The sequence below is a fragment of the Pseudoalteromonas sp. SWXJZ10B genome, from assembly GCF_015864475.1.
GTDB classification, from domain to species: Bacteria; Pseudomonadota; Gammaproteobacteria; order Enterobacterales; family Alteromonadaceae; genus Pseudoalteromonas; species Pseudoalteromonas arctica.
Map to the genome: position 1 here is coordinate 1 of NZ_JADYXD010000011.1, position 57,671 is coordinate 57,671.

Consider the following 57,671-nt stretch of genomic DNA (forward strand, 5'->3'; position numbering starts at 1 on the left):
TTAAATCCAGAGAAAAAAGAAGCAATGCGGGCGGCATAAAATTTAATTTGATGCGACAACTAACTTGAAAAACTCCGGTCTTGCTAATAAAGCATGGCTTGTGTTTTCTCACTTACTCTTCTTTCACTTCTATTTTTGCAATAGATATTTTAGTAGCTTTGTTCCGATGCAACAAATTTAGATACCGGTATAAAAAAGCGCGATATAAATATCGCGCTCTTAAATCAACTTTCAACTCGCTCAAATGAGTTTACTCTTTTTCATTTTCCATAAAACGTTGTAGCTGATCTTTTAAGTTTGGCGGAATGCCTTTAATCACTAGTGTATCGGTTGCTTCGTTGTACGTTACGCGCTCACCTAAGTGTTTACGTTCAAAGCTTACACTTACACCACCACCAAGGCCTGAAAACTTAACCATACTGGTTACTGTTTTTTTATCAACGGGGAACGTTTCTTCCAAGTCATAGCTTTGCTCTTTACAAAAACTATCAAACGGGCTGTCATCGCCTTTTGTAAGCGTTGCTGAAAGATCGCTCACACTTGCATCTTCGCCTGTAGTTACGCAGTCATTGCAGTAATCAAATACTTGTTTACGTAAGTCGTCTTTTTCTGATTTATCAAACTGTTGCTCTGATAAATAATCCTCTACGGCACTAAGCATTACTTGGCTTTGCTGTTTTGAATCAATACCTTCTTCGCAGCCTAAAAAGTCTAAGAAAAAGTCAGCTACTTTACGACCCGCACGTCCTTTAATAAATGAAATATAACGATTATCTTCTGCTTGCGTATCCCACGCTGTTAAATCGATACGAGCAGCAAGTTGCATGCGAGATATATCTAAATGGCGAGAAGCCGCTAAATCTAGCTCTGAAGTCATAGAGTAATGCTCTTTAATGTTAATCATCGCAATTAACATGTAATCGGTAGCAACATACTGATAATGACAAAATACTAAATAGCCTGTTTCACTAAATGCATACTTATCAAGCTCTTCTTTTAAAACCGTTGAGGCTTGCTCGGTCATACGCCAAAAGCCTAGCTCATCGTTACGGTAGCTTTGCATTGCAGATGCTACAATGCTGTTTTTATCACCACTGAAAGCACAGTAACCTTTACCTGGCTTACCATTGTATGCATGATGTAATTGTTCGATAAAAACGGCTACTTTATCGTTAATTACCATCTCATCATTTCGAAGGTGAATTTGCGTATCGTCGTCTTTTTTGTCTACATAATGAACGACTAATTTTTTAACGTCTGTTGTCATCTTTGTTTTTCACGCCTCTAGTGTTAAAATACGAGAATATAACTATTTTATTGAACCAACTGATGCCAATCTTATCAAAATACTCTAATGAAGAAGTAGAACAAATCGTCGATCAGCTTATTGATGTGCTAACTAAACACAATGCGCCGGTAGATTTAAGCCTTATGTGTTTAGGAAATTCTATCACGCATATCTTAAAAGAGCATGTACCAACAGGGAAAAGACAAGCCGTAACTGAGAACTTTGCAAAAGCTCTATCACAGTCGGTTAAATAAACTCTATGAATTTATCGCAGCACAATCAGTTTTCATCAAAAGCGAGTCAGCTATTAAGCTGGGGCCATTGGTTTACTTTTGCCAATATTGGCTTGGCGCTATTTATTAGCTTAAGCTACTTATTTGCCGACTCGCCACCAACAAGCTTTATGGGCATTACTTATATGCTAGTAACGTGGTTAAGCCACACTAGTTTTATCGCCTTTTTAGCGTTTGTGCTGACGGTATTTCCGCTTAGTTTAATATTCCCCTACCCACGACATATACGAGGCATGGCGGCTGTTATAGCCACACTAGGCGCTTCACTGCTTACCCTTGATGCTTATGTTTACGTTAATTTGGGTTATCATCTAAGTATATCTGCCTTGCCTGAAATCATTTCATTGTTGTGGCATCGTTTAACCAGTTCACCTGCTTTAACAACCATTTTAGCCAGTGGGATTGTATTACTTATTTTAGGCTTTCAGCTACTTGTGAGTAATTACACATGGCAACACCTTGAGCGCTTAAAACAATATAAATTTGCACGTTACGCAATTTCATTTTTAATAGTGTGTTTTTCACTTAGTCACAGTATTCATATTTGGGCTGACGCAAATTTAAACTTTGACGTAACGAAGCAAGATAATGTACTACCACTGTCATACCCTACTACCGCTAAAAGTTTATTAGCTAAAAATGACCTGCTTGATATAGAAAGCTATAAGCAAGCACATAACGTAAAAATTAATAACCAAAACATTAGTTATCAAATGCCAAGCCCGCTTGATAAGTGCGAGGACTACACACAAGCCAATGTAGATATTTTTGTATTTGAAACCCAGCAACAACTCGCTAAATTTGTTGCCGATAATAAAAACTTACACAAAACAGAGCAGTTTTTACAGCCAACTAATCACGACGATATGCTATTTAGCTTAGTGTATGGTTTGCCAGCTTTTTATAAAGCAGCAATTTTAAGAGATCAAACTCTTCCCGCATGGCAAAGTCAGCGCCGCAGCATTGAAGTAACCGGCGTGGAAGAACTTAGTTTTATAAATGATCAAGCACATAGTTCTAGCGCAATTAGAGTTATTAAAAGTAGCGATAACGCCGTTGTACGAGATGATAAAACACAGGTTTTTGCTTTTAGTCTTGCCAATAACAAGCAAGAAGTAGTAACAACATCAACTTTATATAGCTCCGACAAACGTATTTCTAAAGTAGATGGACTTATTCAACCTAGCGATTTAATTGCAACAAGTGTTGGCCAATATTTAAATTGTAAAGCCATTGCTAAGCAAACAATGCTGGGCGTTAATTTATACAAGAAAAAAGATGATATGGGCGTTAACTACTCTCAGGGTGTCGTTATAGCCTATAAAAAAGATAGGATTACCTTAATAGATTCAGATGGTAACTTTAAAAACATCTCTGCCGCTGAAGGTTTTTCTATTGAACAAGGTTTAGATATACCATTTTTAGTGCAGAGTATTAAAAAGCTTAAAACCTTTACCCAATAACCGTTATCCTAACCTAGCTTGCTATACCACCAAGCTAGGTTATAGTTTTATATTGTTTTGTTAGATATAAAAATCAAGGACGGCATACATGTTTAAAACTTTTCGTAATACCATCCTCCACTCTAGCTTTTTACTTGTCAGTTTTTTTAGCTTTAGCGATACCACTTACTACAAATGCGTAACAGAAAAAGGCACAATCTTTTCTCAACTTCCCTGTGACGACGAAGCAACGACTTATAAAGTTAACACAACGGGTAATCAGTATTCAGGCCCAAAAGTTGATTACACTAAACAACTGAACGAACTTGAACGTGAAAGGCTTCTATCTGGCTTACAGGCAGAGTTACGCAGCAATAACCACAAACTCACAATACTTGATCGTAATAAGCAGCGTGCTGAATATAAACAACAAGAACGGTTAAATCATATTCTAGCCATTGATGATAAAAAGCGTATTACTAAAGACATTACTAAAAAACTAAAAATAATTAATAAAGAGTACAAAAAAGACGTATTGGTTATTACTAAACAAATTAAAATTCTCGAAAAAAAGATAGCTCAATACCAATAAATCACTCTTAATTAGCAAGTAATATTTATCTTGGTTTTAAACTTAAAATAACATACCCTTAACACAATAGAGTATAAGCTCTAGGGACTATTAAGGAGTGCAAATGCAGCCTCGCCATATTGCTGAATTAATTTTAACGGGTTTTAAAAGGCACTATCAGCTATTTCAAAAAACAACGGCCAAAGCCCCTCTCGCCTTTGCAAAAAAAGATTGGCAAGCAATTAATGATATCAGCCGTTTGCGTATCAGCTATTATGATGATCGTGTTAACGAAACCACACAAGCGCTAAAAAAAGAAACCCCAACAGAGCAACTAGATGAAAGCCTATGGCTCAAAGTTAAAAAGATATATCAGCATTTTTTATGTTTCCACCCTCAAGCAGAACTCGCCGAAACCTTTTATAACTCTGTATTTTGCCGGCTGTACCATAGGCGCTATTTTCATAATGACTTTATATTTGTAGAAGCAACCTTAAAAGATGCTCCTTCAGTACCTGTAGAAGCAGAATATAGGACATATTTTCCAGTAGTTGATGGCCTAAAGCCAACAATAAAGCGCATTATTAATCATTTTGATTTTAAAGCCCCATTTGTAAATTTAGAGCGTGATATTCGCCTTCTTGTTAAAGCTTTTTATAAACAAGCCCCCGATACACATCATCAACCTTGGCAAATGCGCTTTGATATTTTGCACACACCTTTTTACCGTAATAAAGCAGCTTATATAGTAGGACGTGTTGTTTCAAAAAGTGGGGTTCAGCCTTTTATAATCGCCGTATTACACGATGAAGATAACGGATTATATTTAGATGCACTTTTAACTAAATCGTCTCAAATGCGTGTCATTTTTGGCTTTGCCCGCGCCTACTTTATGGTAGAGACTCATGCGCCTTCAGCACTTGTCCGGTTTTTGAATCAGCTTATGCCAAACAAAACACTTGCTGAGCTCTATAATGCAGTGGGTTTTCACAAGCAGGGTAAAACTGAGTTTTATCGAGAGTTTTTAAATCACTTATCTCACTCAAGTGATGAGTTTACAATTGCACCGGGGACTCCCGGTATGGTGATGATGGTATTTACCCTCCCCTCATTTGGTTATGTTTTTAAAGTAATAAAAGACAAATTTGGTGAAAGTAAGCCCTTCGGCCGTGATACCGTATTAAAACGCTATCAACTGGTAAAAAATCATGATCGCGTTGGCAGAATGGCCGATACCATAGAGTATTCTAACGTCGTATTTCCTTTAGCGCGTTTTGATAGTAATTTACTTGCGCAATTACATAAAACAATTGGCTCATCAATGGTAATTGAGGGCGATTGGTTGATCATCAAGCATTTGTATATTGAACGACGCATGACACCACTCAATTTATTTTTAGAAAATGCTGATGAAGAAAGTGCCGCAGACGCGATTGAAGAATATGGGCAAGCTCTAAAAGAAATGATTGCCGTTAATATATTTCCTGGCGATATGCTCTTAAAAAACTTTGGTGTAAGTAAGCACAAACGTATTATTTTTTACGATTACGATGAAGTTCAATACCTAACAGATATGAACTTTAGAGCATTACCGAAAGCAAAGAGCTACGACGATTATTTAATGGATGAACAAAGTTACTCTGTTGCACCACAAGATGTATTCCCAGAGCAGTTATGTACATTTGTAATGCCTAATCCTATGTATAAAAAGTTTTTCCTCAGCACTCATCCAGAGCTTATAGATGTTAGCTTTTGGAAGCAGGCGCAACAAAATATAAAAAATGGGCAGGTAAGTCATATTTACCCATACCCGACAGCACAGCGGTTTATCCATCACTGGTAGACGCAAAGGACACACAATGAATATAAGTAAAATAGATTTAAATTTACTCGTTTATCTCGATACATTGCTTCGAGAATGCAATGTAACACGCGCTGCTAATCAATTGAGTATTACGCAGCCCGCAATGAGTAATGGCCTTAAACGTCTTCGTAACTTATTTAACGACCCTATTTTAGTTCGTACCAGCGATGGTATGGTCCCGACAGAGCGCGCTTTAGAGTTACAACCCGTTATTCGTGGCATATTAATGACGCTTGAAGAAACCCTAGCACCCAATAGAGAATTTGAGGCAAGCCAGAGTAAACGTGTATTTAGAATAATGGCCAGTGATTACGCTGCAAGTACGTTAGCGCCAAAGCTCTTAAGTAAACTACACGAAGAAGCCCCCGATACTACTTTAGATATACTCACACCAAGTGATGTAACCTTTCATGACGTAGAAAACGGCAAAGTAGATATGGCAATCAACCGCTTTGAAAACTTACCTCAGTCTTTTCATCATAAACGTATTTGGAAAGACAGTTTTTGCTGCTTAGTTAAGGCCGACAACCCTATTATTGAAAACTTTAGCCTCGACAGCTACTTAAAAGCGCGCCATATATGGGTGAGTAAAACAGGTTTTGGTGTAGGCGTGGGCATGGACCCTAAAGATGTGCAAAAACTTGGTTGGGTTGACGAAGCACTTGCCCACTTTGGTAAACATCGCAACATTGCCACTTTTACGCGTAACTACCATGTAGCGATTCATTTAGCTAAAGAGAAAAATTTGATTGCGACCCTTCCTTCAAAAGCCGCAAATATATACTTAGATGATCCGGGGCTTAAAATTTTAGAGCCACCGTTTCCAATTCCTCCTTTTGAGCTTGATATGATTTGGAGCCCACTGTTACATCGCGATGCGAGCCACATCTGGTTACGCCAAAAAGTCGCTGAAGTAGCTGAAGAGCTAAAATAACTTTATTACACAATATAATGTAAAAATTGCTAGGTTAATACTTTCCTCATTAACTTAGCCCCTCTCTGAAATGAAATTAAGCCAATAAAATCAAATGACTACATAAAAATAAAAACGTGGAACATACATTGCTTTTATTAAATTGAACTATACATTCATTTAATAAAAGAGGTCATTATGAACACCCATCAAGGATCAGAAGTAAATCATATTACTGACATCATTCAAGTTATGAACAGCGGCATCGATTTTTATCAAAAAGCACAGGAAAAAGTTGAAGACCCTGCTATTGGCGCACTTTTTCAGCGTATGATAGATGCCCGAAAAGTGAGTGTTGAGCGCTTGCAGCCATATGCAATTAATGAAAAAGGCGAACGCGAAGATGGTTCATCTTTCGCAGTTGAAGCACGACGTGCATACACAGCCTTACTTACTACATTCACCTCACATAACGACAGCACGTATGTAAAAGAGCTTGAAGAAGTAGAAGATAAAACGCTTGTAGAAATTAAAGCCGCTATGGATAAACCACAACCGGCTGATTGCGAAGCTGCACTGGCTAAAACATTATTAACAATGCAAAGCTGCCATGCAGAAATGAGCCGTATGCAAAAGCAGTAAGCTTACATAACGCATAAATACAACCCAGCCTAGCGCTGGGTTTTTTATTGCCTCTAATACCAATCTGCATAAATCTTTAAGCAATTTAACGAATTAAATCACACTATAACGATGCCATATAGACCCCATATAAGCAGATTGCTATAAACACCACCTTATTTCGCCACATTTTAAATACATAATGAATACAAATATTTAATGTTATTAGAATGTTTATTTAACCACGCTTTATTTTTGCTGTGCTAATTTTGTTAATAGGTACCTAAAACCTTGCTGTGGCGCCGCAGCATTTAATTAAAAATAAGGTCCAATATGAAAAGTAAACTAACTAAACTGCAAAATAATGTTGATGTAGATATGACCCCGATGTTAGACATAGTGTTCATATTACTAATTTTCTTTATTGTAACTACATCTTTTGTAAAACCTGTGGCTATTGAATTAAACCGACCACTCGACAGCCCTCAAATAGATAAGCCTGTTAAAAATGCTTTATTTAGAATTGATGAAAGTAACGGAGTATATTTTTCAGGGAGGTTAATTGATTTAGAGCAAGTTGCGACTAATTTAGCGATGTTCGCGGCTAAATATGAAATAAGTTCGGTACTTATAACCGCAGACGAAAACAGTACACATAATACTTTAATGAGTGTAATGAATAATATTAAGCAATACGATGATTATTCAATAAGTTTGATTTCTAAATAAAACAGCCCAATATAAAACCAAAAAAAGGGCCTTACGGCCCTTTGAGTTAAATAACGAAAGGGAGGTTAGTAATTAAAAACGGTATTCTGCGCCTACGTAGTAGTAAGCACCGTTAAATCCAAATGGAGCCGAACGACGTGAGTAGTCAAACACACCTGAGCTGCTTATTACTGTGTCGCCACTAGCATCCACAATAGTACCTGAGCGAGAGTTACCTATTTCGTTTTTATCTGGGTAAACATCAAACAAGTTATTTGCACCAATATTTACCGACAAATCTTCAGTAACGAAGTAGTTAACTTTAACGTCAGTTAAAATTTCTGCGCCATACGTTTGACGACCACCATCTTCTACTGTGTACTCACCAAAGCGATTAAGTGACAGGTTAACTGTCCAATCGTCACGTTGATAAAGCGCACTTAAGTTAATACGATCCTCTGGTTGCCACTCTTCAATAATAGAGATGTCTTCAGCTGAAAATATATCTTCTACGTTTACTGTCTCAAGGCTTGAGCCAGCAGGCGAAAATAACGATACAACATCTGTTTTAGTAAAGTTAGCTGCAAGTGTAAAATCAAGCGTGCCGCCTAAACCTTCAGTGTTCCACGTTGCTACAAAATCAACACCACGAGTTTCTGTATCAGCACCATTTAAGAAGAACTGACCTACGCCAGCACCCGCACTATTTAGTGCAGCATCAAGGCTTGTAGATAAACCTTTACCTAAGCGGTCACTAATTACAATACGGTCGTCAATATCAATTGAGTAGTAATCAACGGTTACATTAATATTATCTGTAACGTTATATACAATACCTAAACTACGGTTTTGTGATTTTTCTTCTTTAAGCTTTGGAATACCTAAGCTTTGCGCAAGTGTTGAATCATTTCTAAATGTACCAACCTCTTCTGCAACTAAATTACCATTAGTACCAACAACAAATTGCGTACTTACGTTATTAAAGTAAAGCTGCTGCATTGAAGGCGCTCTAAAACCTGAGCTTAATGCACCACGTAGTGAAATATCGTCGGTTACAGACCAGTTACCAGCAAGCTTAAAGTTTACTGTATCACCAAAGCCTTTGTAGTTATCGTAGCGAAGTGCACCCGATAAAATTACATCTTCAATCACATAAGCTTCTGCATCTACGTAAAATGAAATTACATCACGCGATTCATCAACTGATGACGCAGGAGCTGAACCACCAAAACCTTGTGAACCACCTGATGCATCTTCAGAGCCAACACCACCACTTAAGCCGTTGTAAATACTTACACCGTTGGTTGTATCGTAATCGCGGTATGCGTACTCATTACCTTCTAAAATGCGATATTCGTCAGTACGGATTTCTGCACCCATTGCTAAAGAATAATCATCAAAGTTTTGCGTAAAATCAATATTGATTGTTTGCAGTGATAATTCCATGCCGTAAGCGTACGCTTCACGTGGGATAGTTGTACGAATATCAGCAGCACTTAAACCTTGGTCATAACGTAAAAAGTTAGCGTATGAGGCATTGATAGTGTCACTTGTCGTGTAATCAATGCTGTTTTCACCATAGGTGTAAGATAAATCAAGGCTTGCATCGTTATCAAACTCAGTTTTATAACCAAAGTTGTACGAGATATCGTCGATAGTTGTATTAATTTTTGGTAAGAAACCTAGCGGAATCGTCGCATCATTATCTTGTAGTACTGGGTTACCACCTGCATTTGCATTATGACGGAAAAATGCAGCCGACTCATTTTCACGTGTTGAGTAAGTAATAAAGCCGTAAAGCTCGCCATCACCTAACTCGTAACCGGTATTAATTGTTAAACCAAACTGCTGAGAATCAGCATCACCAATTCTGAATGTATCACGATCGGCTGTCAGCTCACGCGGATCGCCAGCAAGTAAAGTACCGTCACTTAGTTCTGTACAACCATAAAACTGACAAGAGCCATGTAAACCTGCACGGTTAGTCGGTGCACGGTCACGGTAATTGATAGTTGTATTTAAATAACCGTCATCACCTAGCGCAAAGCCTTTATTAAAATCAAGGTTAATGGTTTCGCCATCGCCTTCAGAATATTGACCGTAGTTAATAGCCGCTTTGCCACCTTCGCTACCATCCTTAAGCACAATATTAATAACACCTGCAATTGCATCAGAACCATACTGAGCAGCAGCGCCATCACGTAGCACTTCAATGCGTTTAATTGCAGAGGCTGGTATTGCATTCATATCAGTGCCTGCGGTACCACGCCCAACAGAGCCATTAATATGAATAATACTTGCTTGGTGACGACGTTTGCCGTTAATTAACACCAATGTTTGATCGGGACCCAAACCGCGAAGTGTCGCAGGTCTTAAAGCATCAGTACCGTCACTAATTGCAGAGCTTGAAAAGTTAAATGAAGGGGCGATAGACTGTAGCATACGACCAACTTCTGTTTGGCCTGTATTTTCAAGCGCTTCTGCACTTAAGATATCTACTGGAACGGGTAAATCTTCAACTGAACGTCCTGCTACACGGCTACCGACAATAGCAATTTTTTCAATTTTTTCTTGAGCGACTTCTTCTGCTGCGTTTACACCTTGCGAATTTACTGCAAGTAAAGCTGGTAATACTGCTGCACTGACCGCTGAAAGCTTCATCATGTTGTTATCATTCCTGTTGATTTGTTTGAGTTTTATACTCAGTAAACCATTTTGATCAACAACCGCATCGAGCTCAGTCCCACCTAATAATGCCTCAAGAGCATCTAGCTGAGTGTAAAATCCATACACTGAATTTGCATCATACTGCTTTGCCAACTCATAAGAAAACACCACGGTTTGCTCTGTTTGTTTAGCATATTCAATTAAGGCTTTGTCTGCTCGCTGCGCTTTTATATCAAATTGCACCATTTGCCCAGTGGTTTGAGTTGCGGCTTGTACACTCAAGCTAAAAATAGCCGGTGCAAGTACACTCAATCCACTCAATAAATGCGTTTGGTTACTGCGCAACTTATATAAACAGCTGACAAACAAAAATCCTCTATTGTTTTGTTTCTTTTTTTTAATGTTTTTTTTACGTTCAATCTTTATTGATGCAACTTTATCTAACATTAGTTTGATTTGCATAACGTCTACTTATGATTCTGTATGGTGTTTTAGCGTTACTACGTGCTCACCTAAACGCTCATGATCAATAGAAAAATTAGTCTGTAAACTCTCTAGTAAACCTTCAACGTCACCTGCTTTAAATACCCCAGCTACTTTAATACTGGCGAGCTCGGCTGATGAAAGCTCAAAACGTGTGGCGGTATAGCGACTTACTTCATTTAAAGCATCGCTTAACTCTTCTCCATTAAAAATAAGCATGCCATTTTGCCATGCCAAATCGCGTTGTACGTCGTTCATTGAAAGCTGGGTAATTGGCTTTGTAACGCTTTGCTCTATAATTACTTTTTCGCCTGAGGTAACAATATTGGCATTAATTTGACGAATTTTTTGCGTGCTGTTATCTGCAAGTTGATAATCTTTAAAGTCATTTGCATCAACCGCTACACTAGGGTCGGTGATCATCACTTTGCCTTCGGTAACAACAAGCTCTAAATCTGACGAAGTATTGCGCTGTACATTAAAAACAGTACCCAGAGCGGTAAAACTTTTATCTCCCGCCATAACACTAAACGGGCGCGTAGCATCTTTTGCTACATTAAAACGCCCTTCTCCACGGCTTAGCAGTAACTGCCTACGACCTTTGCTGTACGCAACTTCTAGTAAGCTATTAGTATTAAGCTGCACTATAGTGCCGTCTGGCAATACATAGGTTGCTTGCTCGCCTACTTTTGTTTTGTAAATTTTAGTGTAGTTAACTTTTGCAAGCTCTTGGTTATAGCCGTTTTCTAAATTAATTAATAAGTAGCTGCATACCATTAGTGCCGCAAATAAACTCGCTGCAATTGAGTAAGAAAACATCCACTTATTTTTTGATGCTTTAGTATTGTTACGCTGAGGAAATAAATGACTTAATTCATTTAATACCGAAAGCTCATCCCAAAGTTGAGCAAGCTCGTATATAGAGTCTTGATGGGCGATGCTTTGCATCATCCATAATTTAAATTGCTCTTTTTCATCATCAGTTAAACCACGATCAATCGCGCTTATCCAATCACATGACTTTTCTAAAATTAAATCTTTTGAATTAAATTGATGAACATTACTCATTCTGCGACCCTCTTAACTGATATAGGGTGTGCTTGAGCTTTAGGATGCGTTTGAGAGCCTTGCTCATGTTCACGCATGTACAACATGGTTTGTAACAACCCTTTGGCAATGTGTTTTTCAACAGTGCTTTGGCTTAACTGCATTTGGTCTGCGATCTCTTTTTGGCTCATGCCGTAAACTTTTTTTAATATAAAGCATTTACGGATCGATGAGCTTAGTTGCTCAGTAGCTCTACAAAAAAGTAAAAAGCGCTCTTTAGATGTGTATTCATCTTCAAGCTTCATTGATTTAAGTAATACGGGTAATTCGTTATCGTTTTCTAACGAATCATTAAATTTGTTGTCCCACTTAGCTATATGGTTAAGTGCTAGGTGTTTTGCTGTTTTAAGCATGTAACTGCGGGTAAACTGGATGTCTTGTTTTAAATCAGCTTCATAGCTTTTTACAAAGGTTTCTTGCACAATATCTTCTACATCGTCGGGTTGAACAATGCGCGATACAAAACGTTTGAGCTGTTTAGATATATCAACAAATGTTGACGTGAATTTTACTTTTTTCGTCATCCTTAACATCCACCTGTTGTTATTTTTGTTGTTATTTTTATTACCAATAGATTACGAGTTTTTGATATAAAAACAAGCTCAAATGTTAATTCTGGGTTATTTAAATGGATAGGAAGATAAATGAGTAAATTTTTAGATTATATCCGACTTAGTTTCTTTGCATTCGGTTTACTACTTGGAGTGCAAATCCCTGCATTTATAAGCGATTTTGGCCAAGCATTATCAGCCCAATTAATTGAAGCTAATAGTGCCATTGCACCTTTTAAAAACGATGCAGCTAAGTATTTTAATAATGATTTAAATAAGCTAATTAAACACTATAAAAATATTGATGATGGGATTGTGAATAAAGGTGCAAGTAATATCAGTACACTTTACACACGACAACAAGACTTACAAATCGCTGTAAATAGGTTTGCGCAATCTCCATATATTTTTACTATGATCAGTGGCATGAGCGATGTAAAGCAACAAGTGTGGCAACGCTTTGAAGGTCAAATCATTTTAAAAAAAGACTCTATTATAGCCGCCATTGTTGCAGCTATTATAGTTGCCTTACTTGCCGAGCTTACTGGTTATTTGTTTTTAACTGGAGTAAAACGCTCATTTAAACGCTTATTCGCAGCTCAAAAATAGTGATTTCATAAAGTCATAAAATACATCGGTTTTGCGGGTAGTTAAGCTATTTTGCGGACGCAAAAACCAAACTGGTGCATCATCTTGTGCCATTACACCGGGCATAACTTCAACTAAAATGCCATTTTTAATATCTTCATGAATAGCTATCATTGATTTAATTGCAATGCCATGACCTGCAATGGCTGCTTGAGTCATATTGTCGGAATTAGAAATAGTAAAGCGTGTTCTTGCATTAAAAGTATGTGTTTTACCTTGTTCATCAAAAAGCTTTAATTGGCGCTGCCACGGCAGGCAAACCCAATAGTGTTCGCTCAATTGAGCTAAGCTTTTAGGCATGCCATATTTTTTTATGTAACTAGGAGCTGCGCAAAGTATACGTTTGTTGTTTACTATTTTCCGTGACAGTAAACCGGAATCATTTAATTGTCCTACACGAATTGCCACATCTTGTGCGTCATCAACCACATTTACAAAATGATCAGTAATTAAAAAATCAAGTTTTAGTTCAGGATAGGCCTGCTCTAACTCATTGAGTCTTGGCATTACGTATTTTGAAAAAATCCAAGGGGGCATAGTCACGCGTAATAAACCACTCACAGATGAACTACGCGCACCAATACTATGCTCAGCGTCGTGCAGCGCCTCCATTATAGCGCCAACTCGCGTATAAAATATTTCACCTGCGGGAGATAACCGTACTCGTCGGCTATCTCTAAAAACAAGTACTGTTGCAAGCTCACGTTCTAATTTACTTAAGCGATGGCTTACCGTTGCAGGCGATAAACGCTGCTCACGCGCAGCAGCAAGCACCCCTTTATTTTCAACTACTGCTATAAATGTTTCTAGGTCGCTTAAATTATACATAAAGATGCCATTGTGCACTTTTTAATGTTTAACATTTTCGAATGAAGCTTTCAGTTTTGCAATGTTTATTTAAATATGTAAAACACTATAATTGCAAATAGTCTAATTATTGAGGTTCAATCATGAGTTTAAAAGCGCAAATAGATGCCTATAACGTACAAAAAGATGCCAAGTTACCGGCTGACGTTTTAGCATTAATGAACACTACAAACGAAGAGCTTATTGCACAGCATATTAAAGACAATGCGTTGCAAATTGGTCAAAAAGTAGAAAACTTCAGCCTAGCCAATCATAAAGGCGAAAAGATTGAGCTTGCGGATTTATTAAAAAAAGGCCCGGTAATTATTAGCTTTTATCGTGGTGGCTGGTGCCCATATTGTAATTTAGAGCTAAAAGCACTTAATGACTACTTACCGCAATTTAAAACTCAAAATGCTCAGTTAGTCGCAATATCACCACAACTGCCTGATGAAACTCTCTCAACTGCACAAAAAAACGACCTTGAGTTTGATGTGCTTTCAGATGTTAGTAATAAAGTAGCTGAGCAATTTGGTTTATTGTTTACACTCGATGAGCGTATTCAAGCGTTATACACACAATTTGGTATTGATTTTGAACACTACTACGGCGATAAAAGCTTTAAATTGCCGCTACCGGCTACTTATGTGATAAACCAAGAAGGTATTATTACATACGCATTTTTAAACGAAGACTACACCCTACGCGCAGAACCTACTGATGTTATGGCAGCACTTGAATCGGAGAATAACTAATGTCTATTTTAAAATCGTTAAAAACACTTACTCTTTCACTACTTGTTGGCACAAGCCTTGTGTCAGGTTATGCAGTCGCTGATGAACCAAAAGAACAAACAAAGCCCAAAGTGCTTATTTTTGATGTAAACGAAACCCTACTTGATTTAACGTCAATGCGTACCTCTATTGGTAAAGCACTAGGCGGGCGTGAAGATTTATTACCACTGTGGTTTTCGACTATGCTGCACCATTCATTAGTAGATACAGTAAGCGGTAGTTATCACGACTTTGGGCAAATCGGGGTGGCGTCACTCCTTATGGTTGCTCAAAACAACAATATTGATATTACTAGTGAACAAGCTAAAACAGCTATTGTTACGCCTCTTTTAACGCTTCCTCCACACAGCGATGTTAAAGAAGGACTGGCAAAACTTAGAGCACAGGGCTATAAATTAGTAAGCCTTACAAATTCTTCAAACAAAGGTGTAAAGGCACAGTTTGAAAGCGCTGGTTTAATGTCTTACTTTGATGCACGTTACAGCATTGAAGATATTAAAATTTACAAACCAGACTTACGTGCTTATGAATGGGTACTTAAAAAGCTAAATGTAGCACCAAATGAAGCAATGATGGTTGCAGCCCATGGCTGGGATGTTGCTGGCGCAAAAGAAGCGGGCTTACAAACCACTTTCATTGCACGCCCAGGTAAAGCACTTTACCCATTAGCTAAAAAGCCAGATCACGTTGTGAAAGATTTACATGAATTAGCCGCTCTACTTAAATAAGTATGCGCTGATGAATCAATACCCAAGCGGCCAATGTTAGGATGACATTGGCCGCTTTTTTATACCTAACCCTAATAATTTAGAATTTTAGTGTGTTTATTTTCATAATTAGTATCTGGCAGATTCAAGTCTTAAAAAATTGAATGTAAACAAAGCATTTAGCCCGCTATGAGTTACTTTATCTGCTAGCAATTTAGTACTCACAACGCTACTATTAAATAAATACGTGGTGGAGAACATAATGAATAGTGAAAGATTAGGTGAGTTTGAGCAGTACTTTCAAATTAATGAAAGTATAAGAGTGAATTTATTCGCCGTATCGAACGAACAAGTTCCTAAATCGCAGCTTGAGCTTGAAGACGATATCCCCCCACTATTTAGATTAGCTAATGAAGTGAGTGAGCTTGAGCAAAGCTCGTTACGCCCACTGCGTAACTTAGGCGATATAGCACAAGAGCTAGCTACATTTTTACAAGCGCAGTCACGTAAAATAGATTTAATAATGAGCCATATTTTGGCCTCAGAACAAGCGCAAGATAATGCAATCCAATGTGATAGTTACGGCGGCGGTGGTATTCGCTTTACTTCTCCTGAAGTACACTCAATTGGCCAATCATTCAGAACTAAGCTATTTTTGCACCACGAAGCCTCTGCGGTTTATTGTTACACCGAAGTTGTGGCAGTAGAAAAACAAGATAGCGAACATTATCAATACACCCTGCTTTTCACCGCTATTAGAACCACTGACCAAGAACTAATTGTTAGAGCGAGTTTACATGCTCAAACCCGCCAACTTAAAAAACGTCAAGAATTAGAACTAGCCCAAGATGATTCAAACAACGATAATTAGCTGACATCTTTTTGTAAAATGCTAAACTAGTGTCATCTTAATTAGTATATAAAATTCATGAACTTTAGACTTTTACCAGAATGGGCCGAGCTAGACGCTGTTATGCTTACGTGGCCTCACAAAGACACCGATTGGGCTGATAATTTAGCACGTGTAGAACCTGTATATGTTGAGCTTGCTAAACATATAACAACGCAGCAAAAGCTTGTTATTGTGGCGCATAACAGTGACTTAAAAATGCATATTACAGCATTACTAAATAGCGCTAACATCTCTCTTAATCGTGTTCATTTTGTAGTAACGCCTACTAACGATACGTGGGCACGCGATCATGGTCCGCTTACTTGCGCCGCCATTGACTCACCAGAGCAATTAAAAATCTATGATTTTACTTTTAATGGTTGGGGCAACAAGTTTGAAAGTGCATTAGACAATCAAATTAATCGTACTTTGGTAAAAAAGCTAAGTAGCACAAACAACCAATATCAAGCGCTCGATATGGTACTTGAAGGTGGCGGTATTGAAATAAACGAGCATGGTGTGTTGCTAACAACCAGCGAATGTTTGCTTAACAAAAACCGTAACCCAGATTTAAACCCAAATGATATTGAAGCACTTTTAAAAGAGCACTTGGGCGCAACGAGCTTTTTATGGGTTGACCATGGTTATTTAGCGGGTGATGACACCGACAGCCATATTGATACCTTGGTGCGCTTTGCTCCAAATAATACCCTTGTATATGTGCAGTGTGACGATAAAACTGATGAGCACTACAGCGCACTTGATGCAATGGAAAAACAACTAAGAACCTTTAAAACTGCCGATAACACCCCATATAACTTAATTGAGTTACCGTGGCCAAAAGCCGCGTATGACGATGAGCAAACACGCTTACCGGCTACCTACGCTAACTACTTAATTATTAATAATGCGGTGCTTGTGCCAACGTATAATGATGCCAATGATGAACATGCGCTTGCACAAGTTCAAAAAGCATACCCACAACACACTATTATTGGCGTTAATTGCCAACCAATAATTGAACAATTTGGCAGCCTGCACTGTATTACAATGCAATTACCTCGTGGATTTTTAGCTGGAGCAACACAATGACAAGCCCTGCAAAATTAACCGTTGCGTTAGTGCAACAAAGCAACAGCGATAGTGCTGAACAAAATATGGCAAAATCAATCAATGCCATTCGTGAAGCCGCTCAAAAAGGTGCAAAACTGGTTGTACTTCAAGAGCTACACCGAAGCCTCTATTTTTGCCAAACCGAAAATGTTGACGTATTTGATTTAGCCGAAACCATTCCAGGCCCTAGTAGTAATGCCTTAGGTGAGCTTGCTAAAGAGCTAAGCATTGTAATTGTGGCCTCTTTATTTGAAAAACGCGCAACGGGTCTTTATCACAACACCGCAGTTGTATTAGAGCAAGACGGTAGCATTGCCGGTAAATACCGTAAAATGCATATTCCTGATGATCCTGGCTTTTACGAAAAATTTTACTTTACCCCGGGTGATATCGGGTTTGAGCCGATTCAAACCTCGGTAGGTAAACTAGGCGTGCTAGTATGTTGGGATCAATGGTTTCCTGAAGCAGCGCGTTTAATGGCAATGGCAGGCGCTGAGGTATTAATTTACCCTACTGCTATTGGTTGGGATATAAATGACGACGTTGCTGAGCAAGCTCGTCAAAAAGATGCGTGGGTTATTTCCCAGCGTGCTCACGCTGTTGCCAATGGTGTGCCGGTAATTAGTTGTAATCGCGTAGGCCATGAAAGTGACCCAAGTGGACAAAGCGATGGTATTGCGTTTTGGGGTAATTCGTTCATTGCAGGCCCACAAGGCGAGTTACTAGCCGAGGCTAATAATACTGATGAGCAAATTTTAGTGGTAGAAATTGATCAAAAACGCTCAGAAAACGTAAGACGTATCTGGCCGTTCCTACGTGATCGACGAATTGATCACTACAAAGACCTAACAAAAATATATCGAGACTAAGTAACCTGAACTCTGGGTCACAAATATAATGGCTCTTACTTGCTAAGAGCCAACTATAAATGGAGTAATAAATGGCGTTTGAGCAATGGGCAGCCTTGCCTTGGGTAAAATCTCAAAAAGATAAAATTCAATGGGGCCAGCTAAGCGGAAGTGGTTTAAGTATTGCCATTGCTGAAGGCGTTAAACAACAAGACAACTTAGTCTTGATTGTTACGCCTGATACACCAAGCGCACTACGCCTTGAAACAGAATTAGAATATTTATTACCCGATAACCCAGTAATGGTATTTCCTGATTGGGAAACTCTGCCATACGATCACTTTTCTCCCCATCAAGATATTATTTCAGCCCGTTTAGCCACTTTAAACACCTTAAAAAAAGAACAACAAAGTGTGTTAATTGTGCCTGTATCTACCTTAATGTTGCGCACAGCCCCAGCCTCGTTTATTTATGGTTCAACAATAAACTTTAAAGTAGGCGACAAGCTAGACACACATAACTTTCGTGACAATTTAGAGCAAGCTGGTTATTTAAATGTTCAACAAGTAATGGAGCACGGCGAATACGCTATACGCGGCTCAATCGTTGATTTATACCCTATGGGTAGTCCGCATCCATTTAGACTCGACTTTTTTGATGACGAGCTCGACACTATTCGCTTATTTGATGTAGAAACGCAGCGTTCTGATGAAAAAGTAGATAAAATTGAGCTACTTCCAGCACACGAATTTCCTACTAACGACGCTGATATTGAGCGTTTTAGAATAAGCTACCGTGAAAAGTTTGGTGCAAGCTCGCAGCAAGACTCTGTATACATGCAAGTAAGTAAAGGTAACTGGCCTGCAGGTATTGAATACTACATGCCGTTGTTTTTTGAAAAGCTAGCGACTATTTTTGACTACTTGCCAGATACAACAACCGTTATGCAACTAGGAGATTTAGAGCATGCGGCAGATAACTTTTGGCATGATGTAAATGTACGCTATGAAAACCGCAGAGTTGACCCACTTCGTCCATTACTTGAACCCAATGCGCTTTATCAGCCTATTGAAGAGCTGTTTTCTAATTTAGGCAACTTTGCACGTATTCGTTTATCTCTTGCAAAGCTTGGTACTAAAGCGGGCAATAAAAACTTAAGCGTTAGCGAGCTGCCTGCTATTCGAATTGATCATAAGCAGCATGAACCTTATGGCGCGTTTATAAATTATGTAGCAGAACAAAAAAAGAAAAAAGGCCGCATATTACTCAGTGTTGAATCGGATGGTCGTCGCGAATCATTACTGAGCATTTTAAAACCAAGCGGTTTAAAATTTAAAGAATTTGAAACACTTGAGCAATTTACAAAAAGCGCAAGTGACGTAGGTTTAATAGTAAGCCCGCTTGAGCAAAGTGTTGTACTGGGTACTAAACCCAGCCTTTCTATTATTACCGAGCAAGAACTGCTAGGTATTAAAGTCTCTCAGCGCAGACGCCGCAAGCACAAGTACGAAGCGAGCCAAGATGCGCTCATTCGTAATTTAGCTGAGCTTAAGGAGGGTCAGCCTGTTGTGCATCTCGATCATGGTGTTGGCCGTTATCAGGGTTTGCAAACAATTGATGCTGCAGGTGTAGTTACTGAATTTGTAACGATTACTTACGCAAGTGAAGCTAAATTGTACGTGCCAGTATCTGCATTACATATGCTTAGTCGTTACTCGGGTGGTGAAGAAGCCAGTGCCCCGCTGCATAAGCTTGGTTCAGATGCATGGGAAAAAGCTAAAAAACGAGCGGCTGAAAAAGTCCGCGATGTTGCCGCCGAATTACTTGATATTTATGCACAACGCCAAGCAAAACCAGGTAATAAATTTACGTTAGACGCACCAGCATATCGCCAATTTAGCGATAGCTTCCCATTTGAGGAAACTGACGATCAGCGAAGCGCCATAGAAGCAGTGTTAGGTGATATGCAATCAAAGCAAGCGATGGATCGCTTAGTGTGTGGTGACGTAGGCTTTGGTAAAACGGAAGTGGCCATGCGCGCTGCTTTTGTAGCGGTTAACGATGATAAACAAGTGGCAATTTTAGTGCCTACCACTTTGCTGGCTCAACAACACTTTGAAAACTTTAAAGACCGTTTTGCTGATTTTCCCATTGAAGTTGGTGTACTTTCGCGTTTTAACTCAACTAAAGAGCAAAAAGACACGCTTGAGAAAATGGCCAACGGTAAGCTCGATATTGTTATTGGTACACATAAACTTATTCAGCAAGACATTAAGTTTAACGACTTAGGTTTACTCATTGTTGATGAAGAACATCGCTTTGGTGTACGCCAAAAAGAGAAAATTAAAGCACTACGTGCCGATGTAGACATACTTACACTCACTGCAACGCCAATACCGCGTACACTTAATATGGCTATGAGTGGCATGCGTGATTTATCAATTATCGCGACCCCGCCTGCTAAACGTTTAGCGGTTAAAACCTTTGTACGCCAACGCGATGTAGAACTAATACGCGAAGCGGTACTGCGTGAAATTAAACGCGGTGGCCAAGTTTACTTTTTACATAACAATGTAGAAACTATTGAGCGTGTTGCACAAGAGATCAGTGAATGGGTGCCTGAAGCAAGCGTCACCTCAGCTCACGGTCAAATGCGCGAGCAAGAACTTGAGCAAATAATGACTGACTTCTATCATCAAAAATACAACGTGTTGGTATGTACCACGATTATAGAAACCGGTATCGATGTACCTACAGCCAACACAATTATTATGGATAGAGCAGATAAACTCGGCCTTGCACAGTTACACCAATTACGTGGGCGAGTTGGCCGAAGCCATCATCAAGCGTATGCCTATTTACTCACAGGTGACCCAAAAGCCCTTTCTAAAGATGCGAGTAAACGCTTACAAGCGATCGAATCGTTAGAAGATTTAGGTGCAGGTTTTGCCCTAGCAACACACGATTTAGAAATTCGTGGTGCGGGTGAGTTACTTGGCGACGATCAATCAGGTCAAATGCAAACTATCGGTTTTAGCTTGTACATGGAAATGCTCGAGCAAGCTGTAAATGCGCTACGTGAAGGTAAAGAACCAACACTTGAAAACCTACTTAAAAAACAAACCGAAGTGGATTTAAAACTAGCTGCACTATTACCTGATGATTACATACACGATGTAAATGCACGCTTAGGCATGTACAAGCGCGTTGCAAGTTGTGCTAACCTTGATGATATGGATGAACTACAGGTCGAGTTGATAGACCGTTTTGGTTTGCTGCCTGATGCTGCTAAAAACTTATTTAGCCTGCAGCAACTTAAAATGCAAGCCAGTAATTTAGGCATTACAAAAATTGAAGCGAATCCTAAAGGCGGTTACTTTGAGTTTAGCCAAGATACTAAGGTTAACCCTAGCTTCATTATAGGTTTGATACAAAGTGCGCCTAAGGTGTACAAAATGGATGGCGCGAATAAACTGCGCTTTGCTATTAGTGAGGCTAATGCCCGCGAACGCTTAAAAATGGTCACTGCAATGATTGCAGATTTCGAAAAAAAGGTTAGCCATTAATGTTGCTAAAAAAATCGCTGGTTATTTTATGCTGCTTATTTAGTAGCACTGCATTTGCAGAGCGTTGGTTTGAGGTTGAGGTGCTGGTATTTAAACAGCGCCCTGCTCCGTATTTACAAGAAGACTTTACCCTTAAGCACAAAGCTATTGAGGATAAAAACTCTCTAGATTTAATGACGCCACTTTACACAGAGCAAGCTATGCAAGCCTGTATAGATGGCGATGAGCGTTTTCAAAAACGCTCTTTTACCGATTCATTAGTTAATTCAAACCCGCAATCGGGTGTATGCGGTGACAGTACAAACTACCTACAAAGCTACGATGAGCTACCTGTCACACCTCTAGCTCCCGCTAAAGATGATATGCAGCAAACTTATTTATTAGCGCCAGAACAACTGCAATTTAAAGCGCAGTACCAACAGCTAGATCGCAAAGGATTAACACCTATTCTACATACTGGTTGGCGCTTTGAAGGCGCAAGTAAATCGCGTGCACCAAGTATGCATTTAATAGCAGGTAAACACCTTAAAAGTGATTCTAACGTAACCCCTAGCTATTCAAATCCTGATTTTGTAAGTTTATTAAATTCACAACCTGAACTATTTAACGACCCAGACCAATCAAAAGCAGAGTGGGAACTAGACGGTTTATTTAAAATACACTTACGACATTATTTATACATTACAGCTAATTTTGATATTAGCCAAAAGCTAGAAAATGGCGATATAGAGTCAGCCCGTTTTTCTCAGTTTAGACGTGTAATAAGTGGTGAAGTACATTACTTTGACCACCCACGAATGGGCATGATCGTCCAAATCAGAAAATTCAAACATTAATACTAAGTAGGATATAACAATGAAAAAACTCCTTATCATCGCAGCTACACTAAGCCTTGCGGCTTGTTCTAAGGTAAGTCTTGAGAGTTACGAAAAAATCAAAGTAGGTATGGACAAGACTGAAGTTGAAACCATTTTGGGAAGTGCAGATAATTGTGTTGAAAAAACACTGCATACTAATTGTGTGTGGGGCGACGAAGCAAAAAATATCGAGATCACGCTAGTATCAAACAAAGTAACTTTATATAGTAAACATGGTTTAGCTAATAAATAAATTTAAAAAAGGGACTGATTTTATCAGTCCCTTTTTTAATTACTAAAATTCATTTTTTGGAGTAGATAAGCTCAATATTAACGATTTTACTGCGATTTAACGTTATTTTATAGCGTTGATAAAGTGTTCTATCTTCCTCAGTCAGCACAAGCACCATGTTAAGTTGGTAGCGCCGTTCAACCGCCTGTTTAGATATTTTATTACTGTCTAAATGATATAACTTCCCTTCACCACGTTTTAAATAACGCGCAAATGGCGCAAGACTAAACTGCAGAGTTTGTTGCAAAGTATCGTAACCGGGTAAAAACTCTTTTGCACTTACACGCGTTTCACTTGCAAAATGTAACCACTGCGCAGCTTGTTTATTTTGCTGTCGACGTTTTGAAAATATAGATTTTACTTCTTTAGGGATTTTTTTGAAGCGTATGTATTCAAGCCAAATTAGCTGACTCGCTACTTTGTCTTTGGTAATACTATTTTTAAAACTAAATCGCCACTTGGGTCGCCCTTGTACAATAGCTCGCCAGATCATACGTGTAATATCTTCTTTAAATATTTCTCGTAGGCCGTAAATAACCCCTAATATTAAAATAAGCGTCGCGGTGACTTCAGTAAACGTTGAGCGAGCATTAAGTATTACAACCATCACAAATGCCATTATAACGGCCGTTACCGTGCCCTTAACTAATCGTTTAAGGTAGCTATTAAGAAACCGCGTTTGGCGTTGTAATATAACGCCATGCTCAATTAAGCGTTGTAGCAAGCGCATTTTATTTGTTATTCGATTAGCGTCTTGCATGGTGGTTTCAGAATTATAGTTTTTGTCGGCCCGGTACGCATTTTCGTTTTTACAAAACTGCATTAAATCGTTACGTTCTTTTGCATAATCGCTACTACGGGGGCCTTCATCTAAAAGCTTTAAAAAAGATTGCTCAACATGCCAACTTAAATAGTTATCAGCATTGGTAAAAAATGGCAGTAGTTTTTCGTCATCTGGCGTATAGCGGCGCAGCTTTTTTAAAAGTCCTTCACTTTGTTCGTATACTTCATTAGCACGTTTGTAAAAGTCTTCGGCTTCGTCAATTTTTAACGCGTCTTTTATATCGGCATCAAGGGCTAAACGTACTTGATAACAAAATAAGTTAAGATTTTGACGATAATCTTGTTGTTCACCTTTATTTTTACTCACAAAGCGGCTTCGCACTAAAGGCAGGTGTATATTATTCGCGTTATACGCTAAATGCGATTTAAAGTGGTTATTAAAATATGATTCTTCGGTAAGCGTTTGCGGATTAATCCCCATTTCATTAGGGATAGAAAAATACAGATCTATGCGCTGCTCAGAACGAGGAGTTAGTTCTGGTTCAATGACAAAAGATAAGTTTTCATCTTGTTTTAACAATCAGTTCTCCTTCTAAAATATCGTTTTAGTGTACTTGTCTCCTTTGTTTTGTTCAATAAAAAAGGCCCAGTAAATACTGAGCCTTAATACGGTTAATGTGCTAGATATTATAGTTTAATATTGATACCAGCAAATAAACGACGACCTAATGTGTCGTAAGTGTACGGGTCAGTGTTTGAATCATTATTACCTGAGTAGTACGGTGGCTCTTTATCAAACATGTTATTAACGCCTGCAGAAACAGTTAACACGTCATTGATCATGTAAGAAGCACTAATATCGTGATATACAATTGAAGGTGTTTCAGGAGCTAAACAGGTATCATCGCCGATACATGCAAAGCTGTCCATTCCAGCAATATAACGCGCTTCATATGTAGCATCCCAGTTGTCACCTTTAACGTTTAAGTTAAAGTTAGATTTAATATCTGCGTAACCGCCAGCACCACCAGTGATAAAGCCTGAGTAATCTACTACTGCGCCTGTATCAACAACATACTCATCTAAATAAGTTGTATCTAAGCCTGTTTTCCAGCTTAAACCTAATGCATCAAACGCATAAGTAAGGTTTAAATCGATGCCAGACGTTTTCTCAGAACCAATATTACGTAATTGGTTATTGAAAACAATACGGCCATCAGCTTGGAACACAGCAGAAGTACTTGTACAAATTGCATTAGTACTGCTGTTTGCATTACCGATACATTGGTCAACAACATATTGGTTATTGTAAGTAGAAATAGCGTTTTCGATTTCAATGTCGTAGTAATCTACAGTCATTGAGAAGCCATCCAACCATTCTGGCTCGTAAACAACACCAACAGTAAGCGTATCTGCTTCTTCTGGAGTTAAGTTGATGTTGCCACCGACTGTTACTTCAGCTTGGCTATCTGCGCCTGGGTAGCTAACTTGCTCGTAAGATGGAGCGTTACCAGAGTAAAGCTCATCAACTGTAGGAGCACGGAATGCTGTTGAACGAACACCACGTAGCATTAGTTCGTCATTTACACGCCATGTTAAACCTAGCTTCCAAGTTTCGTCTGAACCAAACGTGCTGTAATCAAATGCACGAATAGCTGCACTAAGCTCAACTGCGTCAGCAAAAGGTGCATCAGCAAGTAGTGGAATTGCAAATTCAACGTAGGCTTCGTTTACATCAAATCCACCGCTAGTTGCATCAACACGAGGATCATTACCTAAGCCTTGTGCAGAAATTGAGTCAGGTGTATAAAACGCTTTTTCTTGACGGCGCTCAACGCCTGCAGCAAACGCTGCATAACCTGCTGGCATTTCAAACATTTCACCTGAAAGTGATGCTGCCAAAATGAATAACTGACTCCCACCTGAGTTTTGCTCTGTGTAAATGTAGTCTTGTACATTAGATAAAGCCCAATCAGCTTCATTTAATGGATTAAATGTACCTGCTGAAATTGCAGTATTAATAGCAGAAACATTATGTAGGTTACTTAATTTATCTACTGAATCATTACGACCAAAGTTAGCAGAGAAATCCCAAGAGTAATCACTGATCACACCTTCAGCACCAACAACAATACGTACTGTATCTACTGTTTGAGATAAACCACGTGCACCACTTTCAGTCATACGGCGACGGTAGCTAATATTGTCATTGTAAGCGTAGTTAGTTGGTGTTGTTACAAAATTACCATTAGCATCTTCTACAAATGCACCATTAGCAACTTGACGTTTATCATACGTTTGGCCTAATAAACTATTACCCATACTTTCGTTATAATTAAAACCAAAATTAATAGGCTGTGGAGCTAATTGCTGTTCTGACCAACGTTTAGTGTAAGTAAACTCACTGAAAAAGCTAGTATCGTCGCTTAACTCATAAGTCCCCATACCAGTAAGGTTTAAACGTTCCATTGGCGTGTATAAGTAGCTTTGCTCTGCGTAGTTGTAAGCATCTGCTGCATCAGTAAAACGATGTAAACTACCACCACGGTTGCTTAAACCGCTGTCGTTTGCTAAACCTTTTTGCTCTACTTCGCCTTCACTATTAGTAATACCTGTAGTGTTTACGTTATAGATATGGCCGCCTTCACTAAATGATGAACCACCACAGAAAAGACCGTTTTCACCTTCAAATAAAGGACAGTTAGCAAAACCACGATCGCCTTGGCTAGCTTCTCCACGATTCGTGTACTGAGCGCCAAATACAATATTACCTTTATCGAATGAAGTACCAACTGTAAAGTCGATAGATGTTTCAGATGCATCGTGCTTTGATGTCATTGCTGAGTTAACGTTTAAATCTAAGCCTTCAAAATCATTTTTTAGAATGATATTCACAACACCAGCAACAGCATCAGTACCATAAACAGCAGATGCGCCATCTTTAAGTACTTCTATCTGCTTGATCATAGAAACTGGGATAGTGTTTAAATCAACTGTAGAAGCTGCGCCAGTACCTGAGTTGATCATACGACGGCCGTTTACAAGTACTAATGTACGTTGTGAACCTAAACCACGTAGATCTATTGATGCACCACCGCCAGAACCATTGTTAACGCCTGGATTAGTCATTGCGCCGCCAGTAGCGGTCATTTGCTGAAGAACACTATCAACCGATGTAGCGCCAGAAGCTCTGATCTCATCTGCACCAATTAGTGTAACTGGGCTAGCGGTTTCCATGTCAGAACGCTTAATACGAGAACCCGTCACTTGAATTTTTTCGATTGATTTTACTGCTTCGTCAGCCGCTAAAACTTGCACACTTGAAAACATTGGTATCGCTGTAATTACAGCTAAGCCAAGAGTTGATTTTTTCATGAAAGAACCCTACTTGTTGAAAATTTACCTTTATTGGTAATGCTCACTTGTTATAAGAATAGTGAGTCAGACGGGCAACTTAGGCGCTTTTAACTGAACGAAAACTTAACGCCAGTGCGTTTTTTATCAGCCAACAAAATAGAACAACTCTTTTGGGGACATACGTTACAACTTGTTTCATTGTTAACGAATAAATACATTTAAATATCAATAGTATAAATAATTTAAGATACTTAAATAACACAGTTGAAACCAAACTGGTTAACTTTGTAATTCAATGTAACTAATCGAATCATGTACCAAATTCAGATAAATTAACAAGTTAATCACAGCAAATTATTAAAACCGCAAAACTAAATGTTAATTACTAACCGAATTTACCCATGTTTGGTGCTTAAATAGCTTTATTTGACTACTTTGCGGTTTTTTTGATTAGACTTTTTGTTCAGCCACAATTAAAACTGTGTCTTTATTGAATTAGTTTCATATTATAAAAACTTAATTGGCTACTTGATTCAAATAGCAGTTTTAGTGATCTTCTCGCTTGAATAATCGTATGGATAACAATGCAAATTGCTAATGGTAAATGGATTGCATGAAAGTTAGGTATTGAGCCTAATACGTTACATAAAAGGAGTAATTTAGTGTTTGTATTAAAGAGGTTGTATTATCTTTGACTGTTAGCTCTAAATTCCAGAGCATATTTTGCTCAGAACAAATGCCAACCATGGTATTACTCTGCCACAGGCCATCATGTTTTTTAAATTGCTGAGGAATGTAACCCATATACATAGTAATGCCTTTAAGCTTGGCACCTTCAATTGTAAGGTTTGTTGGCAAATCACTAAAAATAGTAAATGGAGTTTCGGGAGAAAGGGTTTTCTCGCTTAACCATACTTTAACATCATTTGAAAAAGTACAAGGCTCATTGGCTTCGCATTGGGCGTTTTTAAGAAATTTTTCATCTGTATTTTTAGAAAAATCACACGCTGTTAATAAAAAAAACACCGCCGTAAATAAACTTAACCTGTATATAAGCATAACAATTTCGCACTAAAGAAAAGCAAATACTAATAATCACGACTATAAATAACAAGTGCGAGTGTTACTATTAGGCCAAATTAGGCACAAACTGTATCAAAAAATAAACAACAAGCTCACAAAATTTGATTGATGTCATAATTTTATGTAATTGACCTATCTTTTTTAGGCCAAAAAATTTATCATTTCACCCGCAAAAAATAAGGGTTTCTCAAGTTTTTTTTCTGAAGCTTTCATGTATTGAAAGTTTTAGATAACACGCTTGAGAAAATAGTAGGCCCCACTTTTAAAGGTGGGTAATTCATTTCTAAACGCATTTATTGCAGCGGAAGCCAGAAAATGAGCCAAACAGTAGCATCACAAACTGAGTATAACTATAAGGTTGTACGCCAATTCGCTATTATGACAGTGATTTGGGGCATCGTTGGCATGAGTATTGGGGTTCTGATTGCTGCCCAATTAGCTTGGCCAGCACTTAACTTTGATACACCATGGTTAACTTACTCTCGACTACGTCCGTTACACACGAACGCAGTAATTTTCGCATTTGGTACCAGTGCACTTTTTGCGACGTCTTATTACGTCGTACAACGTACTTGTCAAACGCGTCTTTTCTCAGACAAACTCGCCGCCTTTTCTTTTTGGGGCTGGCAGCTAGTTATTGTATTAGCAGTAATAACGCTACCGTTAGGTATTACTAGCTCAAAAGAATATGCAGAACTTGAATGGCCAATCGATATTTTAATCGCTGTGGTTTGGATTGTTTACGCTGTTGTATTTTTTGGTACTTTAATTAAGCGTAAAGTGTCGCACATCTATGTTGCTAACTGGTTCTATGCTGGCTTTATTATTACTGTTGCAGTGCTACACATTGTAAACAGCATGGCAGTGCCTGTGTCGTTAACTAAATCATATTCAATCTATGCAGGTGCCGTAGATGCTATGGTTCAGTGGTGGTACGGTCATAACGCTGTAGGTTTCCTACTTACTGCTGGTTTCTTGGGTATGATGTATTACTTTGTACCTAAACAAGCAGGTCGTCCAGTGTACTCATACCGTTTATCGGTAGTTCACTTTTGGGCTCTAATTTCATTATATATCTGGGCTGGTCCTCATCACCTTCACTACACAGCGCTTCCTGATTGGACGCAAAGTTTAGGTATGGTTATGTCTATTATCCTATTCGTACCGTCTTGGGGTGGTATGATCAACGGTATTATGACGCTATCTGGCGCGTGGCATAAACTACGAACCGACCCAGTACTGCGTTTCTTAGTTGTTTCATTGTCTTTCTACGGTATGTCTACGTTTGAAGGTCCAATGATGGCAATTAAATCTGTAAATGCGTTATCTCACTACACAGATTGGACAATCGGCCACGTACACTCAGGTGCGCTAGGTTGGGTTGCTATGATTTCAATTGGTGCTATTTATCACTTGATCCCTGCATTATTCGCGCAAGGTCGTATGTATAGCGTTAAATTGGTTAATACCCACTTCTGGTTACACACTGTAGGTGTTGTTTTATACATCGTTGCAATGTGGATTTCAGGCGTAATGCAAGGTCTAATGTGGCGCGCAGTAAATGCTGACGGTACATTGATGTACAGCTTTGTGCAGTCTTTAGAAGCGTCGCATCCTTTCTATATCATGCGCTTTGTAGGCGGTGTATTCATCGTAACGGGTATGTTAGTTATGGCTTATAACGTTTACCGCACTATTTCAGCTGAGAAAGAATCTCTGAAACTAGACGCGCAAGCACAATTAGCATAACGGAGTGAGATGATGAGCAAAAAAAATTCACAAAACAAACATGAAATAGTAGAAAAGAACGTTGGCCTTATGGCTATTCTGACTGTTTTTGCTATTAGCTTTGGCGCGTTAGTTGAGATCACTCCGCTAATGTTTCAAGACGATACAACTAAACCAGTGGAGGGTTTACGCCCTCTTAACGCTTTAGAAATGGAAGGCCGTGATCTTTACGTGCGTGAAGGTTGTTCTAACTGTCACTCACAAATGATTCGTCCTTTTCGTGATGAAGTTGAGCGTTATGGTCACTACTCTGTAGCAGGCGAATCAGTATGGGATCATCCGTTTTTATGGGGTTCTAAACGTACTGGTCCTGACTTGGCTCGTGTTGGTAAGCGCTACTCGGACGATTGGCATTATGCTCACTTAGTTGATCCACGTGCTGTGGTTCCTGAGTCAAACATGCCAGGCTTTCCTTGGTTAGCAGAGAATACGGTTGATACAAGCCTTACTCTGAAAAAACTACAACTTTTCCGTGATACTTTTGCTATTAACCCAGAAAACCCAAAACATCCGGGTTTAGGTTATGGCGATGATGCAGAGCTTCAAGCAGATGTTGATAAAGTTAATGCTATGAATGATGGCAAAGGCGCAACAGAAATCCAAGCTCTCATCGCGTATTTACAGCAACTTGGTACCCACTTGAAGTAAAAAATTATGGATTACGGAACATACAGAGGTATTTTAACTCTGGTAATTTTAGTATTGTTTATTGTGATTGTTGCATGGGCATATAGCAAGCGAAGCAAAACTCGTTTTGACAGCGCTGCTAATGCCATTTTTGAAGATGAAAAAAAACATGACAACACGCTCTCTAACGAGGAAAAGGAGTCTGAAAAATGACTAGCTTTTGGAGTATTTGGGTTATTGTATTAACCCTTGCATGCTTATGCATCATCTTTGGCTTATTAGTTTGGAACTTAAAAAACTATGCAGGCGTAGAAGAAGGTGAAAGCTGTGGACATGAATTTGACGGCATTGAAGAGCTAAATAATCCACTACCAAAATGGTGGACTTACATGTTTTTCGCAACTTTTGCTTGGTCGGTATATTACCTTGCAGCTTTCCCAGGTTTAGGTAACTGGGAAGGTTTTGGTAAATGGACTAGTTCTAATCAAGGTATTACGTCTTTAGCTGAATCTAAAAAAGCAGTTGCAGAGGCAAAAGCGGATGGTCGCTTTGTAAAACTTGATAAAGAGTACGAAGCTGCAGAAGAGCGCTTTGGTCCTATTTTTAATAAACTTGCACAAGTACCCGTTTTAGATTTAGTTAATTCTAAATTTGAAGGTGATGCAGCGCAGCAAGTAGCACTTGATAATGATAATAAACATGAGCAAACAGATGGCCAAGTAGCCATTGAAATTGGTCAGCGTTTATTCTCACAAAACTGTGCGCAATGTCATGGCTCTGATGCACGTGGTGGTACTGGCTTCCCTAACCTAACTGATAAAGATTGGTTATATGGCGGAACACCTGACAAAATTAAAGAAACACTTCTTTATGGTCGTATTGCAGCAATGCCAGCTTGGGGTCCTGCTCTTGGCGAACAAGGCGTTAAAGAAATGACAGCACATGTGCTGAGCCTTTCTGGTCGTACTGTTAACCAAAAAGACGCAGACGCAGGTGCCGCTAAGTTTGCAATGTGTGCCGCATGTCATGGTGCTGACGGTAAAGGGTCGGTTGCACATAACCTACCGTTTGGCGCGCCTAACCTGACTGATAACATTTGGTTATATGGTGGTTCTCAACGTGCTGTTGAAGAAACGCTTAACCACGGCCGTGCCGGTGTAATGCCTGCATGGAAAGACATTTTAGGTGAAGATAAGATTCACTTATTAACTGCCTATGTTTACAGTTTATCGCAAGATAAATAAGCACGCGGTTAATAAAATGTTTATAAATTAATTTATTTAATTCAATAGATTAATCCAGATCAAAAAAGCCTCCACTGTGAGGCTTTTTTTTAGTCTTTTACGTATAATTCCTATAAAATAACGCTTCCTAAACTAATTTTAGAGACACTATGCAACCTACTCCGTGGTATAAAAATTTTTGGCCTTGGTTTTTAATCTTTTTTCCGTTAGTTGCCATTATTGGCTGTATTAGCTTATTTATTACGGCAATAGGTAACGGTCCAGATATGGTTGTTGACGACTACTACAAAAAAGGTAAAGCAATAAACTTAGAACTGACTAAGTTTGAAAAAGCAAAAGCACTTTATTTACATGGCGAATTAAATGTAACCAACGACCGTGTAAGCTTTAAGTTTACAAAAGGCGACAGCAGTAACGTGCATGTATTAAAGCTCTCATTTTATCATCGCACCATTAAAGCGCATGACTTTGAAGCAACACTTACTCCTAATGCCAATCAGGAATTTACTGCATTACTTAATGAGTATACACAAGGCGCCTACTCAGTATTTATTGAGCCAATAGATGGCAGTTGGAAAATGAAAGAAAATATAACGTTACCAACTGAACAAACCGTTTTAGTTACTCCTAATTATAAGTAGTAATAACTATGTCTAACTCTTGCTTTCATTGCCTTGAAAGTGTGCCAAACGGATTTAACGCAAACGTTATAATTGACGATATAGCTCAGCCAATGTGTTGCATTGGCTGCCAAGCTGTTGCACAAAATATTGTTGACCAAGGTATGACCGATTACTACAAATACCGCACCGTACGTGCCGGTAAAGTAGAACAGCTAGTACCTGAGCAACTCGCATTTATAAAAAGTTATGACAACGAAGATATTCAAGACGAATTTATAGCTACTAACGATAATATCTCAGAGGTATTACTGAGCGTTGAAGGTATAACCTGCGCTGCTTGTGCATGGCTTATCGAAAAACAACTTTTAAACTTAAATACTGTAAAACGGGTTGATGTAAATACATCCACCAACCGCGCGATGATCCTATGGGATAAAACCAACACTCCATTGAGTGAAGTTATTACTTCCCTAGCTAAAATTGGCTACAAAGCATACCCGTTTCAATCAGATGTTGAAGCTCAGCAAAAACAACAAACTGCCAAAGCCTATATTCGCCGCTTAGGTGTTGCTGGTTTAATGACCATGCAAGTTATGATGTTTGCATTTGCCATGTACTTTGGCATGTTCTCGGGTATGGATAGCAATTTTGAACAGTATTTTAGATGGATAAGTTTAATACTTGCATCTCCCGTTGTTTTATACAGCGCACTGCCCTTTCTGACCAATGCTATAAATGGCTTAAAAGCAAAACATCTCAATATGGATTTACCCGTATCACTGGCTATTTTTGGCGCATTCGGTGCAAGTTGTTACGCCACATTTATGCAAGTGGGCGAGGTCTATTTTGAATCTGTGTGTATGTTTACCTTTTTACTGTTATTAGGTAAATATCTTGAATTTAGAGCGCGTTTAAAAGCGAGCGAATTTACTGCCAACTTACAAAAACTACTGCCATTAACAGCGCGTACCATTAACGAAAGTGGCGAAGAGCTTATAATTGCGGCTAAAAAACTAAAACTTAATGACGTAGTACTTATTAAAGCGGGTGAAACGATTCCTGCCGATGGCGAACTTATTAAAGGCAAAACCACGGTTGATGAGTCAATGATGACGGGGGAGCACCAACCTGTCACTAAATTTATTGGTCACAATGTCTATGCTGGTTGCGTTAACCACGACGGCGTTATTGAAATAAAAATTAATAAAATTGGTCAAAATACGCTTTTAAACCAAATTATACGCCTGCAACATAACGCTTTAACCAAGCGCCCTAAACTGGTTGAAATTACAGATAAAGTTGCGCAATGGTTTATAGCGTGCCTGCTTATATTTGCTTCACTTACAGCTATTGGCTGGTATCAAATTGACCCAGAACATGCATTTTGGATCACTATTTCGGTTTTAGTTGCTACCTGCCCGTGTGCCCTGAGTTTAGCCATACCTACCGCGCTCACATGTGCAGTGGCAACGCTTACCCGCAAAGGCGTATTAATAAAACAAGCGCATGTGCTCGAAACGCTCTCACAAATTACTTTATTTGCATTTGATAAAACAGGCACACTTACGCAAGGTAAATTTAGCCTTGATGAAGTAGATATAATCGATAAACAGTATACAAAAGCTCAAGTGCTAGATATGGCAGCCATGCTAGAGCGTTATTCTGAGCACCCTATCGCCAGTGCATTTGATGAGTTTACGCCAGCTCACCGCAGTCTTAATAACGTTGAAGTACACCCAGGGCTGGGAATTAGCGCACAAGATGCAACTAATCATTACGCAATTGGTAAAAGTGGTTGGTTTAATAGCAAAAAATCGAATGCACAAGCGAGCTTGTATATAAATAAGCAAGTTGTTGCACGCTTTTACTTTGTTGATAAAGTAAAAAGCGATGCTAAAAAGCTTATAGACTCACTTCAATCGCAAAACTTAACGTGTCACATGTTAACCGGTGACGCGTCAGATGCTGGGCAAAAAGTATCAAAGCAACTTAAACTTGAAAGTGTGCAATTTGGATGTTCTCCACAAGATAAACAAACCGCCGTTGAGCAATGGTCTTCACAAAATGAAGTCGTTGCAATGGTAGGTGATGGTGTAAACGATAGCCCGGTATTTGCTAGTGCGCACTTATCTATTGCTATGGAAACCGGTGCAGACATATCAAAAAATAGCGCCGATGTAGTGCTTCTTAATAGCGATTTAGCCTCCATTGGTCACTTACTTAATGTAGCAAAACAAACCAGACGTATTATTAAGCAAAATCTTGCGCTGTCTTTATTGTATAATGCTTCAATATTACCACTGGCAGCGTTGGGCTTAGTTGCTCCTTGGATGGCTGTTATTGGCATGTCTGCCAGCTCAATTATTGTGATTAGTAATTCACTAAGGCTATTAAAGTTATGAGCATAATTTACATTTTGATCCCTATCGCCATTTTATTCGTCATTATTGCTATTGGTGTTTTCTTTTGGGCAGTGAAAAGCGAGCAGTTTTCGGATTTAAACAAGCAAGGTCATAGTATTTTGTTTGAAGATGACAAAGAGCAACATAAAAAAAGTAATGATTGACCCTCTTTATACCAGCGCTTTTTTAATGGGGCTAATAGGTAGCGGTCATTGCATTGCTATGTGTGGCGGTATTGCAAGCTCATTACAACTAGCAAGTGACAAACGTAAAACATTTACCTATTCATTTGCTTATAATATTGGACGTGCACTAAGCTATATGGCTGCTGGCGCACTTGTTGCTGGTATTAGCAGCCAATTTGCAAGGCAAAACACCTCCTTCTCTTTAGTACTTTCGTTCATTGCAGCTATTTTTATGCTCCTCGTTGGCGTGTATATAATGCGCTTGGGCCCTACTTTGCAATGGTTAGAGAAAATTGGTAAAACCTTGGTGTGGCAACACATTGTTAAACTAAATAAATATTTAATGCCTATTAACTCTCCTTTTAAAGCCCTAGGTTATGGTGCTTTGTGGGGATGGCTGCCTTGTGGGCTTGTATACTCAGCGCTTACATGGGCGATGACCAGCCCAAGTGCCCTTGACGGTGCCTTAGTTATGCTTTGCTTTGCTTTGGGTACTTTTCCCGCGATGATCACATTAGGCGTTACCGCACAAAAACTAAATACTATTATTAACCATCCATGGACCCGAATTGTATTAGGCAGTGTTATAATTTGGTATGGTATCTACTTATTGATTATTGCAACTGACAAACTGGTACATTAATCTATTCGCATTATTAACCTTTAAGGTTATTTTGCAGTCGTGTATAAAAATCAAACGGATTAAATTATGGATTTCTCTCAAAGTCGCGCTAAAGGTAATTGTGCTATTAGCTGTAATAACTGCAGTATTAGTCAATTGTGTTTGCCATTTTCACTCAATGGCCAAGAAATGGACAAGCTTGACGAAATTATTGAGCGAAAAAAACCACTCCATAAAGGCGACTATCTATTTGAATCAGGTGCACCTTTACAGGCTATTTATGCGGTTCGTTCTGGTTCATTTAAATCGTACACGTTATCGGAGCGAGGTGATGAGCAAATTACCGGCTTTCATTTAGCGGGCGACCTAGTTGGTTTTGACGCAATAAGTAAAATGACTCATCCCAGTTTTTCGCAAGCACTTGAAACGTCAATGGTGTGCGAAATCCCATTCGATACTCTTGATGAACTATCAGGAAAATTACCAAAGCTTCGCCAACAAATAATGCGCTTAATGAGCAGTGAAATTACATACGATCAAGAAATGCTGCTATTACTCAATAAAAAATCAGCAGAGGAACGCTTAGCTAGTTTTATTTATAACTTGTCGGAGCGTTTTGGTGAGCGTGGTTTTTCGCGTAAAGAATTTAGATTTACGATGACTCGCGGTGAAATTGGTAATTACTTAGGTCTAACAGTAGAAACCATTAGCCGTTTATTGAGTCGTTTTCAAAAAGCTGACTTAATTAAAGTAGAGGGTAAATTTATTACAATTTTAGATAATGATGCCTTGGCTAAAACCGCAGCAATAGTAAAACCTCGTTAGTACCTGCCTCGAATAACAATCCTTTACTCGTAATTGTTATGTAAATAAAGTGTAATTATTGCAATTACACTTACCTTCGACTAATACTTTAGAAGTGGGCTTAATTAAAGTTCTACAAATAAAGAACTTCATTTAACTCAATACCATTATTTGGCGCAGCGCATTTTACAAAAGCAATAATGCAATTTTATCATCGTTAAAAACTTCTATTTTATTCACTAAATGAAAGGAAATATTATGCGTAATATTTTATGTCTCTTGTTTATTTTTTCTTTAGGTATATTCAGTGCTCAAGCATTAAGTTTCATGATTCCAGATGATGGGGCCGATGACTCTCAATCGTTAAAAGAATTAATTTTGAACACTGAGGAGAATGGTGAATTAATTATCGAACAACCAGGCGTTTATGATATTTGCTCAGCTATAATTTTTAAAAACATCAGTAATGTTGTTATCTCTGCAAAAAAGGGAGTAGTGCTGAGAAAGTGTGATAGATTTGAAGGTGAATATATTTTAGCTTTTTATAACTCACATTTTTTAACTATTGAAGGCTTCATCTTTGAAGGGCTAACAAAAGATAAGGTTAATTACGCTTGGGGCGAGCAAGGTTTACTTTTAGCCGGCTCTTCAGATATTTCAGTGCATCATAACCAATTTTTTAACTTCGGAGATGCTGCAATTAGAGCTACTTCCTCTCACTTATCTTCTTTCGATGGGCCAATTAATTCTTTCAGAATCAAAATTAGTAATAATTACTTTGAAAATATCACGCAAGTTACAACCACTCATCCTTGGAATAATAACTTTGGTGGTACGCATGATATTAGAGTTGAAAATAATACTTTCGAAGGCATGAAGGGCTCTTTAAAGTTCGCCTCTGTAAAGCCAGTGTCTAAGGCTTTAGTAAGATATAATACGTTTAGAAATACAAAAGGTACTGCTATCGAGCTGACCTATTATTCAAATGTTAAAATCATTGCGAATACTTTTTTAGACACAAAAAAATTTATACTCAATGCTTATCCAAACAAGCCAAAAAGTGTGACAATTCCTTTTAATTGGGGGAGTATTTATTTTACGCATAACAGTATTATACGTTCGAAAGGGGGTATTAGAATACAATCTGATGTGACGGGAGAGCTCATTGACGATAATTACGTAAGAGGCATTTATATCAATAATAATCACTTTCTTGATATTGATATGACCGTTTACCCAGAAAAAAAATACTGGGATCTAATTAACTTATTTACTCGCGGTGGGAAAAATTATTTATTTTCTACAATTAAAGACAATACCTATAACCTACTCCCAGGGGTAAGCTTTGTAAAAGAAACTTACGGATTTTCCCAAGAAAATAATATATTACTGGAATCTAAGAATAATTAAAAAGTATAATTTTTTAGTTTAAAGTAACTTTTCAGTATATTTCACAGCCTTTGAGTTACTAAATTTTAGATATCCTTATGGGTTAAGGCTTCTTCAGTCTATTTTGGCCTTAGGTGAGACTGAGTCGATGCAACTTACGTACTCCCAATGAATAGGAAATGGAAATCTATAAAAGGCAAACATGCACCGCAATTAAATCGCTATAAATTAAAAAAGAGCAAAAAAACATCAAGTATATTTAAAACTTGGAACGAAAATATTTTTTGATTTAGAACAACAATTTATATGCTACCCCTTTAACTGTTTTATATTTACGTTACACTAAATGTACACCCGTTAGGTAAATGGAGTAGCATATGAACACTATTAAACACATTATTGCGGTTATTGACCCCACCAAAGATGATCAACACGGTTTAGCACGTTCAATAGATTTAGCTAAAAAATCTGGCGCAAGTATTACCGCCTTTATGACGGTTTACGACTTCTCTTACGAAATGACGACAATGCTATCTGGCGATGAACGCGAAGCAATGCGCGATGCCGTACTAAAAGATCGCCAGCTATGGCTAAACGATTTAGTTTCCCCTTACAAAGATATAAATATTGAAACCCAAGTGGTTTGGCATAATCGCCCTTACGAAGCCATAATCGATACTGTAATTGATCAAAAGTACGATTTAGTAATTAAAGGCACACATCAACATGGCGCACTTAAATCAGTTATTTTTACCCCGACAGATTGGCACTTAGTACGCAAATGCCCCGCTCCGGTATTATTTGTAAAAGAAATGGCATGGCCAGCAAACGGTAATATTTTAGCTGCTGTAAATGCGGTTAGTGAAAACGAAGAACACGTAGCACTTAATAAACGCGTTATTAAAGACGCACAATATTTATGTGAACTTGCCAACGCAAAACTTAATTTAGTTAATGCCTTTCCTGCAACTCCTATTAATATTGCCATCGAAATTCCTGAGTTTAACCCAGGACTTTATAACGAATCAGTTAAAAAGCATCATCATGAATCAACCAATGCACTTGCTGCAGAGTTTAATTTAAACCCAGAGCAATGTTTTATTGAAGAAGGCCTGCCAGAGGATGTAATCCCTGATGTAGCGAAGCGGTTAAATAGCGAATTAGTTGTTATTGGTACTGTAGGCCGCACGGGCTTAAGTGCCGCTCTTGTAGGTAATACAGCAGAACATGTAATTGATAGCCTAGACTGTGATGTACTGGCACTCAAACCCGATGGTTACCTGAGCCCTATGGCAAAGGATTAATTTTAAGCCTTATGTACAAGTTATAAGCGAGTTATTTTAACGTTTTAATAAGGCATGTTTAAATCAATTTTAATTACATCCTAAACTCGCATATTCAGGTGGTTTGGGTATAATACGCCCCTTTATTTTTAGCAAATAACTTTGCTGTATTGTTTTACTAGGGGGCGTAATTGTCACACTCAGATCAAGCTAAAGCTCAATTTAACTTAAATAAGCTGCAAAAGCGTTTACGTCGCCAAACTGGTCAAGCCGTTATGGACTTCAATATGATTGAAGAGGGTGACCGTATAATGGTATGTCTTTCTGGCGGCAAAGATAGCTACACAATGCTTGAAATGCTTCAACATTTAAAACGTGTAGCACCTATAAAGTTTGACCTAGTTGTTGTAAATCTTGATCAAAAACAACCTGATTTTCCTGAGCATGTTTTACCCCAGTATCTTGATAAATTAAATGTTGAATACAAAATTGTAGAAGAAGATACTTACAGTATTGTTACCGATATTATCCCTGAAGGTAAAACAACGTGTTCACTTTGCTCACGCTTACGTCGTGGTATTTTATACCGCACAGCAAAAGAGCTAGGCGCTACTAAAATAGCCCTTGGGCATCACCGTGACGACATGATTGAAACATTGTTTTTAAATATGTTTTACGGCGGAAAGCTAAAAAGTATGCCGGCTAAATTAATGAGTGATAACGGCGAGCATATGGTTATTCGCCCACTTGCATACTGTAAAGAAAGCGACATAAGCCAATACGCATTTGTACAAGGTTACCCTATCATTCCGTGTAACCTATGTGGCTCGCAAGAAAACTTACAGCGTAAACATACAAAAACAATGCTCGCTAAATGGGATGCGGAGCACCCAGGTCGTATTGAAAGCATTTTTACAGCAATGCAAAACATAGTGCCTTCACATTTAGCTGACGCCGACTTGTTTGATTTTAAAAACTTACAAACAGGTGAAGTAATTGATGGTGGCGATATAGCCCTTGATAAACCAGATATTCCTAAAGTGCCTGTTGCTAATGAGCTTGATGAACAAGAAGCGCCAAGTGTAGTTACTATAAATCTAAGCTAACAAATTTAAGGGGGTTGTATTTATGTACAACCCCCTTAAATTTACCAATTCAGCATTGCGTTCTATTTTTAACTCTCAGCTAAGCCTTGTAAAAATTCCAAACTTAACTTTTCTTGTGCATTAGCCTGATATGGTAATTGCTGCAAGCTATCGTACGAAAAATCGTTAATATCAAAATGACTTATTTCACTATTCCCAAAGCTGTTTCGCTCACCTGGGCTTGGCGACATTCTCTCAATAACAAAGTCGCTTAAGCGCATATCTGTAATGCCTTGTGGTAATACCGACCAGTGGGCTTTCAAATTAAGTGTTTGGCTTCCTTGTGCTAACCGCTCTTTAGATACTAAATGAGCAAGTGGTGTATCGCCACTGTATAAATTAGCCCTAACACGATACAAACCACTTTTTACTACCGCTATGTTAGCTGGCAAAATCATGTTTTCGTTTTGTGCAAAAGCAGTTTCAAAACCTGTTAAAGTTGCACTAGGCGGCATATATTGAATTTGTGCAACTACGGGAACTTTTTTACCGGCAACATCACCCTCTACAAACACTTGTAAGCTACGAGGGTAATCTTCATCCTCTTCAAATGTTATAATTGCTTCACCGTCACGCGCATTGCCTGTATGGGTATTTAACACTTCTTTTGTATCTGTATTTGCAAGCTCAACGACCACTTTTCCAAGCCCTTGAGCGCTTATCTTTATTGTTATTTCTTCTGGGTATACAAAACGATATTGCTTAAGACTTAACGTTAAAGCATCGCCACTTTCATCAATAGGGCTCGATACCGGGTAGAATTGATTTGGCTTTAATCGATCTTCATCTAATGGACTCAATGGCTGAGAATAAGGAGGAAATTTAAGTGCACTTTCATATTGCATAACCACTTGCTGCGCTGCTTTTGTTAAGTCTTCATTAAACGCGATTTGTTTTTTTGATTGTGTTTTTTTTGCTGTAGGTACATCTATAGGGATCACTTTTACTGGCGATAAATCAGCTACGCTCGCACTGTGTTTAACCTGAGGTGTTATTGGCTCAGCAACTTTATGAGCATCATTTTTACCTGTAAACCATAGCGAGAATAAAATAGTGCTAATAATTAAAGCAACGACATAAAATTTTTTCATTTTTATATTTCAATCTTTTATAAGGCGTATAGTTTTTAACTACACGCCTTGTATGTTATGGAATCACATTATAAATAAGTGCTGATGCGCTTAAATTATTTGAATCCTTAATATAACGATATTGTTTTTTCCAAAACCAACTACCTGTAGTTTTATCAAACGTATTAAAACCTACAGTGTCACCTTCCACATTTACGTTATTCATGGCTATTGTTACATTACCTTTTCGCTGCGCGTTATGTATTTCGTTATGGCTATAACTGTCACTCATCATCATTGGATAATGGTTTGGCATAAAGCTACTTACTGCATCACCTTGCGATTTTAAATGGCCATTTGTATCAATACTGCTGCTACAACTTCCAAACGAGCCAGCCGAACTGGCACCACATGAAGAGTGCGATGCAACAACCGAATCATCATTGCCTTTTAAAAAACCACCCGTTAAACCCAAATATGCATTTCCATCGGCAACAAAGCGTAAACGTGGCGTACGTGCATCTGGGAATGGTGAAATTTTACGTGCATTGTTTACTTTTAAATCGTGTAATACACCAACAGCTTCGGTTACATCACTTCCTAGCCACCATTTGAGTGCAGCATCGACCGCAAAGTTCCATGATGCGCCAGTTAAAGCACTAACAGCTACGTCAGCCAGCTCACTTCCACCACCCGCGCCTGCTAAATCAAACGTAGCAACAATATTAAGCGGCTCTAAGCCTTCGTTTTCTAACCAGTTTTCTTGATTATCAATAATATGGCGTGCAACTAAGTCTCCTGTTGAATGTGTTACAAATACACAGCCATCACTGCATAAATTAGAGCGTGAAATTTGCTTTAGCTTTGGCCACACCCAATCGGTAGCAATTTTACCTTCAATACGTTCATAAGCAGGCCAATCAATTCGCTCATCTGCACGATTATTCCAGTACGATTGCCAATATGTTTCACCATCATTGATTACATCACTACCCGACTTATTTGTTATTTGCGAAGTTTGTAACCCATGAATTAATATAATTTTGTAGTCTTTACTCGCTGCAGAAAAGCTCATTAACATAGCTAACCCCGCACCAATTAGGTGGCTTGGCTTAATTAATTTGTGTGTGCGCTTTGTGTTGTTCATACAATTCCTTAATGTTGTGTACTTAATATTTTATTATCATTTAAGGTATTCATGTTGGTTTACATAAGCTTGTCAGCTTAGGTGTTCACTAGGGTCTGTTGTTCTTTGCGGATTAAAATTTGTTCAAACTAGAGGCTATTTAATCACGGCGCGAGATTTGTAACCTAGTGGGCTCGGTAACTGCTCCTGCGTTACTCTACTGGCTTACATCCATGTAAGAATAAGTAAAAAACGAGCAACAAAGAGTAAATAGCCTCTAGGAAGTACCCTTTGGGCAGCGTCTGTTTGGCATTAATGCTACGTTATCGCCTATTTATGGGGAACAACCACACTACTTAGGCTCTGCCTTGCCTAAATACCAAACAGACTGCTGCAAATTTAACCTTGAAAGATCAACAGACTCTAGTATTAGGAACAACGAACAAAAATGCAACAACTTATTATCATTTAGGGAAGAGAAGAAACTTATTTCATACCGATTAATGAGTTAATAGAGGTATAGTTGTTATATTTGAAATTATTAGATGGGTTTCAAGGGGTATATTGAGGGTAGTAAGATTAAAGCGGATACCATTGAAAGTGCCCGCTTTAGAGTAAGGACGAAGCTAATCTAACCGTTAGCTTTAAGTTCACTGGTAAATTGCCCAATCGCATTTACAACTTCTTGTGCACCTTGTTGGATCTCTTGCATCACTTCACCAGATTCTTTAGATAACGCCAAGCCTTGCTCTGCCTTCTCTTTACCTTTTTCTATTACAGCCACCGTATTTTGGGTTTGTGATTGGTTGCGCTGTACAACTTCTACAATTTCTTCTGTTGCTTTTGAGGTACGCGATGCAAGCAATCGCACTTCATCTGCAACCACAGCAAAGCCTCGCCCCTGCTCGCCAGCTCTTGCCGCTTCAATTGCGGCATTTAATGCTAATAAATTTGTTTGCTCAGCAATACTACTAATGCTTTGTACAATACTCGATATTTGTTGCGACTGCTGATCAAGCGCTGAAATTTCATTTGCAGCTTGCTCCATGTTAATAGCCAGCTCAATCATTACTGCGACTGTATCTTGTATAACGCTCGCGCCTTGCTCTGCTTTTTTATCAGTTTGGGTTGAGGTGCTATAAGCAATTTCGGCAGCTTGTGATATCGCAATTTCTTGATTTACTTGGTCAGTGATAACAGTTGCAAACTTCATCACTTTATAAAGCTCATTCGCGTCATTTGAGATTGGGTTATACGACGCTTCTAGCCAAACAATGTTGCCATGTTTATCTACACGCTTAAAACGCTCAGCAATAAACTTACCTTCTCTTAATTTAGCCCAAAATTGCAGATACTCTTGGGAGTTATACTCTGAAGCCTCACAAAACGTACGGTGATGTTTACCTAATATTTCACTTTCTTGATAACCCATTGCAGCTAAAAACTGATCATTTGCTTTTAAGACATGGCCTTCTAAATCAAATTCAATTACCGCCATAGAGCGATATATCGCTTTAATAGTATCGCTTTGCTCGCGAGAAGCCGTAATTGTTTTTGTAAGTACACTTCCGAATATAGAAAAATAGAGCAACTGATCTTGCTCCCCTTTTACTGGATGTACTATTAAACGTAACCATTCAGCTTTACCATCGCTGCGCATAACTTGCAATGCACCGCCCCAATGCCCTTCTTTTTTAATAGCTTGCTGTAGGCTTTTAAATTCTGAAGATTGACGAGACGAATCTGTAATAAAATCGTCAAAAGAATTATTAGTTAGATCATCTTCACTGTAGCCTAGGTTTTCTAAAAACTTATCATTGGCGTGCGAAATTCGGCCATCATAAAGAATGTTTAGTACTAACATCTCTCGGTAAAGCCCTTCCCATACTTGTTGTAATGGGTAAAGTTCAGCTTTTAGAGAAGCTATTTCGTTTTGTTTATTTTTAGAAAAAAACATTAATATCCCTACTAATACATTCGATATGAAATGAAATTAATTTTATTATAGAAGATATTATTTATAACGCGATAAATAATAAGAGCTTTAATTACGAGATTCAGAAAGTTTTAAAATAGCCAATACATAAACACTGGTATCTACAAATATGTGGATACATCAATAAAATAACTTCTATGTCCCAGCAGAACCTTTAATTCTCAAACTTTAATCTTTCATACAATCCAGACGCTCTCGATACGCTTTTATTCATTGCTAATTGCAGTACTTTTTTGTCAGCCACCAGCTCAAACTTATTTTTAGCGCGGGTTATTCCCGTATACACTAATTGCCTGTTAATACCCATGCGCGCTTGTTTTAGCGGTGGCAGTACCATGGCTGTGTAGCTAAACTCTGAACCTTGTGATTTATGAATAGTCATTACATAGACTTTATCGTGCGCAGGGAGTCGTGCTGGCGAAAATGCTCGTTGATTACCTTGCTCATCAATAAATATGGCTTTGAGTTGATTACTTTCATCGGGCATTAAAATACCAATATCACCGTTAAATAACTTAAGTTGATAATCGTTTTGGCTCACCATAATAGGCATACCCGTGTAGTGGTGAGTATTAGGACTTACGGTAATTAAACCTTGCTGTTGCAACACGCGCTCTATTCGTTGATTTAAGCTATGAACGCCGTAATCGCCCTCTCGTACCGCAGCTAAAAGCTGATAACTAGCAAAAGCAGCATGCACCTGTGCAACACTTGCACCTTGAGCTATTAAGTTAAGGTACTTTGCATAATGACTTGCTGCACTGTTAACGAGCTTTTCAATTGGTTTTGCTACAAAGTCGTAATCTAAAATTACATCGTTAAAGCGCCCTTCACTACTTTCTTGCTCTACGTAATTTAAAATACCGGTGTTATTGGTGTTTACCGCAAGTGCGAGTTGACCAATGCCGCTTTGTGCATCAAATCGATAACTGTGTTGTAAAAAGGCAATGCAATCTGCGAGTTTAAATTCACTCACGCTTTGCGCTACGAGCTTAGGCTCATTATTAAAACATAAGCTATTTAGCTCATCACAACGTGCTTGCGAGTAGCTTGGCGTTTGCCCAAGTGTTAAACCTTGGCATAAATCGCTCATTACGCTGCCGGTATCTACCGAGGCAAGCTGATCTTTGTCACCTAGGAGTATTAATCGCGCGTGCGCAGGAAGTGCTTCTATTAATTTAGCCATCAGCGATAAATCGACCATACTGGCTTCATCAATAATTAGTACATCTAAATGCAGCGGATTACTTTTGTTATGTCTAAATTTATTAGTAAACGGTTTTACGCCCAATAAGCGATGAATCGTTTGAGCGCTTTGCGGGATCAGCGTTTTTATATCATCAGGGATCGTTGTGAGCTTATTTTTAGCGCCCAAAATAGACTCACTTAAACGTGCAGCGGCTTTACCTGTAGGGGCCACCAGCTTAATACTAAGCGGCGCGGTTTTATAAAGCGACTGCAAAATAGCCAGCAACTTAGTCACTGTGGTAGTTTTACCTGTACCTGGGCCACCCGTGATCACACTAAAGCCTTTGGTGGCCGCAATCGCACACGCCACTTTTTGCCAATCAGTTTCAATTGTTGAATCAGCAGGAAAATAGGTATTTAATAGTTCAGCCAATACTTCATTATTAATATTGAGCTTTCGCTCGCTCATGCTTAATAATCTATCTGCGAGTGTTTGCTCATAACCGGCAAGGCGCGCAAAATAAAGTCGCTCGTTAAACAGCTGCAGTGGTTTATTTTCGCCCACGCTTTCATGGCTTTGTAAATAATTAAGCGCCGTATGTACGTTAAAGTCATCACTAAACGGGCTTAGCGTACTGGGTACATTGCCATCGAGTTTATTAAAGTCGCTTTTGCGCAAATTAAAAGGATTACTCCAATCAACTTCACTTAAGGTTAGGCAGCTATGCTGGCTTTGCTGCGATAAGCACAGCAATAAAATAATATAAAACAGTTCATTGTGAGTTTTCTCAATGTCATTAGCACACAGTAATTCAGCGAGCTTCACATCAACTACACGCAGTCGGTTTTGCGCTAATAAATACTCAAGTAACGGGACTTCGGTAATCGTATTATTTAACACAATATCCTCTAATGGGGCATCTTGTGCTACATTTTTTGAAGTAAGAGGCTCTGCGGCTTCATTATTAAGTGTCTCGTCTATATCGTCAAACAAGCCAGGTTGCTCATTTAAATCGCTCATAGCATAGCTCCTTGGCTAAATAAGCCATCTAAAATAATCACTTGTTCTTCAGTTAGCTTTTTAAAGTACACGCCTTGCCCTGTCGGCATTCCACGTAAAAACGTGTAATACACGCCGCCTAAATGGGTTTCTATCGAGTAATCAGCTATACGTTGTTTTAATAAACGATGCAGCGCTACCGTGTAGATTAAATACTGTAAATGATACTGATGACTGCTCATCGCTTGCTCAAGCATATCGCCTTCGTAATCAGCTGGCGTACTGCCTAAATAATTAGACTTATAATCTAAAATATAATATTTACCTTGGTAGCAAAATATTAAATCGACGAAGCCTTTTAACAAGCCTTTTACTTGTGAAAATTCAAGCTTACTTTGCGTAAAGCCAAAATGTTTCACCAGCATTTCGTTTAGCTTAGGTGCACTTAAGCTCTCAAGTGGTAAATTAAATTCCATTTCGACTAGGCAATCATTGGGTGTAAGCACACCCAATGAAAGAAGGCTGTTTTCTAGAGAGCTTTTATCTAGGGGGCACGCAAGAACATCAAGCACCCATTTTTCAGCCACTTCTCGCCATTGCTCACCTATGTGGTATTTTTCAAGGCTGCGCTTAACTACCTCAGATAAGTTTTGCTCGGAATTAGTTGGGTGAACTATTGGGCTAATAAAATCTATTTGTTCAAATATTTCGTGTAAACAGCTACCCGGCTTTGGCCCTTTAGGAAAACTATAAGGTGATGGCAGTTCATCCTCTTGCACTGCAAACTCGTCTTTTTCGTGATCTTCATCACTTCGCCCTGGGGCTAATTGGTCGCTGTGCTTTTTAAAGCTCAATGCACTAAAGCTAGTTGCTCGCCAGTTACGCTCAATATTTGCCGTTACTCTATTAACACTTAATGTTTGCTGCGCAATTTTACTATTACTAAAACAAAGCGTTCCCTGCTCTAATAATGTTTGTGAGGTAAATTGCTGATAGCTCATCGCACTATTAGCGTCGCAAAACTCACTTAAATGCGTGCGCCATGTTTGGCTACTGGCAAGTTCAAGCCCTGCAAATAAAACATGCCCAAGTGCACTACTTTGCATAGCCAAGCGGCTACTTTGTCCTTGCCCAATGTTATAAACACCAAGCGCACAAAAATGTACGGCGCGAGTAAGCGCTACATAAAGCAGGCGTAAATCTTCAGCTAGGCGTTCTTGCTCTGCTTTTTGCAGGGCATCTTCGTCTTTACTTAAATCGTAAACTAGCTTGCCATTATTATGATAAAGCGCTTCTTTTGTTTCGCGATAGCCACTGGCAAACGGCATAAATACCAGTGGGTATTCAAGCCCTTTTGAGGCGTGCATAGTGACTATTTTAACTAAGTTGGCGTCGCTTTCTAGGCGTACTTGCACGGTTTCGCCATCTTGTTGGCTTACCTTTTGTGCAAACCATCGCAGCAAACGCAGCGTGCCTTCAAGCTCTATTTGTTTTTGCTGAAGTATTTCGCCCAAGTGCCTAAAGTCCGTCAGCCAACGCTCAACGTTATATCCCAACCCTTGCCATTTAGCGCTAAGCTGGTTATGGCTCATTAAGCGCTCAAGCATGGCCATAGCGCCTTGCTTGTTCCAAATGTGGCTAAGTTGTGCAAAAAAGTTTAAGTAGTCTTGCCATTTATTTTCATCATCGGCGAGTGCATGTATTTCGTTATAACTTAAACAAAATAACGGGCCAGCTAAAACACCGCGCAGCAATGACTCGTCATATTGACCATGCAGCGCTGTTAAAAAGTTAAGTAGGTGATGGCTAAGCTCTTGACTAAAAACGCTTTCGCGCGATAAATACACGCTGGCTATTTTGGCTTCGCTAAGCGCTTTTTTCATTATTTGTGCTTCAACACGGTCGCGCACTAATATACAAATATCGGCAGCGCTTACAGTGTTACTGCCAATGCACGCGTCCCCCTGTTTAGCTTTTTCAAGCAGAGTCACTATTTTATTCGCAAAGTGAGTGGCTAAATGCGCTTGCCCTACACCTTTGTTAGTTGGTTTGTTCTTTTCATCGGCGGCTTCATCTACAAATACATTAAATTCGAATGCGGTAGCGGGTTTGCCATCAATTAAAAAAGAGTCATCCGCTTTTTTGCCTTTAGCAGCTACTGCGTTAAAGGGTATGGCGTCGTTATAAATAAAGCTGTTAGCGTGTTTGCCAAATAAACTATTAACGCTATTGACTATATCGGTGCTTGAGCGAAAGTTAGTCCCCAGCGTAAATTGCTGATCAGTCTGCACTGCCTCTTTTGCGCCAATGTACGTAAAAATATCTGCGCCCCTAAAGCCATAAATAGCCTGTTTAGGGTCGCCTATCATGGCAAGCGTGGTATTTTGTTGCCCATAAATTTTACTAAAAATACCGTACTGAATCGGATCGGTATCTTGGAATTCATCAATCATGGCAACCGGAAACAACTGCGCAATTTTTTGCGCTAGTACGTCGCCTTGCTCGTTATTAAGCGCACTGTGTAAATTAGTCAATAAGTCATCTGGGGTGATAACGCTTTGCTCTTGTTTACGCTTAACTATTGCGGCTTTTACCCAGCGTGCTGCATGTTGTACAACCGCTATTTTGAGCCCTTGGTTTATGGTGTTATTAAGTGCGGCAAGCTCGTCAAACTGACTCAGTAATGGATGCACAAATAATGGCTGATTTTTTTTATAATTGCCTGCATCGCTTAGGTTTTCTGTACTCCATACTTCAAACGAATACTTGTTAGTGCCAAATTCAAAAAACAAATCGCCGCCTAAACAAAATGCCTCAAGCGCACTAAGGCTGCCTTTTCGTGCTGGCGTTTTAGACCCGCTTAAACCCGAGCTTTTAATAGCACCGATAAACTCTTGCTCTAACACCGCTTTTTTAAATGCAGGCACACGGGTTACGTATTCGTCACGCGCTTTCCATACATCATCTAAATTTATTTGTGGTGTAATGTGCGCATTAGCTTTGTTTAAAATGCTCGCCACTTGAGCGAATAAAGACTCTGGTGCGGCAAATACATCTAAAATAGCATCGGTGCGTTCTTTATTAAGTGGGTATACAAACGCACGCCAAAAATCTTTAATAGTTTCGAGCAGTATGTCGCGCTCATCTAAAATAAATTCGAGATTAAACGCCACACCCGACTCAAACGCATGTTGTTTTAGCATCCGCTGACAAAAGCCATGAATGGTAAAAATAGCGGCTTCGTCCATTGATTTAGCAGCCGCATCGAGTAAATCAAAGGCGCGGTGTTTATCGTCAATTTTGGCAATTACGCCTTCAATGAGTTCGTCATTTGGGTCTTGCCCAAGCAGTGCGTCGCGTGCAGCAATAATTCGGCTGCGTACGCGGTCTTTAATTTCTTGGGTGGCAGCGTCGGTAAAGGTTACTACCAAAATTTGCTCAACACTGAGCGGCGTATTTAACTCACCTTCTATTTGCATGCCTAGTAAGTAACGTAAATACAGCCCCGTAATTGTATAAGTTTTGCCGGTACCCGCACTGGCTTCTATTAAACTTTGACCAATGAGCGGCATAGTAAGAGGATTAAGTGCTTGCATGGTCACTCTCCTTTGCATGTTCAAATAAAGGCGTGAGCAATTTATCACTCCATTTTATAAATTCTTCTTGGCAGTCGTTTAGCGATTGCACCGTTAAGCGAATATACGGATTTTCGCCCTCGCCTCGCCCTATGTATTGCGGGCTAAATTTGCTCATTGCTTTTGTTATATCGCCGCCGCTTTTAACGTACTCATAACCACTTACCGGAAAAAACGGCACAGGCTCTGCGCGCAGCGCTTTGTATAACTCAAACCAATCGGCTAATAGTGCATCGGCATCGGCTTTGCTTATGGGCGCAAAGGTAATTTGCTTATCAAGCCCAAGTAACAATGTTTCTACGTGATGCTCCATACTTTGCGCTGTAAGGTGATAAATAAAGCCTTTAATTAAATCTTTCGCTTTAATACTCGCGCTGCGATAAAACACTTGTTTTTGCAAATAAACATGATTGAGCCATCCCTCTATTTTAGTGCCTTCAATTGTAAGCAAAACTTCTATTGGCTCACTTTTTCCGCCTTTAATGTGCTCTTTTACTTGCCCTGCAAGCGCGTCAACTCGGTGCTCCATACTCTCAAATATGAGGCTGCCGACATTGGCTTGAGGTAACTCACCCCGCTGCAGTATTTGCTCGGTACTCAGTGGTTGCTCGTTTATATTGGCTTTAAGTATTTCATCAAGGTAAAAATAACGGCGCAGCGCATCTAGGCTAAATGGCTCTTCGTCTTTTGCTACTTCGTTAAATTGTGGCAGGCGTAAACCTAATGTTTGTTGATAAAAGCTCTCTTGTGCGCTGCACACACTTCTAATAAACACATCAAGATCTAACTGATCTGGCACAGTCACATCAAGTGCAATAACTGGCTCTGGTTTAATTGACTCACTTGGCAGCCAAATTGGATTGTAACTGTGGTTGCTCAGCACAGTATTGGCTTGCTCATCGGCTAAATAATAATGGCTATTAAAAGGCTGTAAATGCTGCTGATTAATTAGACATGCGGGCAGCGTTTTTTCGCTTTTATCGCTTAATTCAAAACTACGCCCAATATATTCTAACAGCTCGCTTACAAGGGTTGATGGCATACGCGGTTGGTTATCAAAACACGAGCGACCAATGTAACTCATGTATAAATTGTCGCGGGCACTCAGTAGCGCTTCTAAAAATAAGTAGCGGTCATCTAATTTACGTGATCGGTCACCTTTTTGCTTTTTAGAATAAGGCACTAAGTCAAAACCAATGGGTTGTACGTTACGCGGGTAGTCGGCATCGTTTAAGCCCAGCATGCATACCACTTTAAATGGTACGGCGCGCATGGGCATAAGCGTACAAAAGTTTACTTGCCCAACTAAAAACCGCTGCCCTACGCCTTTTTCTTGAATGCCTTGTTTAACTAAGTAACTAACAATACGCTGCGAAACCGCTTTACTGTAATCGCCGTTGTCGTGGTGTTTTTGTATTTCTTCGAGCACGTTTTGAAGTACTAATAAATCCCAGCTGTCGTCGCTTTCACTTTCGTATATGGCGTTTAATAGCTCGCTTAAAATATGCGCTTTATTAGTGAGCGTGTCATCAGGCGTTAGCTGCTCTTTAAAGCTTTGCAGTACATCAATAAAGTGCACAAGCTTATTAAGCGTATCAAGCGCCATACCTTCTACTTCATCAGCGCTGTAAATACCGTTAAACGGGCATTGCTCGTCGCGCATGGCAATACCAAGCAGTAAACGGTTGAGCCCATGTTGCCAGGTATTTAAATCGATAGCGGGCAAATCAAAACTGCTTTTATGCGCTGCGTTTATACCCCATTTAACGCCTACACGTTCAAGCCAGTATTGAATTTGCTCGTATTCGTGCGCTTCAAGTCCAAATTTTGCGGCTATTTGCGTCACTTGTAATAAATCGAGAATATCCGACACACCAAAGCGCGAAAACGGTAAGTTAGCTAAACTCGCAAATGAGCTAAGGACGGGCTTTTCTTGCTCTATGGCTAAATCGGCCAATGCGTAAGGAATAAAGCGGCTACCTTGTGCCCCGCCAAATACGGCTTCAATGTAGGGGCTGTAAGTGCCTACATCGGGCATCATGACAATTATGTCTTTGGGGGTAAGCGTTGGGTTTTGATTAAATAAGTTAAGTAAGTAGTCGTGCAAGCGCTCAACTTCTCTAAGCGGTGTATGGCAATCGCTGAGCGTAATACTGGTGTCGGTTGCACTGATTGGTAACTTACCTTCGTCGTTTATAAACCACTCTTTGTTATCGGTCAGCGATTCACCTTTAAACGCAAGCTGATAAATCTCGCTTTGTACTTGCCCTAGTAAGGTGTCGTCAAACACATCAATAAAACCGTCTATCCAACGGGCATCTAACTGTACGAGTTGCTCAAAATAGTCGCGACCTAATTTACCCCACGACGATAACAACGGATTACCTATAAAGTAGTATTCTTCATCTGGATTGGTTTGTTTTTTTTGTTGCGCTTCCACCAGCGGCATTTTGGCGTATTTTGCGCTTATTTTAGCTGCTGTTTTTTCATCTATAATATCGCCCCAGTAATGCTCACTCGGGTTAAAAAAGAATAATATAACCTCAGTTTTTTTACTCAGCGCTTCAAACACCTCAAGCTGGGAGCTGGCAATCGCCGATATACCAAATAAGCTAATGCGTTGTGGCAGTATGCTATTGTCCATAGTCTCAAGTGCTGCAAGTAACTGCCCTTGCATATTAGCGCGATGAAATTGGCTTTGCCCAAGTTCTTGGCTTAGTTTTACAATGCGTCGCCATAAGTCAGGTTGCCATGGAGCAATGGTTACATCCACGTCATCAAGCTCATCTTTTCCGCTATCCCATGTGGCTATCCAGTGCGGTCGGTACATTAAATATTGGTCGTACACATCGGCTATTTTTTCGCACAGCGCAAAGGTTTTTTGCCCGTCGATATCGCCTTCTAAATAGGTTTTTAGCGGCAAATATAATGGCTCGTCAATACAGGTTGGTAAAATTGCGAACAGCTTCCAAGCAAGGTTGGGCTTATTAAATGCCGACTCTTTAGGGACATTTGGCAGTAATTGCTGATACAACTGCCAAATAAAGCTCGACGGCAGCGGAAAATCTACCTGCGCTGCAACCCCTAAGTTTTCGCTCAAACCTATTTTTAACCACTGCGACATACCCGGCGATTGCACTAGCACTACTTCTTTGTCGAACGGGCTTTGCAATGGGTTTACTTTTAACAGCTGGTGGAACTGCGCTTGCAGGGCTTCCATCCGGTTTGATTGAATAATATTTAGCATATAACACTGACCTTGCTTGAGATAAAACCAGTGTAAGATATTTTCAATATTAGGGGTAGCGCAAACGGGTAATTGGCTTTAATAAATCAGAGAGTTAAGAACTAACTTACAGATTTTATACGCACAGCATCTATTTTATATACTGTGCGTAGTAGTGAGTTTATTTATAAGGGCTAATACTTGATAAACTAAAATCACTTTGCATTATTACTTCGCCATCAATGCCTTTTAATTTAAGTGAAATAGTGGGGTCAATTTGCTGCCAGTCTATGCTTAAATCACCATAATTTACGTTATGAGTAAAATTCCCTACTCGGTGTTTGTTAGGGCTTACATCTTTCCACTTTTCAGTTAAGCCAGAGCTGGTCATCTCAATTAATGGGTAATCAAGGTTTTGCTGATACTTTGATATTTCACCCCAGTGCGTATCGCCGCTGATGATCACTACCCCATTTACCTTATGCTTTTTAATCAATGCAAATAAACGGTTTCTATCTTCAGGAAAGTTTGCCCATGACTCCCAACCTGTAAAATCGGGTAAAAGCTGTAAGCTTGAGGCAATCAATTTTATTGCAGCAGGCTTTTTAAGCTCTTGTTCAAGCCATTGCCACTGGGCTTCACCTAGCATTGATGCGCCCTTCACTTCACTAGGACTATACGGGCCTTGGTTATTTAACTTACGCTTAGTGTAGTATTCAAGCTCACCTACATGGTTTAGTGCATCACGGTTCCAACGTAAATCAGGCATTATTACTTGTATGGTTTGCTCATTTTCACCATACATGTACGAGGTATAAATTCCATCAGGACGAGTGCGACGCGCTGAGTTTACAGGTTCATCCCAAAAATTAAGCATAATTTGGCGTGATTGCTCTTTATGCGGATACTCTTTACCTGCATCGTTTTGGCCATAATCGTGGTCATCCCACATAGCAATAATAGGCGTTTGCTCTTTCAAGATTTTAAAACCCGCCTTTGCCCCTAAAAGTTGGTATTTATCGGCAAGTATATCCATATCGTTGGTATCGCCGTAAATATTGTCACCCAAAAATATAAACAAATCCCCCTGCTCTTTGTTAATTGCATTAAATATGGGTATGTTTTTATCTTGATGCCCACACGAACCAAATAGGATTTTAGATGGCGCGGCATTAACACTCGCGCTAATAACCAAACTCAACACCAAGGCAGATAGGGTTAATGGTTTTAATAGATTCTTCATTTTAAAATCTCGCTAATAGCAGGCGCCATATTTGAATTTATTTCATTTGGGTTCTGCCCAAGAGCCTTTAAAACGGTCGCCGCTATTTGCGCTTGTTTAAGCTCATTTTTAGTTTTAATTAAGCCACTACCTTTTATTGCGGGGCCAAGGGCTGCAAGCCAAATATGTTCAGAGCCGACAATTCCTTCTGGGTAGGTATTTTCACCTAACTCTAGTTCAGCAAGTGCACGTTTAGAGCTGTGATGTTGCCAATCATTGGCATTATTGCCACGGCCGTGATCAGTAGTAATAATTAGTGTGGTGTTATTTTTATAACCCGCTGTAGTTTGAATGGTTGCCCATAAGTCTTTTATAAAGGCGTCACTTTGCCTTGCCGATTTAAGGTATTGATCGTAATGACCATCATGCGCAAAGTCATCGGTTTCGCCTAAACTTATCACTAACAACTTAGGCTTTTTAGCCAACATATACGCTTTAGCAAAGCGATATGTAAAACTATCTAGTCGTACGTTATACCAAGGACTGGGAATTTCATTTTGTAGCGCATTTAACAGTGGCGCATCAGTGAATAAATTCTCTTCAATTGACATAAAACCTGCATTTACATACACGTTACTGCGCTTAGTATTTACAATGTATGGGAATACATCCCAACTGCCAAATAGGGCTGTGTTATCTTTAAACTCAGGTAACTTATCTAAACGCTCTAAAATAGTTTTATTTGGGTTGAGCACTTTGTTATTACTATTTATATTTTCGTCAACTTCACCAGTGAGTATTTCGTTATAACCAGGGTATGAAAAATACCACTGGTTACTTACCGACATAGTAGAGCCGTTAGCTCTATCGCCAATTATAATCCCTTTTTTAGCCACTACTTGCGTTAAAAAAGGCATAAGTAATTGCTGGCGCTCATTTGCTGTTTTTGCCCAAAATTGGGTCTTTAATTGCTCAGGCTTTTTAACAAAATCAGTATTATTAATTAAGCTATTATCAGCCCCATTAAATACTTCTTGCCAGCGTACCCCGTCAAGCGTTACCAGCACTACATTTTGCGCTGCTGTTGCAAAGCTGCTCGCTAATACACTTAAGCTAAATAGTGTTACTTTTATAATTGTTTTCATCGCGTTTGCGCCCTTTCATATAATAAAGCCCATCAATGATGGGCTATATTTTAATTCAATTACTAAAACCTAATTAAAAGTCAGCGGTCAATGTAACTGCCGCAGTGCGAGGCGCACCAATGTAATAAGTAGAGCCGTTACCGGTACCACCTGCTAAGTAGCTTTTGTCAGTAACATTGTAAACAACAAACGATACGTCAATGGCTTTAAACGGGCCTGCATCTACGTCAGTTGAATAACCTGCATTAAAATCAAGTACGGTGTAGCCGTCTACTTTATTACGCGTGCGAGTGTCTTCGTCTTGCCATGCACCTAAACGCTCGCCGGTGTATTTAGCCGATAAACCAACACGAAAGCCATCGCTAAAGTAATCGGTAGATACCACAAATAAATCTTCTGATGAATCTATTATGCTGTCGCCTTTTCTAAAGCTTGGTGCGACCTCATTACCACTTTCATCTTTTAATATTACACCCTGTGAATCGTATGCATTTGGATCATCGGATGAATACTCAGAACTGCTATTAGTATACGACGAGTACACGCTCCAGCTTGGTGTTAACATATAGCTTGCTGCAAGCTCGAGCCCATTTGAGTCAATACCCCCTACATTCACGTACGAGCCATTTGTGCCAATCGTGTAATCAATGCCGTCTGTGCCACTACCAGGCGCAATAAAGGTAATGCGGTTATCAAACTTAACACTGTAAGCCGTTGCTGTAAGGGTTAATCTGTCGGCTTGGTAACGTACACCAAAGTCGATGTTGTCGGCAGTTTCTGGCTCTATGTTTGTAAGTGTTGAGCTATCTCGCTCAAGTACACCGTCTTTTATTGCTGAAAAATTCTCGCTGTAACTGGCAAATAATTCTGTGCTGTTATTTAGCTGATACAATACACCCCCGCTAAATAACACGTCTGAGTCGCTATCTACTTTATCTGAACTTTCGTTAGCAAAGTGGTCGTACTTTTGTAACTCAACTAAATACTGTTTTGCACCAATATTTAATGTTAAATCGCCAAAATTAATTGAGTCTTGTAGGTACCATTTGAATGTATCGGTATCAAAGGTGTTTTTGTATTGTGTCCAGTAAGGCGTGCTATCAAAGTGATGATAAATACGTGCGTCAATTACTTTGTGCCAATCACGAGATTCGTCACGCTCACTTTGCTCATACCAAAAGCCCGCTTCTATATCGTGATAACCAAATGTAGCTTGGTAGTTTGCCGTTACACCTAGACGATCTTTGTTGTAATGTGTATGGCGGTATGACATGACAGGCGTTGCTGTTGCATCGTAACACGCAGGATTTAAACCAGGACCCGACTCCCATGGCCAGCTAAAACTTGCGGTGCACCCTTCGTTTGGAGCAAGCGGATCACCTTCACTATCAGCAAAACCATAAGAGCCTGCATTAGTGCCGCCCTCGGTTGTTGGTTCGCCATTTTCATCAATAGGTGCTGTTAAGTAAGGTGGGATCCAATCGCCGCGACCTGAATTTTTATGGTAATAAGGGCTGACGGTTAATAATGAGGTTGGCGAAATCGCGTATTCAAATTTTAAATAGCCTAAGGTATTTTCACGCAGCGTTCCCCAGCCTTCTGCAAACATTTGGTCAAAATGCGGAACTCCCGTCCAATTCCATGTTAGCTGATCCCA

45 protein-coding genes (1 of these 45 running past the window's edge) are annotated in these 57,671 nt (G+C 39.2%); 28 read left to right on the forward strand and 17 right to left on the reverse strand.

The window, feature by feature from the left end; all coding sequences use genetic code 11:
* Positions 1-250: 250 nt before the first annotated feature.
* Positions 251-1,267, reverse strand: a complete 1,017-nt coding sequence (yejK, locus tag I6F54_RS11560) for a nucleoid-associated protein YejK (RefSeq protein ID WP_197120224.1) — start codon at positions 1,265-1,267, stop codon at positions 251-253.
* A 62-nt stretch (positions 1,268-1,329) separates the two neighbouring features.
* Between yejK and I6F54_RS11565 the strand changes: the two genes are divergently transcribed.
* The 7 genes from I6F54_RS11565 (at position 1,330) to I6F54_RS11595 (ending at position 7,721) form a co-directional block, all read left to right on the forward strand.
* Positions 1,330-1,542 carry a DUF1414 domain-containing protein gene (locus tag I6F54_RS11565; protein ID WP_007375276.1) on the forward strand — a complete coding sequence of 71 codons (213 nt, stop codon included), beginning with the start codon at positions 1,330-1,332 and terminating at the stop codon, positions 1,540-1,542.
* A gap of 5 nt (positions 1,543-1,547) precedes the next feature.
* Positions 1,548-3,044: a DUF3413 domain-containing protein gene (locus I6F54_RS11570; RefSeq protein WP_007585701.1), complete on the forward strand. Its 1,497-nt coding sequence runs from the start codon at positions 1,548-1,550 to the stop codon at positions 3,042-3,044.
* Positions 3,045-3,132: 88 nt separating this feature from the next.
* Positions 3,133-3,615: a DUF4124 domain-containing protein gene (locus I6F54_RS11575; RefSeq protein WP_197120225.1), complete on the forward strand. Its 483-nt coding sequence runs from the start codon at positions 3,133-3,135 to the stop codon at positions 3,613-3,615.
* Positions 3,616-3,718: 103 nt separating this feature from the next.
* Positions 3,719-5,437, forward strand: coding sequence for a bifunctional isocitrate dehydrogenase kinase/phosphatase (gene aceK, locus I6F54_RS11580; protein ID WP_197120226.1), 1,719 nt, complete (start codon positions 3,719-3,721; stop codon positions 5,435-5,437).
* Between the two features lie 16 nt (positions 5,438-5,453).
* The gene (locus I6F54_RS11585; protein WP_002961484.1) at positions 5,454-6,392 is read left to right on the forward strand and encodes a LysR family transcriptional regulator; all 939 of its coding nucleotides are present in this window, start codon (positions 5,454-5,456) and stop codon (positions 6,390-6,392) included.
* A gap of 177 nt (positions 6,393-6,569) precedes the next feature.
* Positions 6,570-7,013: a ferritin-like domain-containing protein gene (locus tag I6F54_RS11590; protein ID WP_007585695.1), complete on the forward strand. Its 444-nt coding sequence runs from the start codon at positions 6,570-6,572 to the stop codon at positions 7,011-7,013.
* Between the two features lie 312 nt (positions 7,014-7,325).
* Positions 7,326-7,721, forward strand: coding sequence for an ExbD/TolR family protein (locus tag I6F54_RS11595; RefSeq protein WP_197120227.1), 396 nt, complete (start codon positions 7,326-7,328; stop codon positions 7,719-7,721).
* Positions 7,722-7,793: 72 nt separating this feature from the next.
* Here I6F54_RS11595 and I6F54_RS11600 read toward each other — a convergent pair whose 3' ends face one another.
* Genes I6F54_RS11600 through I6F54_RS11610 form a run of 3 tightly spaced genes read right to left on the reverse strand, consistent with a single transcriptional unit; the run spans position 7,794 to position 12,481 of the window.
* Complete coding sequence (locus I6F54_RS11600; protein ID WP_197141454.1) at positions 7,794-10,829, reverse strand: TonB-dependent receptor plug domain-containing protein; 3,036 nt, start codon at positions 10,827-10,829, stop codon at positions 7,794-7,796.
* Between the two features lie 9 nt (positions 10,830-10,838).
* Positions 10,839-11,918: a FecR family protein gene (locus I6F54_RS11605; RefSeq protein ID WP_007585689.1), complete on the reverse strand. Its 1,080-nt coding sequence runs from the start codon at positions 11,916-11,918 to the stop codon at positions 10,839-10,841.
* A complete protein-coding gene (locus tag I6F54_RS11610) occupies positions 11,915-12,481 on the reverse strand; it encodes an RNA polymerase sigma factor (RefSeq protein ID WP_024594383.1) in 567 nt (188 codons plus the stop codon). The genes I6F54_RS11605 and I6F54_RS11610 overlap by 4 nt, the downstream gene beginning before the upstream one ends.
* A 120-nt stretch (positions 12,482-12,601) precedes the next feature.
* On the opposite strand from I6F54_RS11610, the gene I6F54_RS11615 reads away from it, so the two are divergent.
* Complete coding sequence (locus I6F54_RS11615; protein ID WP_024594382.1) at positions 12,602-13,117, forward strand: DUF2937 family protein; 516 nt, start codon at positions 12,602-12,604, stop codon at positions 13,115-13,117.
* Here the strand turns inward: I6F54_RS11615 and I6F54_RS11620 are convergent.
* Positions 13,097-13,984 carry a LysR family transcriptional regulator gene (locus tag I6F54_RS11620; protein ID WP_007585683.1) on the reverse strand — a complete coding sequence of 296 codons (888 nt, stop codon included), beginning with the start codon at positions 13,982-13,984 and terminating at the stop codon, positions 13,097-13,099. The genes I6F54_RS11615 and I6F54_RS11620 overlap by 21 nt on opposite strands.
* 122 nt (positions 13,985-14,106) lie before the next feature.
* Between I6F54_RS11620 and I6F54_RS11625 the strand changes: the two genes are divergently transcribed.
* From I6F54_RS11625 to I6F54_RS11660, 8 genes are all read left to right on the forward strand, one after another.
* Positions 14,107-14,757 carry a peroxiredoxin-like family protein gene (locus I6F54_RS11625; protein WP_024594381.1) on the forward strand — a complete coding sequence of 217 codons (651 nt, stop codon included), beginning with the start codon at positions 14,107-14,109 and terminating at the stop codon, positions 14,755-14,757.
* Positions 14,757-15,524 carry a haloacid dehalogenase type II gene (locus I6F54_RS11630; RefSeq protein WP_010554072.1) on the forward strand — a complete coding sequence of 256 codons (768 nt, stop codon included), beginning with the start codon at positions 14,757-14,759 and terminating at the stop codon, positions 15,522-15,524. The genes I6F54_RS11625 and I6F54_RS11630 overlap by 1 nt, the downstream gene beginning before the upstream one ends.
* A 241-nt stretch (positions 15,525-15,765) precedes the next feature.
* Entirely contained in the window at positions 15,766-16,374 is a 609-nt protein-coding gene (locus I6F54_RS11635) for a PilZ domain-containing protein (RefSeq protein WP_197141457.1), read from the forward strand.
* Positions 16,375-16,431: 57 nt separating this feature from the next.
* Positions 16,432-17,487, forward strand: coding sequence for an agmatine deiminase family protein (locus I6F54_RS11640; RefSeq protein ID WP_197141459.1), 1,056 nt, complete (start codon positions 16,432-16,434; stop codon positions 17,485-17,487).
* Positions 17,484-18,377: a carbon-nitrogen hydrolase gene (locus tag I6F54_RS11645; RefSeq protein ID WP_197141461.1), complete on the forward strand. Its 894-nt coding sequence runs from the start codon at positions 17,484-17,486 to the stop codon at positions 18,375-18,377. Before I6F54_RS11640 ends, I6F54_RS11645 begins: the two co-directional genes overlap by 4 nt.
* Positions 18,378-18,448: 71 nt before the next feature.
* The gene (gene mfd / locus I6F54_RS11650) at positions 18,449-21,922 is read left to right on the forward strand and encodes a transcription-repair coupling factor (RefSeq protein ID WP_197141463.1); all 3,474 of its coding nucleotides are present in this window, start codon (positions 18,449-18,451) and stop codon (positions 21,920-21,922) included.
* A complete protein-coding gene (locus I6F54_RS11655) occupies positions 21,922-22,758 on the forward strand; it encodes a peptidoglycan binding protein CsiV (protein ID WP_197141465.1) in 837 nt (278 codons plus the stop codon). Before mfd ends, I6F54_RS11655 begins: the two co-directional genes overlap by 1 nt.
* A 19-nt stretch (positions 22,759-22,777) precedes the next feature.
* Positions 22,778-23,032, forward strand: a complete 255-nt coding sequence (locus I6F54_RS11660; protein ID WP_007585664.1) for a hypothetical protein — start codon at positions 22,778-22,780, stop codon at positions 23,030-23,032.
* A gap of 49 nt (positions 23,033-23,081) precedes the next feature.
* Here I6F54_RS11660 and I6F54_RS11665 read toward each other — a convergent pair whose 3' ends face one another.
* The 3 genes from I6F54_RS11665 to I6F54_RS11675 form a co-directional block, all read right to left on the reverse strand.
* Positions 23,082-24,434, reverse strand: a complete 1,353-nt coding sequence (locus I6F54_RS11665) for a hypothetical protein (protein WP_197141467.1) — start codon at positions 24,432-24,434, stop codon at positions 23,082-23,084.
* Positions 24,435-24,541: 107 nt separating this feature from the next.
* Positions 24,542-27,229, reverse strand: a complete 2,688-nt coding sequence (locus tag I6F54_RS11670) for a TonB-dependent receptor (RefSeq protein ID WP_197141469.1) — start codon at positions 27,227-27,229, stop codon at positions 24,542-24,544.
* Between the two features lie 615 nt (positions 27,230-27,844).
* Positions 27,845-28,270: a hypothetical protein gene (locus I6F54_RS11675; RefSeq protein WP_197141471.1), complete on the reverse strand. Its 426-nt coding sequence runs from the start codon at positions 28,268-28,270 to the stop codon at positions 27,845-27,847.
* A 339-nt stretch (positions 28,271-28,609) separates the two neighbouring features.
* On the opposite strand from I6F54_RS11675, the gene ccoN reads away from it, so the two are divergent.
* The 12 genes from ccoN (at position 28,610) to ttcA (ending at position 40,367) form a co-directional block, all read left to right on the forward strand.
* A complete protein-coding gene (gene ccoN, locus I6F54_RS11680; protein ID WP_024594372.1) occupies positions 28,610-30,043 on the forward strand; it encodes a cytochrome-c oxidase, cbb3-type subunit I in 1,434 nt (477 codons plus the stop codon).
* A 12-nt stretch (positions 30,044-30,055) separates the two neighbouring features.
* On the forward strand, positions 30,056-30,730 hold the full coding sequence (gene ccoO / locus I6F54_RS11685) for a cytochrome-c oxidase, cbb3-type subunit II (RefSeq protein WP_010554062.1): 675 nt from the start codon (positions 30,056-30,058) through the stop codon (positions 30,728-30,730).
* 6 nt (positions 30,731-30,736) lie between these two features.
* The gene (locus I6F54_RS11690) at positions 30,737-30,922 is read left to right on the forward strand and encodes a cbb3-type cytochrome oxidase subunit 3 (RefSeq protein WP_010554061.1); all 186 of its coding nucleotides are present in this window, start codon (positions 30,737-30,739) and stop codon (positions 30,920-30,922) included.
* On the forward strand, positions 30,919-31,953 hold the full coding sequence (ccoP, locus tag I6F54_RS11695; protein WP_165722272.1) for a cytochrome-c oxidase, cbb3-type subunit III: 1,035 nt from the start codon (positions 30,919-30,921) through the stop codon (positions 31,951-31,953). Before I6F54_RS11690 ends, ccoP begins: the two co-directional genes overlap by 4 nt.
* Positions 31,954-32,102: 149 nt before the next feature.
* Positions 32,103-32,594, forward strand: coding sequence for a FixH family protein (locus I6F54_RS11700; protein WP_101216175.1), 492 nt, complete (start codon positions 32,103-32,105; stop codon positions 32,592-32,594).
* Positions 32,595-32,602: 8 nt separating this feature from the next.
* Positions 32,603-34,978 (forward strand): heavy metal translocating P-type ATPase, encoded by a 2,376-nt coding sequence (locus I6F54_RS11705; protein ID WP_165741186.1) that lies wholly within the window; start codon positions 32,603-32,605, stop codon positions 34,976-34,978.
* The gene (gene ccoS / locus I6F54_RS11710) at positions 34,975-35,142 is read left to right on the forward strand and encodes a cbb3-type cytochrome oxidase assembly protein CcoS (RefSeq protein ID WP_121954920.1); all 168 of its coding nucleotides are present in this window, start codon (positions 34,975-34,977) and stop codon (positions 35,140-35,142) included. The genes I6F54_RS11705 and ccoS overlap by 4 nt, the downstream gene beginning before the upstream one ends.
* Positions 35,135-35,806: a sulfite exporter TauE/SafE family protein gene (locus I6F54_RS11715; protein ID WP_024594369.1), complete on the forward strand. Its 672-nt coding sequence runs from the start codon at positions 35,135-35,137 to the stop codon at positions 35,804-35,806. Before ccoS ends, I6F54_RS11715 begins: the two co-directional genes overlap by 8 nt.
* Before the next feature lie 66 nt (positions 35,807-35,872).
* Complete coding sequence (locus I6F54_RS11720) at positions 35,873-36,610, forward strand: FNR family transcription factor (protein WP_007585636.1); 738 nt, start codon at positions 35,873-35,875, stop codon at positions 36,608-36,610.
* 237 nt (positions 36,611-36,847) lie between these two features.
* Positions 36,848-37,999: a right-handed parallel beta-helix repeat-containing protein gene (locus tag I6F54_RS11725; protein WP_169043467.1), complete on the forward strand. Its 1,152-nt coding sequence runs from the start codon at positions 36,848-36,850 to the stop codon at positions 37,997-37,999.
* A 356-nt stretch (positions 38,000-38,355) separates the two neighbouring features.
* The gene (gene uspE / locus I6F54_RS11730) at positions 38,356-39,282 is read left to right on the forward strand and encodes a universal stress protein UspE (protein WP_197141473.1); all 927 of its coding nucleotides are present in this window, start codon (positions 38,356-38,358) and stop codon (positions 39,280-39,282) included.
* 170 nt (positions 39,283-39,452) lie between these two features.
* Positions 39,453-40,367 carry a tRNA 2-thiocytidine(32) synthetase TtcA gene (gene ttcA, locus I6F54_RS11735; protein ID WP_007585631.1) on the forward strand — a complete coding sequence of 305 codons (915 nt, stop codon included), beginning with the start codon at positions 39,453-39,455 and terminating at the stop codon, positions 40,365-40,367.
* A 68-nt stretch (positions 40,368-40,435) separates the two neighbouring features.
* Here the strand turns inward: ttcA and I6F54_RS11740 are convergent, their stop codons facing one another.
* The 9 genes from I6F54_RS11740 to I6F54_RS11780 form a co-directional block, all read right to left on the reverse strand.
* Complete coding sequence (locus tag I6F54_RS11740) at positions 40,436-41,497, reverse strand: hypothetical protein (protein ID WP_197141475.1); 1,062 nt, start codon at positions 41,495-41,497, stop codon at positions 40,436-40,438.
* A gap of 55 nt (positions 41,498-41,552) precedes the next feature.
* A complete protein-coding gene (locus I6F54_RS11745; protein ID WP_007585627.1) occupies positions 41,553-42,623 on the reverse strand; it encodes a hypothetical protein in 1,071 nt (356 codons plus the stop codon).
* A 610-nt stretch (positions 42,624-43,233) separates the two neighbouring features.
* Entirely contained in the window at positions 43,234-44,559 is a 1,326-nt protein-coding gene (locus tag I6F54_RS11750; RefSeq protein WP_197141477.1) for a methyl-accepting chemotaxis protein, read from the reverse strand.
* 193 nt (positions 44,560-44,752) lie between these two features.
* A complete protein-coding gene (gene recD, locus I6F54_RS11755) occupies positions 44,753-46,807 on the reverse strand; it encodes an exodeoxyribonuclease V subunit alpha (protein ID WP_197141479.1) in 2,055 nt (684 codons plus the stop codon).
* Entirely contained in the window at positions 46,804-50,382 is a 3,579-nt protein-coding gene (gene recB / locus I6F54_RS11760; protein WP_197119458.1) for an exodeoxyribonuclease V subunit beta, read from the reverse strand. Before recB ends, recD begins: the two co-directional genes overlap by 4 nt.
* The gene (gene recC, locus I6F54_RS11765; RefSeq protein WP_197141481.1) at positions 50,369-53,668 is read right to left on the reverse strand and encodes an exodeoxyribonuclease V subunit gamma; all 3,300 of its coding nucleotides are present in this window, start codon (positions 53,666-53,668) and stop codon (positions 50,369-50,371) included. The genes recB and recC overlap by 14 nt, the downstream gene beginning before the upstream one ends.
* A gap of 160 nt (positions 53,669-53,828) precedes the next feature.
* Positions 53,829-54,890, reverse strand: coding sequence for an alkaline phosphatase D family protein (locus I6F54_RS11770; RefSeq protein WP_197110743.1), 1,062 nt, complete (start codon positions 54,888-54,890; stop codon positions 53,829-53,831).
* Positions 54,887-56,014: an alkaline phosphatase family protein gene (locus I6F54_RS11775; protein WP_197141492.1), complete on the reverse strand. Its 1,128-nt coding sequence runs from the start codon at positions 56,012-56,014 to the stop codon at positions 54,887-54,889. Before I6F54_RS11775 ends, I6F54_RS11770 begins: the two co-directional genes overlap by 4 nt.
* Before the next feature lie 73 nt (positions 56,015-56,087).
* Positions 56,088-57,671: the 3' portion of a TonB-dependent receptor domain-containing protein gene (locus tag I6F54_RS11780; protein ID WP_197141494.1), read on the reverse strand. The gene runs 786 nt beyond the window's last position; only the last 1,584 of its 2,370 coding nucleotides appear in the window; its start codon lies beyond the right edge, outside the window — the gene reads right to left on this strand; its stop codon occupies positions 56,088-56,090.

Excerpts from the sequence above, each read along its gene's own strand:
- yejK (WP_197120224.1), bottom strand. The coding sequence starts at position 1,267 with ATGACAACAGACGTTAAAAAATTAGTCGTTCATTATGTAGACAAAAAA.
- I6F54_RS11565 (WP_007375276.1), top strand. The coding sequence starts at position 1,330 with ATGCCAATCTTATCAAAATACTCTAATGAAGAAGTAGAACAAATCGTC.
- I6F54_RS11570 (WP_007585701.1), top strand. The coding sequence starts at position 1,548 with ATGAATTTATCGCAGCACAATCAGTTTTCATCAAAAGCGAGTCAGCTA.
- I6F54_RS11575 (WP_197120225.1), top strand. The coding sequence starts at position 3,133 with ATGTTTAAAACTTTTCGTAATACCATCCTCCACTCTAGCTTTTTACTT.
- aceK (WP_197120226.1), top strand. The coding sequence starts at position 3,719 with ATGCAGCCTCGCCATATTGCTGAATTAATTTTAACGGGTTTTAAAAGG.
- I6F54_RS11585 (WP_002961484.1), top strand. The coding sequence starts at position 5,454 with ATGAATATAAGTAAAATAGATTTAAATTTACTCGTTTATCTCGATACA.
- I6F54_RS11590 (WP_007585695.1), top strand. The coding sequence starts at position 6,570 with ATGAACACCCATCAAGGATCAGAAGTAAATCATATTACTGACATCATT.
- I6F54_RS11595 (WP_197120227.1), top strand. The coding sequence starts at position 7,326 with ATGAAAAGTAAACTAACTAAACTGCAAAATAATGTTGATGTAGATATG.
- I6F54_RS11600 (WP_197141454.1), bottom strand. The coding sequence starts at position 10,829 with ATGCAAATCAAACTAATGTTAGATAAAGTTGCATCAATAAAGATTGAA.
- I6F54_RS11605 (WP_007585689.1), bottom strand. The coding sequence starts at position 11,918 with ATGAGTAATGTTCATCAATTTAATTCAAAAGATTTAATTTTAGAAAAG.
- I6F54_RS11610 (WP_024594383.1), bottom strand. The coding sequence starts at position 12,481 with ATGACGAAAAAAGTAAAATTCACGTCAACATTTGTTGATATATCTAAA.
- I6F54_RS11615 (WP_024594382.1), top strand. The coding sequence starts at position 12,602 with ATGAGTAAATTTTTAGATTATATCCGACTTAGTTTCTTTGCATTCGGT.
- I6F54_RS11620 (WP_007585683.1), bottom strand. The coding sequence starts at position 13,984 with ATGTATAATTTAAGCGACCTAGAAACATTTATAGCAGTAGTTGAAAAT.
- I6F54_RS11625 (WP_024594381.1), top strand. The coding sequence starts at position 14,107 with ATGAGTTTAAAAGCGCAAATAGATGCCTATAACGTACAAAAAGATGCC.
- I6F54_RS11630 (WP_010554072.1), top strand. The coding sequence starts at position 14,757 with ATGTCTATTTTAAAATCGTTAAAAACACTTACTCTTTCACTACTTGTT.
- I6F54_RS11635 (WP_197141457.1), top strand. The coding sequence starts at position 15,766 with ATGAATAGTGAAAGATTAGGTGAGTTTGAGCAGTACTTTCAAATTAAT.
- I6F54_RS11640 (WP_197141459.1), top strand. The coding sequence starts at position 16,432 with ATGAACTTTAGACTTTTACCAGAATGGGCCGAGCTAGACGCTGTTATG.
- I6F54_RS11645 (WP_197141461.1), top strand. The coding sequence starts at position 17,484 with ATGACAAGCCCTGCAAAATTAACCGTTGCGTTAGTGCAACAAAGCAAC.
- mfd (WP_197141463.1), top strand. The coding sequence starts at position 18,449 with ATGGCGTTTGAGCAATGGGCAGCCTTGCCTTGGGTAAAATCTCAAAAA.
- I6F54_RS11655 (WP_197141465.1), top strand. The coding sequence starts at position 21,922 with ATGTTGCTAAAAAAATCGCTGGTTATTTTATGCTGCTTATTTAGTAGC.
- I6F54_RS11660 (WP_007585664.1), top strand. The coding sequence starts at position 22,778 with ATGAAAAAACTCCTTATCATCGCAGCTACACTAAGCCTTGCGGCTTGT.
- I6F54_RS11670 (WP_197141469.1), bottom strand. The coding sequence starts at position 27,229 with ATGAAAAAATCAACTCTTGGCTTAGCTGTAATTACAGCGATACCAATG.
- I6F54_RS11675 (WP_197141471.1), bottom strand. The coding sequence starts at position 28,270 with ATGCTTATATACAGGTTAAGTTTATTTACGGCGGTGTTTTTTTTATTA.
- ccoN (WP_024594372.1), top strand. The coding sequence starts at position 28,610 with ATGAGCCAAACAGTAGCATCACAAACTGAGTATAACTATAAGGTTGTA.
- ccoO (WP_010554062.1), top strand. The coding sequence starts at position 30,056 with ATGAGCAAAAAAAATTCACAAAACAAACATGAAATAGTAGAAAAGAAC.
- I6F54_RS11690 (WP_010554061.1), top strand. The coding sequence starts at position 30,737 with ATGGATTACGGAACATACAGAGGTATTTTAACTCTGGTAATTTTAGTA.
- ccoP (WP_165722272.1), top strand. The coding sequence starts at position 30,919 with ATGACTAGCTTTTGGAGTATTTGGGTTATTGTATTAACCCTTGCATGC.
- I6F54_RS11700 (WP_101216175.1), top strand. The coding sequence starts at position 32,103 with ATGCAACCTACTCCGTGGTATAAAAATTTTTGGCCTTGGTTTTTAATC.
- I6F54_RS11705 (WP_165741186.1), top strand. The coding sequence starts at position 32,603 with ATGTCTAACTCTTGCTTTCATTGCCTTGAAAGTGTGCCAAACGGATTT.
- ccoS (WP_121954920.1), top strand. The coding sequence starts at position 34,975 with ATGAGCATAATTTACATTTTGATCCCTATCGCCATTTTATTCGTCATT.
- I6F54_RS11715 (WP_024594369.1), top strand. The coding sequence starts at position 35,135 with ATGATTGACCCTCTTTATACCAGCGCTTTTTTAATGGGGCTAATAGGT.
- I6F54_RS11720 (WP_007585636.1), top strand. The coding sequence starts at position 35,873 with ATGGATTTCTCTCAAAGTCGCGCTAAAGGTAATTGTGCTATTAGCTGT.
- I6F54_RS11725 (WP_169043467.1), top strand. The coding sequence starts at position 36,848 with ATGCGTAATATTTTATGTCTCTTGTTTATTTTTTCTTTAGGTATATTC.
- uspE (WP_197141473.1), top strand. The coding sequence starts at position 38,356 with ATGAACACTATTAAACACATTATTGCGGTTATTGACCCCACCAAAGAT.
- I6F54_RS11740 (WP_197141475.1), bottom strand. The coding sequence starts at position 41,497 with ATGAAAAAATTTTATGTCGTTGCTTTAATTATTAGCACTATTTTATTC.
- I6F54_RS11745 (WP_007585627.1), bottom strand. The coding sequence starts at position 42,623 with ATGAACAACACAAAGCGCACACACAAATTAATTAAGCCAAGCCACCTA.
- I6F54_RS11750 (WP_197141477.1), bottom strand. The coding sequence starts at position 44,559 with ATGTTTTTTTCTAAAAATAAACAAAACGAAATAGCTTCTCTAAAAGCT.
- recD (WP_197141479.1), bottom strand. The coding sequence starts at position 46,807 with ATGAGCGATTTAAATGAGCAACCTGGCTTGTTTGACGATATAGACGAG.
- recB (WP_197119458.1), bottom strand. The coding sequence starts at position 50,382 with ATGCAAGCACTTAATCCTCTTACTATGCCGCTCATTGGTCAAAGTTTA.
- recC (WP_197141481.1), bottom strand. The coding sequence starts at position 53,668 with ATGCTAAATATTATTCAATCAAACCGGATGGAAGCCCTGCAAGCGCAG.
- I6F54_RS11770 (WP_197110743.1), bottom strand. The coding sequence starts at position 54,890 with ATGAAGAATCTATTAAAACCATTAACCCTATCTGCCTTGGTGTTGAGT.
- I6F54_RS11775 (WP_197141492.1), bottom strand. The coding sequence starts at position 56,014 with ATGAAAACAATTATAAAAGTAACACTATTTAGCTTAAGTGTATTAGCG.